At 65.8% G+C, this 57,671-nt stretch carries 44 protein-coding genes (1 of these 44 running past the window's edge); 14 read left to right on the forward strand and 30 right to left on the reverse strand.

The features are described 5' to 3' along the window. Positions 1–910, forward strand: a 910-nt coding sequence (locus D3877_RS25580; RefSeq protein ID WP_119833646.1) for a pyridoxamine 5'-phosphate oxidase family protein, incomplete at its 5' end; no start/stop codon positions are given. Positions 911–914: 4 nt separating this feature from the next. Here D3877_RS25580 and D3877_RS25585 read toward each other — a convergent pair. The 6 genes from D3877_RS25585 to urtA all read right to left on the reverse strand — a co-directional run bounded on the left by D3877_RS25585 (position 915) and on the right by urtA (position 7,623). Then, entirely contained in the window at positions 915–1,694 is a 780-nt protein-coding gene (locus D3877_RS25585; protein ID WP_119833647.1) for a transporter substrate-binding domain-containing protein, read from the reverse strand. Between the two features lie 216 nt (positions 1,695–1,910). Next, entirely contained in the window at positions 1,911–2,606 is a 696-nt protein-coding gene (urtE, locus tag D3877_RS25590) for an urea ABC transporter ATP-binding subunit UrtE (RefSeq protein ID WP_119833648.1), read from the reverse strand. Between the two features lie 14 nt (positions 2,607–2,620). After that, positions 2,621–3,367, reverse strand: a complete 747-nt coding sequence (gene urtD, locus D3877_RS25595; protein ID WP_119833649.1) for an urea ABC transporter ATP-binding protein UrtD — start codon at positions 3,365–3,367, stop codon at positions 2,621–2,623. A gap of 3 nt (positions 3,368–3,370) precedes the next feature. After that, entirely contained in the window at positions 3,371–4,534 is a 1,164-nt protein-coding gene (gene urtC, locus D3877_RS25600) for an urea ABC transporter permease subunit UrtC (RefSeq protein ID WP_238475082.1), read from the reverse strand. A gap of 3 nt (positions 4,535–4,537) precedes the next feature. Continuing rightward, entirely contained in the window at positions 4,538–6,148 is a 1,611-nt protein-coding gene (gene urtB / locus D3877_RS25605) for an urea ABC transporter permease subunit UrtB (protein WP_119833650.1), read from the reverse strand. Between the two features lie 179 nt (positions 6,149–6,327). Beyond that, a complete protein-coding gene (gene urtA / locus D3877_RS25610) occupies positions 6,328–7,623 on the reverse strand; it encodes an urea ABC transporter substrate-binding protein (RefSeq protein WP_119834026.1) in 1,296 nt (431 codons plus the stop codon). 398 nt (positions 7,624–8,021) lie between these two features. Here urtA and D3877_RS25615 point away from each other — a divergent pair, with 398 nt between their 5' ends. Both D3877_RS25615 and D3877_RS25620 read left to right on the forward strand, forming a co-directional pair. Further along, on the forward strand, positions 8,022–9,449 hold the full coding sequence (locus tag D3877_RS25615; RefSeq protein ID WP_238475084.1) for a L,D-transpeptidase family protein: 1,428 nt from the start codon (positions 8,022–8,024) through the stop codon (positions 9,447–9,449). Positions 9,450–9,480: 31 nt separating this feature from the next. After that, a complete protein-coding gene (locus D3877_RS25620) occupies positions 9,481–9,882 on the forward strand; it encodes a VOC family protein (protein ID WP_119833651.1) in 402 nt (133 codons plus the stop codon). 5 nt (positions 9,883–9,887) lie between these two features. Here the strand turns inward: D3877_RS25620 and D3877_RS25625 are convergent, their stop codons facing one another. Beyond that, complete coding sequence (locus D3877_RS25625; RefSeq protein ID WP_119833652.1) at positions 9,888–10,781, reverse strand: SMP-30/gluconolactonase/LRE family protein; 894 nt, start codon at positions 10,779–10,781, stop codon at positions 9,888–9,890. Positions 10,782–10,851: 70 nt separating this feature from the next. Next, complete coding sequence (locus D3877_RS25630; protein WP_119833653.1) at positions 10,852–13,413, reverse strand: PAS domain-containing sensor histidine kinase; 2,562 nt, start codon at positions 13,411–13,413, stop codon at positions 10,852–10,854. A 310-nt stretch (positions 13,414–13,723) separates the two neighbouring features. On the opposite strand from D3877_RS25630, the gene D3877_RS25635 reads away from it, so the two are divergent. Together D3877_RS25635 and D3877_RS25640 are read left to right on the forward strand one after the other, a co-directional pair. Then, positions 13,724–15,583 (forward strand): hybrid sensor histidine kinase/response regulator, encoded by a 1,860-nt coding sequence (locus D3877_RS25635; protein ID WP_119833654.1) that lies wholly within the window; start codon positions 13,724–13,726, stop codon positions 15,581–15,583. A gap of 169 nt (positions 15,584–15,752) precedes the next feature. After that, positions 15,753–16,211 (forward strand): glycine-rich domain-containing protein, encoded by a 459-nt coding sequence (locus D3877_RS25640; protein ID WP_119833655.1) that lies wholly within the window; start codon positions 15,753–15,755, stop codon positions 16,209–16,211. A 20-nt stretch (positions 16,212–16,231) separates the two neighbouring features. Here the strand turns inward: D3877_RS25640 and D3877_RS25645 are convergent, their stop codons facing one another. From D3877_RS25645 to D3877_RS25660, 4 genes are all read right to left on the reverse strand, one after another. Continuing rightward, positions 16,232–17,758: an ABC transporter substrate-binding protein gene (locus D3877_RS25645; RefSeq protein WP_238475085.1), complete on the reverse strand. Its 1,527-nt coding sequence runs from the start codon at positions 17,756–17,758 to the stop codon at positions 16,232–16,234. A 211-nt stretch (positions 17,759–17,969) separates the two neighbouring features. Next, positions 17,970–18,827: a ParB/RepB/Spo0J family partition protein gene (locus D3877_RS25650; protein ID WP_119833657.1), complete on the reverse strand. Its 858-nt coding sequence runs from the start codon at positions 18,825–18,827 to the stop codon at positions 17,970–17,972. After that, complete coding sequence (locus D3877_RS25655) at positions 18,817–19,839, reverse strand: AAA family ATPase (protein ID WP_119833658.1); 1,023 nt, start codon at positions 19,837–19,839, stop codon at positions 18,817–18,819. Before D3877_RS25655 ends, D3877_RS25650 begins: the two co-directional genes overlap by 11 nt. Positions 19,840–19,926: 87 nt before the next feature. Next, entirely contained in the window at positions 19,927–20,874 is a 948-nt protein-coding gene (locus tag D3877_RS25660; protein WP_119833659.1) for a replication initiator protein A, read from the reverse strand. Between the two features lie 1,728 nt (positions 20,875–22,602). Here D3877_RS25660 and D3877_RS25670 point away from each other — a divergent pair. Further along, entirely contained in the window at positions 22,603–23,553 is a 951-nt protein-coding gene (locus tag D3877_RS25670; protein WP_158600010.1) for a hypothetical protein, read from the forward strand. Positions 23,554–23,618: 65 nt separating this feature from the next. Here the strand turns inward: D3877_RS25670 and D3877_RS25675 are convergent, their stop codons facing one another. Together D3877_RS25675 and D3877_RS25680 are read right to left on the reverse strand one after the other, a co-directional pair. Further along, complete coding sequence (locus D3877_RS25675; RefSeq protein ID WP_119833662.1) at positions 23,619–28,460, reverse strand: NAD-glutamate dehydrogenase; 4,842 nt, start codon at positions 28,458–28,460, stop codon at positions 23,619–23,621. Between the two features lie 89 nt (positions 28,461–28,549). Next, complete coding sequence (locus D3877_RS25680) at positions 28,550–29,461, reverse strand: LysR family transcriptional regulator (protein ID WP_119833663.1); 912 nt, start codon at positions 29,459–29,461, stop codon at positions 28,550–28,552. Positions 29,462–29,604: 143 nt separating this feature from the next. On the opposite strand from D3877_RS25680, the gene D3877_RS25685 reads away from it, so the two are divergent. Further along, complete coding sequence (locus D3877_RS25685; protein ID WP_119833664.1) at positions 29,605–29,865, forward strand: hypothetical protein; 261 nt, start codon at positions 29,605–29,607, stop codon at positions 29,863–29,865. An 11-nt stretch (positions 29,866–29,876) separates the two neighbouring features. Here the strand turns inward: D3877_RS25685 and D3877_RS25690 are convergent, their stop codons facing one another. After that, positions 29,877–30,413 carry a GNAT family N-acetyltransferase gene (locus D3877_RS25690; RefSeq protein WP_238475086.1) on the reverse strand — a complete coding sequence of 179 codons (537 nt, stop codon included), beginning with the start codon at positions 30,411–30,413 and terminating at the stop codon, positions 29,877–29,879. 5 nt (positions 30,414–30,418) lie between these two features. Further along, on the reverse strand, positions 30,419–31,672 hold the full coding sequence (locus tag D3877_RS25695) for an MFS transporter (protein ID WP_238475087.1): 1,254 nt from the start codon (positions 31,670–31,672) through the stop codon (positions 30,419–30,421). Between the two features lie 75 nt (positions 31,673–31,747). Here D3877_RS25695 and D3877_RS25700 point away from each other — a divergent pair, with 75 nt between their 5' ends. The 6 genes from D3877_RS25700 to D3877_RS25725 all read left to right on the forward strand — a co-directional run bounded on the left by D3877_RS25700 (position 31,748) and on the right by D3877_RS25725 (position 38,385). After that, positions 31,748–32,647, forward strand: coding sequence for a LysR family transcriptional regulator (locus D3877_RS25700; protein ID WP_119833666.1), 900 nt, complete (start codon positions 31,748–31,750; stop codon positions 32,645–32,647). Between the two features lie 194 nt (positions 32,648–32,841). Then, a complete protein-coding gene (locus tag D3877_RS25705) occupies positions 32,842–33,939 on the forward strand; it encodes an extracellular solute-binding protein (protein ID WP_119833667.1) in 1,098 nt (365 codons plus the stop codon). A 96-nt stretch (positions 33,940–34,035) separates the two neighbouring features. Continuing rightward, the gene (locus D3877_RS25710; RefSeq protein WP_119833668.1) at positions 34,036–35,187 is read left to right on the forward strand and encodes an ABC transporter ATP-binding protein; all 1,152 of its coding nucleotides are present in this window, start codon (positions 34,036–34,038) and stop codon (positions 35,185–35,187) included. Continuing rightward, positions 35,184–36,113, forward strand: coding sequence for an ABC transporter permease subunit (locus tag D3877_RS25715; protein WP_119833669.1), 930 nt, complete (start codon positions 35,184–35,186; stop codon positions 36,111–36,113). The genes D3877_RS25710 and D3877_RS25715 overlap by 4 nt, the downstream gene beginning before the upstream one ends. After that, positions 36,113–36,946, forward strand: a complete 834-nt coding sequence (locus tag D3877_RS25720) for an ABC transporter permease subunit (protein WP_119833670.1) — start codon at positions 36,113–36,115, stop codon at positions 36,944–36,946. The genes D3877_RS25715 and D3877_RS25720 overlap by 1 nt, the downstream gene beginning before the upstream one ends. 416 nt (positions 36,947–37,362) lie before the next feature. Then, positions 37,363–38,385 (forward strand): agmatine deiminase family protein, encoded by a 1,023-nt coding sequence (locus D3877_RS25725; protein ID WP_119833671.1) that lies wholly within the window; start codon positions 37,363–37,365, stop codon positions 38,383–38,385. Positions 38,386–38,448: 63 nt separating this feature from the next. On the opposite strand, the gene D3877_RS25730 is transcribed toward D3877_RS25725, so the two are convergent. The 14 genes from D3877_RS25730 to D3877_RS25795 form a co-directional block, all read right to left on the reverse strand. Continuing rightward, positions 38,449–39,372: a hydroxymethylglutaryl-CoA lyase gene (locus D3877_RS25730; RefSeq protein WP_119833672.1), complete on the reverse strand. Its 924-nt coding sequence runs from the start codon at positions 39,370–39,372 to the stop codon at positions 38,449–38,451. A gap of 3 nt (positions 39,373–39,375) precedes the next feature. Beyond that, positions 39,376–41,379, reverse strand: coding sequence for an acetyl/propionyl/methylcrotonyl-CoA carboxylase subunit alpha (locus D3877_RS25735; RefSeq protein WP_119834029.1), 2,004 nt, complete (start codon positions 41,377–41,379; stop codon positions 39,376–39,378). Positions 41,380–41,401: 22 nt separating this feature from the next. Further along, the gene (locus D3877_RS25740; RefSeq protein ID WP_119834030.1) at positions 41,402–42,184 is read right to left on the reverse strand and encodes an enoyl-CoA hydratase/isomerase family protein; all 783 of its coding nucleotides are present in this window, start codon (positions 42,182–42,184) and stop codon (positions 41,402–41,404) included. Positions 42,185–42,195: 11 nt separating this feature from the next. Then, the gene (locus D3877_RS25745) at positions 42,196–43,803 is read right to left on the reverse strand and encodes a carboxyl transferase domain-containing protein (protein WP_119833673.1); all 1,608 of its coding nucleotides are present in this window, start codon (positions 43,801–43,803) and stop codon (positions 42,196–42,198) included. A 43-nt stretch (positions 43,804–43,846) separates the two neighbouring features. Further along, the gene (locus D3877_RS25750; RefSeq protein WP_119833674.1) at positions 43,847–44,980 is read right to left on the reverse strand and encodes an acyl-CoA dehydrogenase; all 1,134 of its coding nucleotides are present in this window, start codon (positions 44,978–44,980) and stop codon (positions 43,847–43,849) included. A 177-nt stretch (positions 44,981–45,157) separates the two neighbouring features. After that, the gene (locus D3877_RS25755) at positions 45,158–46,342 is read right to left on the reverse strand and encodes an acetyl-CoA C-acyltransferase (protein ID WP_119833675.1); all 1,185 of its coding nucleotides are present in this window, start codon (positions 46,340–46,342) and stop codon (positions 45,158–45,160) included. Between the two features lie 54 nt (positions 46,343–46,396). After that, entirely contained in the window at positions 46,397–47,569 is a 1,173-nt protein-coding gene (locus D3877_RS25760; RefSeq protein WP_119833676.1) for an isovaleryl-CoA dehydrogenase, read from the reverse strand. A gap of 254 nt (positions 47,570–47,823) precedes the next feature. Further along, on the reverse strand, positions 47,824–49,053 hold the full coding sequence (locus D3877_RS25765; RefSeq protein ID WP_119833677.1) for a phenylacetate--CoA ligase family protein: 1,230 nt from the start codon (positions 49,051–49,053) through the stop codon (positions 47,824–47,826). A 173-nt stretch (positions 49,054–49,226) separates the two neighbouring features. After that, a complete protein-coding gene (locus tag D3877_RS25770) occupies positions 49,227–50,009 on the reverse strand; it encodes an ABC transporter ATP-binding protein (protein WP_119834031.1) in 783 nt (260 codons plus the stop codon). A 152-nt stretch (positions 50,010–50,161) separates the two neighbouring features. Continuing rightward, a complete protein-coding gene (locus tag D3877_RS25775; RefSeq protein ID WP_119833678.1) occupies positions 50,162–51,442 on the reverse strand; it encodes an ABC transporter substrate-binding protein in 1,281 nt (426 codons plus the stop codon). Positions 51,443–51,496: 54 nt separating this feature from the next. Beyond that, positions 51,497–52,570, reverse strand: a complete 1,074-nt coding sequence (locus D3877_RS25780; protein ID WP_119833679.1) for a branched-chain amino acid ABC transporter permease — start codon at positions 52,568–52,570, stop codon at positions 51,497–51,499. Between the two features lie 7 nt (positions 52,571–52,577). Beyond that, entirely contained in the window at positions 52,578–53,465 is an 888-nt protein-coding gene (locus tag D3877_RS25785) for a branched-chain amino acid ABC transporter permease (protein WP_119833680.1), read from the reverse strand. A 13-nt stretch (positions 53,466–53,478) separates the two neighbouring features. Continuing rightward, positions 53,479–55,440 carry a long-chain fatty acid--CoA ligase gene (locus tag D3877_RS25790; RefSeq protein WP_238475088.1) on the reverse strand — a complete coding sequence of 654 codons (1,962 nt, stop codon included), beginning with the start codon at positions 55,438–55,440 and terminating at the stop codon, positions 53,479–53,481. Continuing rightward, complete coding sequence (locus tag D3877_RS25795; protein WP_199720993.1) at positions 55,440–56,336, reverse strand: ABC transporter ATP-binding protein; 897 nt, start codon at positions 56,334–56,336, stop codon at positions 55,440–55,442. Before D3877_RS25795 ends, D3877_RS25790 begins: the two co-directional genes overlap by 1 nt. A gap of 198 nt (positions 56,337–56,534) precedes the next feature. Between D3877_RS25795 and D3877_RS25800 the strand changes: the two genes are divergently transcribed. Beyond that, positions 56,535–57,671, forward strand: partial view of an AMP-binding protein gene (locus tag D3877_RS25800; RefSeq protein WP_119834034.1) — the 5' portion only. The gene runs 504 nt beyond the window's last position; only the first 1,137 of its 1,641 coding nucleotides appear in the window; it begins with the start codon at positions 56,535–56,537; the stop codon falls past the right edge of the window.

The following is a 57,671-nucleotide window of genomic DNA, read 5'->3' on the forward strand; positions in this document are numbered from 1 at the left end:
CATGGACCAGGATCCGATCATCGACCCCTTCCACGCGGGGGAACGGGAAGCCCAGGCCCGGGCCGGGTTCCGCGTCCCGTCTGCCCCGATCCGCGACGCGCTGACCGCGCAGCACCGCGATTTCTACCCCTTGCTGCCCGCCCTGCTGGTCGCCACACCCGACGCGGCGGGGGCGCCAAGCGCCGGGATGCTGACCGGGACGCCGGGCTTCGTCTCCTCCCCGGATCCGCGCCTGCTGCGGGTCCGGCCCAACCACGCGGCGTGGGACGTCGAACTCCGGCCCGGCGCGCCGATCGGAATCCTCGGCATTGATTTGACGACCCGACGGCGCAACCGGGCCAGCGGTCTGGCCGTCGCCGTCGCGGGCCACGGCTTCGACCTCGCCATCGAACAGAGCTTCGGCAATTGCCCGCAATACATCCAGGGGCGGCTGGTGGAAACGGACGACGCCACCACCGCCACCGCCCGCACCGCGTTGAGCGGACTGGACGACGACGCCCGCCGGATGATCGCCGGGGCCGACACCGTCTTCGTCGCGTCCTCCTCGGAAGCCGGGCCGGACGGCGCCCCCGACGTCTCGCACCGGGGAGGGCCGACGGGCTTTGTCCGCATTGAGAGCGACCGACTGCGGATTCCCGATTATTCCGGCAACCGCTATTTCAACACGCTGGGGAATTTCCTGCTCAACCCGCAGGCTGGGCTGCTGTTCCTCGACTTCACGACCGGCGACGCGCTGCATCTGACGGGAACGGTCAGCGTCGATTGGGAGGCGCCCGGCGATCTGCCCGGCGCGCAACGGTCCTGGACCCTGCGGGTCGAGCGGGGATGGCGGCAACCCGCCGCCATCCCCCTGCGCTGGAGCTTTCGCGACCTGTCCCCGGCGACCCAACGGATCGCCGGGATGGGCTGACCGCTCACTGCATCGCGCCGTCCAGCTTGGCCTTCCACAGGCCGTTGGCGAGCGCCCCGGTCATCCATTGATCGACCGCCTGCTTCAACGCCGGATCCTTGCGCAGCAGATAGGCGTTCTCGAAATGGGTGAAGGGAGCGGCCACCGGCACCGCGCACAGGACGCCGCCGCTCAGCTTGGCCTGCAAATCGGCCTCGATGCCGTCCGTCACCATCACGTCGGCCTTGTCGGCGGCGATCTGGCCGAAGATCGTCTTGTTGTCCGGCCACACCTCGATCGGGGCCTTGGTGAAGGCTTGCCGGGCGAATTTCTCGTTGGTGCCGCCGGGGTTGACGACGACGCGGGTGGTCGGCTGGTCGATGGCCTCCACCGTGGTGAATTTCGCCTTGTCGGTGCAGCGCGCAATGGGACGCTTGCCGTCGCTGACGTTGGGAACCGAGAAATCGCCCGCCGCCGCCCGGTCGGCGTTGACCGTGATGCCGCCCAGCGCGACGTCGAACTTCTCGGCCTTGAAATCCTCCAGCAGAGTCTTCCAGGTCGTCGGCACGAACTCGGCCTTCACGCCAAGCGCCGTCGCCAGTTCCTTGGCCATCTCAATGTCGGCGCCGACCAGCGCGCCGTCGGCCCCCTTGTAGCTGAAGGGCTTGTAATCGCCGGTGGTGCCGACCCGCAGAACGCCGGTTTGCTTGATCGTCTGCAAGGCGCCGTCGGCGGCCTGCGCGTGGAAGGGAACAGCGGCCATGGTGGCGACGCTCACCAACAGCCCGGCCAGAAACAATCTCATCGTGAAATCCCCGCATCGTTTGTGACGGGCCGGATTGCTTCCGGCCCTTGGCTGCACGCTTCGGCGTCGAGTCCGGCGTCGTTCCGCCGGAAACGCCGCCGACAGTATGCCTCAGCCAACGCGCAAGGAATCGTTCAAAACCATCCCCATGGGTGAAAAACGCGGCGGTTCGTTGCGCAAACCGCCCGTCGCGCAGAAAAATCCTGCGCCCGCCGCTCACACCGTCAGGAATTTGCGGACGTCTTCGTCGTTCAGCGCCATCCGGCTGCCCGCCAGCACCACCTCGCCCCGCTCCATCACCGTCCAATCGTCGGCCAGATCGCGGGCGAAGTCGAAATACTGCTCGACCAGCAAAATCGCCATGTCGCCCTTGTCGCGCAGGTAGGAAATCGCCCGACCGATGTCCTTGATGATGGAGGGCTGAATGCCTTCCGTCGGCTCGTCCAGCACCAGCAGGCGCGGGCGCGTCACCAGGGCGCGGCCAATCGCCAACTGCTGCTGCTGCCCGCCCGACAGATCGCCGCCGCGCCGCTCCAGCATCGAATCGAGCACCGGAAACAGCTCGAACACCTCGTCGGGGATGGAGCGTTTGCCGCGCGGCAAGGGGGCGTAGCCGGTCAGCAGATTTTCCCGCACCGTCAGCAACGGGAAAATTTCGCGCCCCTGCGGGACATAGGCGATGCCGCGCCGCGCCCGGTCGGCGGCGGCGAGCTTGGTGACGTCGGCCCCGTCCCAATGGACCGTCCCGCCGCTGATCGGCTTCAGCCCGACGATGGCGCGCAGCAGGCTGGATTTCCCCACCCCGTTGCGTCCGACCAGACAGGTGACTTTGCCGACCTCCGCCGTCATGGAGACGCCGCGCAGCGCCTGGGCCGCGCCGTAATGAAGATCGACCGAACGAACGTCCAGCATGTGCGTTTCCTTCCTCACCGGCCCAGATACACGTCGATGACCTGCTGGTTGGCGCTGACCGAATCCAACGATCCTTCGGCCAACACCGACCCTTCGGCCAGCACCGTCACCTTGACCCCCAGCGCCCGGACAAAACTCATGTCGTGCTCGACCACGATCACCGAATGCTTGCCCGCGATGTCGCAGAGCAGGCGGGCGGTCTGTTCGGTTTCCGCGTCGGTCATGCCCGCCACCGGCTCGTCCACCAGCAGCAGCTTCGGGTCCTGGGCCAGCAGCATGCCAATCTCCAGCCACTGCTTTTCCCCATGGGACAAACTGCCCGCCAAACGGTCGCGCTTGGGCGACAGGCGGGTGATGTCGAGGATGTCCTCAATCCGCGCCCGGTCCTCGCGGCTGATGGCGTAGGTCAGCGTCTTCAGCGGGCTGCGCGGGGCCTTCAGCGCCAGTTCCAGATTGTCCCACACGCTGTGCGGCTCGAACACCGTCGGGCGCTGGAACTTGCGGCCAATGCCGAGGTTGGCGATGGACGCCTCGCGCAGCTTGGTCAGGTCGGTTTCGCCTTCAAACAGAATGGTTCCGTGATCGGGCCGGGTCTTGCCGGTGATGACGTCCATCATCGTCGTCTTGCCCGCCCCGTTCGGCCCGATGATCGCCCGCATTTCGCCCGGCATCATCGTCAGCGACAGGTTGTTCAGCGCCCGAAACCCGTCGAAGCTGACCGACACGCCGTCGAGGTAGAGAAGAGTGTCTTCCGCGCTCATGGCTCACATCCCCTTCTGATCGGCGGTATTCCCGTTCGGCGCGTTTTTGCCCTTGGCGTTCGGTCCCTTGGCGTTCGGCAGACGGGCGGTCAGTTGCGCCCACAGCCCCAACAACCCCTTGGGCAGGAACAGCGTCACCAAAACGAACAGGCCGCCCAGCGCGAACAGCCAGAACTCGGGCAGCGCGCCGGTGAAATAGCTTTTGCCGAAATTGACCAGCACCGCGCCCAGGATCGCGCCCGCCAGCGTGCCGCGCCCGCCGACGGCGACCCAGATCACCGCCTCGATGGAGCTGGCCGGGGCGAATTCCGACGGGTTGATGATGCCGACCTGCGGGACGTACAAGGCCCCCGCCACGCCCGCCATGCAGGCCGACAGCGTCCAGGCGAACAGCTTGTAGGATTCGGTGTTGTAGCCCAGGAAGCGAACGCGGCTTTCGGTATCACGAACCGCCACCAGCACCTTGCCGAGCTTCGACGCGATGATGCCCGACGCGATCATGTAGGACAAGGCCAACGCCGCGATGGTCGCCAGGAACAGGCCGACGCGGGTCCCCGGCGCTTGGATGTCGTACCCCAGGATTTCCTTGAAGTCGGTCAGGCCGTTGTTGCCGCCAAAGCCCATGTCGTTGCGGAAAAAGGCCAGCAGCAGGGCGAAGGTCAAGGCCTGGGTGATGATCGACAGATAAACGCCGGTGACGCGGCTGCGGAAGGCGAACCAGCCGAAGGCGAAGGCCAGCGCGCCGGGAACCACCAAAACCATGATCGCCGCGAACCAGAAATGATCGAAGCCCAGCCAGTACCAGGGCAACTCCTTCCAGTTCAGGAAGACCATGAAGTCGGGCAGGATCGGGTTGCCATAGACGCCGCGCGGGCCGATCTGGCGCATCAGATACATGCCCATGGCGTAACCGCCCAGCGCGAAGAAGGCGGCGTGTCCCAAGGACAGGATGCCGACATAACCCCATACCAGATCCAGCGCCAGCGCCAGCAGCGCGAAGCACAGATATTTGCCGAGCAGCGAGACGGTGAAGATCGACACATGCCAGGGCGAGCCTTCCGGCACGATCAGCGTCATCACCGGGACCAGCACCGCCAGCAAGGCCAGCACGGTCAGGACGAGTCCGGCCTTGCGGTCCAGCCCCATCAGGAAAAAGCGCGTCAGCATCGATCAGGCCTCCACCGCCCGGCCCTTCAGCGCGAAGAGACCGCGCGGACGCCGCTGAATGAACAGGATGATGAAAATCAGAACCAGGATCTTGCCCAGCACCGCCCCGGCGTAAGGCTCCAGGAACTTGTTGAGCGACCCCAGCGCCAGGGCGCCGACCAGCGTGCCCCACAGATTGCCGACGCCGCCGAACACCACCACCATGAAGCTGTCGATGATGTAGCTCTGGCCCAGATTGGGGCTGACATTGTCGATCTGGCTCAGCGCCACCCCGGCCAGCCCGGCGATGCCGGAGCCAAGCCCGAAGGTCAGCGCGTCCACCCGCGCGGTGCGGATACCCATAGCGTTGGCCATCGGGCGGTTCTGCGTCACGGCGCGGATCGACAGGCCGAACCACGTCCGCTTCAGCGCGACCAGCAGGGCGGCGAAGACGGCGAAGGCGAAGACGACGATCCACAACCGGCCATAGGTGATGGTCAGGCCGCCCAGCTCGAACGCGCCGGACATCCAGCTTGGCGCGCTGACCTCGCGGTTGGTCGGCCCGAAGAGGGAGCGCACCGCCTGTTGCAGGACCAGCGACAGGCCCCAGGTGGCCAGCAGGGTTTCCAGCGGACGGCCATAGAGCCAGCGGATCACGCTGCGCTCGATGATGACGCCAACGCCGCCGGACACCAGAAAGGCGGCGGGCAGCGCCAGCAGGACCGACAGATCGGTCAGACCGGGCGCGTAGGTCCGCAAGCCTTGCTGGACCAGAAAGGTGGTGTAGGCCCCGATCATCACCATTTCGCCATGCGCCATATTGATGACGCCCATCACGCCAAAGGTGACGGCCAGCCCAATCGCCGCCAGCAGCAGCACGGAGCCGAGCGACAGCCCGTACCAGAGATTTTGCAGCGCGCCCCAGAACATCAGCTTTTGTTCAACCGTGGCCACAGCGGCGGCGGCGGCGGTCTTGGCGGTGTCGGACGCGCCCGAGGCGGCGATCATCGACAGCAGCGCCAGCGCGTCGCGGTCGCCGCGTCCGGCCAGCGTGGCGACGGCGGCCTGGGTGTCGGCGTCCGACGCCCCGGCGGTCAGGATCACGGCGGCGCGCGCCTGCTCCATCGCCCGGCGGATGCGCTCGTCCTTTTCCTTGGCCAGCGCGGTGTTGAGCGCGTCCAGCGCGTTGGCGTCGCGGCTCTTGAACACCGCGTCGGCGGCGGAGCGGCGAACGGCGGGATCGGGACTCATCAGGGTCAGCGCGCCCAGCGCGGCGCTGATGGCCCGGCGCATCGCGTTGTTGACCTTGATCCTGTCGATGGCGCCGGCGGCGGCCTCGCCCAGCGCCGCGCCGCTCAAGGGATCGGTCAGGGCGTAGCCCGCCCCGACCTTGCGGGCGATGACGACCAAGCCATCGGCCTTGCGCACATAAAGATCGCCCGCCTGAAGCGCCTCGATCACCGGGACGGCGGCAGGGTCGCCCGCGTCGGACAGTTGGTTCAACGCCTTTTCGGTGCCGGAATAACCGCCGCTGCCCATCGTTTGGACCAGCGGACGGAGATCGGCGGCCAGCGCGGCGGATGTGGTGGCGATGGCCACACAAGCGGCCATGAGCCAGCGGAGAGCGCGTCGCATCGCGGATCCTTCGTTGGGCGTGGGGAGTGTCGCAAACGGAGAAACGCTTGCCCCCTCCCCGGCCCTCCCCCGCTTGTGCGGGAGAGGGGGCCTGTTCCCCTCCACCGCGTCAGCGGGGGAGGGTTAGGGAGGGGGCAAGCGTTGGAACACCTCAGATCAAATGGTCAGAACCGAACCGCTCAGGTCCCCTTGCCGCCGCACTTGCCGGTCTTGACGTTGAAGTTGCCGCAGGACAGGGGCTTGCGCCAATCGGAGATCAGGTCCTTGCTGTCCGGCAGGAAATCCGACCACTCGTCGCCGGGGACCAGGCCCGGGGTCTTGGAGACGGTCTCAAACTGGCCGTTCTCCTGCACTTCGCCGATCAGGACCGGCTTGGTGATGTGGTGGTTCGGCAGCATCGCCGAATAGCCGCCGGTCAGGTTCGGAACCGCGACGCCGATCATGCTGTCGATCACCGCGTCCGGGGCCACCGTGCCCGCCGCCTCGACCGCCTTCACCCACATGTTGAAGCCGATGTAGTGGGCTTCCATCGGGTCGTTGGTCACGCGCTTGTCGTTCTTGGTGAAGGCCTTCCAGCTCTTGATGAACTCGGCGTTGATCGGAGTGTCCACCGACTGGAAGTAGTTCCAGGCGGCCAGATGGCCCAGCAGCGGCTTGGTGTCGATGCCCGCCAGCTCTTCTTCGCCGACCGAGAAGGCGACGACCGGGATGTCCTGCGCCTTGACGCCCTGGTTGCCGAGTTCCTTGTAGAAGGGAACGTTGGCGTCGCCGTTGATGGTCGAGACGACGGCGGTCTTCTTGCCGGCCGAACCGAATTTCTTGATGTCGGCGACGATGGACTGCCAATCGGAATGACCGAACGGCGTGTAGTTGATCTTGATGTCCTCGTCCTTGACGCCCTTGCCCTTCAGGTAGGCTTCCAGGATCTTGTTGGTCGTGCGCGGGTAGACATAGTCGGTGCCGGCCAGCACCCAACGCTGGACCTTTTCCTTCGACATCAGGTAATCGACCGCCGGGATCGCCTGCTGGTTCGGGGCGGCGCCGGTGTAGAACACGTTGCGCGAGGATTCCTCGCCCTCATACTGCACCGGGTAGAACAGCAGGCCGTTCAACTCTTCGAACACCGGCAGCACCGACTTGCGGCTGACCGAGGTCCAGCAGCCGAACACGGCGGCGACCTTGTCCTTGGTCAGCAGCTCGCGGGCCTTTTCGGCGAACAGCGGCCAGTTGGAGGCCGGATCGACCACCACGGCTTCCAGCTTCTTGCCGAGAACGCCGCCCTTCTTGTTCTGCTCGTCGATCAGCATCAGCATGACGTCTTTCAGCGTGGTCTCGCTGATCGCCATGGTGCCGGACAGGGAATGCAGAATGCCGACCTTGATGGTGTCGTCCGCCGCCTGGGCCGAACCCGCCAGCGCGCCCATCGCCAGACCGGCCAGCGTGCTGATCCCGAACGTCGCAACCCGTCCCGTCATTCCCCGCCCCATCGTCTGCTGAATCGTCCGCATGAAGTTGTCCCCTTCTTCTGCCGCCCCGTTTGGCCCGGAGCCTCACGAAATTGTCAAAACGGAGGCTATCGCGGGTGCGAAGAGACGTATCTACGTCAAATGCCCCATACGGGCGGCCCGGCGTGCCGACGGCGGGACGCGGGTTGGAAACGCGAAAGATTTTCCCGCCTCATGGAATAACAACGCGCGGCGAACGTCACCTTCTGGAAGCTGTTCTTTGATCGACCGTATGAACAGGGCGATGCTTGGCGCATCGGCTATCGACGCAGTGCAGCCGACACCAAATGTCACTTGCGCCGACGTGGGGCTTGACCGAACTATAGCCTGCTCATTGTTTCACCGTTCACGATCTGGTCTCCCGAACCATGCTGTATGATCGCCACCTGCTCATCGGACGTTACGCCGCCGCTGGAATCGCGGGCTGCCTGATCGGCGCGCTGGTCGGTGGCGCAGCGATGGCCGGAACCGCCACGACGCGCGCCACACCGGCGGCGCCCCCGGTTCCGCTGGTGCAATCCTGGGCCTTGCGGCTGGAGCAGCGGGCGAGCGACCTTCAGAACGCCCCCAAAGTGACGGCGACCCGCGTCGGCTTCGGCGCGGTGGTGAAAAAGGGCGACGGCGGATTCATTGAGACGGTGGCCCCCGCGCTGGAGGTGCCGACCGACGTCGTGGACGAGGCGTCGCCCTATCCGACGGTGGACGCCGCCCCGCCGGTGGTCTTCCGCATCCGCTCGCCGCTTGCCGACCGCGTCGGCAAGGTGGCGCGGCGGCTGATCGAGCTTGGCCATCTGCCGCCCGACCAATGGACCGACAGCTTTGAGGATCCGTTGGAGAACGCCGTGCGCGCCTTCCAGATCGTCGAGGGCTTGCAGCCCGACGGCAAGGTCGGCGAGGTGACGCGCCAGGCGCTCGACCGCACCCCGGCGCAGGCCGCCGCGATGATGCAGCGCGCCGCCACCGCCATGCGGGCGCAACAGGCGTCGATCCCCGACACCGCCGTTCTGGTCAATCTGCCCAGCCAGACCGTGACCTACATTGAGCATGGCCGCCCGGTCTTCACCATGCGCGCGGTGGTCGGTCGGCCCTCGCGCAAGACGCCCCTGCTTCAGGACAAGATCACCAGCGTCACCATCAACCCAACCTGGACGGTTCCGCCCACCGTTCTGAACGAAGACAAGCTGCCGGTCCTGCGCAAAAAGGGAACCACCGGCATCAAGAACGCCGTCGTCTATCTGGACGGAACCGAGGTCGCCACCGAAACCGTCAATTGGTGGGCGGTCGATCCGGGCCGGATCCGCATCGTCCAAAAGCCGGGCGACGACAACGCGCTGGGCCGGTTCCGCTTCAACCTGACCAACGGCGACGGCATCTTCCTGCACGGCACCAACGACCCACGCCTGTTCAGCCGTGACATGCGCGCCGCCAGTTCAGGCTGCGTCCGGCTGGAAGACGCCCGGATGATGGCCAACACGCTGTTGACCCCCGCGAAGCTGTCCCCCACCGCCGTCGCCCAACAGCTCGACACCGGCGAGACCAAGACTGTCCGCCTGCCGAACGCCATCCCCGTGCGTTTCGTCTATTGGAACGCCTCGGTCGACACCGACGGCACGGTGCGCGTGCATCCCGACATTTACGAAGACGCGCCCGGCCAGTCGCCCGCCGCCGCCCCATCCAAACCACGCCCGATGACGAAGCCGGCGGTGCTGCCGGTTCCACCGGCGCAAGTCGGCCCGGTGTCCTCGGCCACCGTCCGCAACCTCGTCGCCCCGACCGTCAACGCCACCCGGATGTGACGCTTCTCCCTCCCGGCCCCACGGAAACCGCATGACCGACCGCGCTCTGATCGCCCGGATCGACCATTTCGTTCTGACGGTCGCCTCGATTGACGCGACCTGCGCCTTCTATGGCCGCGTTCTGGGCATGGAGACCGTCACCTTCGCCGGAGGCCGCAAGGCGCTCGCCTTTGGCCATCAGAAAATCAACCTGCACGAGGTCGGACGAGAGTTTGAGCCAAAGGCCCAGCGCCCGACCAGCGGATCGGGTGATTTCTGCCTGATTTCCGACACGCCGCTCGACGCGATCATCGCGCATCTCCACGCGCAGGACGTCGCCATCGAGCTTGGCCCGGTTGACCGCACCGGGGCCATGGGGCCGCTGCGCTCCGTCTATTTCCGCGACCCCGACGGCAATCTGGTCGAAGTCTCCAACCAGACCGCCGTGCCGTAACGCTGTCAAACCGCCGGATCGAACAGCGGTTCCGGCAGGCCCGGCGTGGCGACCGACAGGGCGAACAGGCCGCCGGATTGGGGGAGGCGGTCCAACTCCGCCGCCGGGCGTCCGGCGGACGCCGTGGTCACATAAAGCGTCCGGCGATCCGCCCCGCCAAAGGCCACCATGGTTGGGCAGCGGGCGGGAACCGGATGTTCGGACAGCAGCGCGCCGGTCGGGGCGTAGCGTTGCACCCGCCCCCCTTCGTACAGCGCGGTCCAGTAACAGCCCTCAGCATCCACCGCCGCGCCGTCCGGACGGCCCCGGTCATCGTCGGTCGGCTGAAGCCGGACGAAGACCTCCCGGTCCGACAGATCCCCCGTCGCCGGGTCGTAGCGGTAGCGATAAATTGTAAAGGTCGGCGTGTCCGAATGATACAGCGTCCGCCCGTCCGGGCTGAAAGCCAGACCGTTGGAGGTGAGAAGCCCGCCCGCCAAAGCCGTCAGCCCCCGGCGGTCAAAGCGGTAGAGGTGGGCCTGGCCACCCGCCTTTGGCTCGTCCAGCGTTCCCGCCAGAAAACGCCCCGCCGGATCCGCCCGTCCATCGTTGAAGCGGCTGGTCGCCGTGTCTTCGGGGTTGACCGCCACTTGTTCAATCGGCGCGCCCGCCACGTCCAACAGCCACAGGCCCGACCGCATCCCCGCCAGAAAGCCGCCGCCCTTGCGCAAGGCGAGGCACGCGATGTCTTCGGGCATCGCCATGGCGCGGTTGGAGCCGTCCGCCGGGTCGAAGCGGTTCAACGTCCGCCCCTTGATGTCCACCCAATAGAGCGCCTGCTCCGCCGCCGACCAGAGCGGGCATTCCCCCAGCTTCGCGCGCGCGTCAAAAACGCAGGAAAAGGATTGGTCGGTGGTCATGGAACAGGCGCCTCGTCAGGAATGCTGCGGCAGTGGGACTGCGCGAGCTTGACCGGGGCACGGTCAACAATCAAGCCTGCGTCACCACATTCCCGTTGGCGTGCGGGGAGGTTCCGTCGGTCCCCGCCGCTTGCCCCGCAAGGCAGCGGCTCATTTCCCGAAACAGCACCGTCCGGTCAATGGGTTTGGCGACATAGCCATTCATGCCAACCGCCCGGCAGCGGGCGACGTCCTCGGGAAAGGTGTTGGCGGTCAAGGCGATGATCGGCGTCCGGTTGACCGGGTCCGCCATGCCACGAATCGCCCGCGTCGCGTCCAGCCCATCCATCACCGGCATGTTGACGTCCATCAGCACAAGGTCGAAGGCGTGCCGCCGCATCGCCGCGACCGCCGCCGCCCCATCCTCCACCGCGACGACGCGATGCTTGGCTTGCTTCAGCAGGGTGACGACCAACAGACGATTCATCTCGACGTCTTCCGCCACCAAGATCCGCAGCCCTTCGGGCAAGACGCCATCAACCGGCGCGGCCACAATGGGCGCCGTCGTCGGCGCGACCTGGGAGGACCGAGAATGCGGCGGCAGGCTGGCCAGAGCGGCGGTTGACGACGCCGAGGCCGCCGTCGGGCGCAGCGCGTCGAGCCGTTGTTGCAACTCCGCCGGATCATAGGGTTTGGCGATGACGTCGTACCCAGCGTGAGCCGCGTCGTCGGCGATCACGGCATGGGCGGCGAAGCCAGACGCCAACAGGACGGCCAGATCCGGGCGCAGCCGCCGCGCCTCGCGGGCCAATTCCGCCCCATTCATCCCCGGTGGCATCACAATGTCGCTGAACAACAAATCAAGCGGAGCGGACTGGCGCAAGATCGCCAAAGCCTCGTTGGCGTTGGCGGCGCCAAGCACCCGATGCCCCCAGTTCCGCAGCAGAGCGACGCCGCTGTCGCGAATCGTCGGGTCATCTTCGACCATCAAAATCGACAGGGACGCGCGCGGCGCCAGCGACGGCGCAACCGTTCGCCCAGCCTCGTCCGCGACCCGATCCGGGGCGAAGCGCGCCATGGCGACCGTCCCCTGCCCTTGCGCGCTCGACAGCGTCAGCGTCCCGCCATGAAGCTCCATCAGCCGCCGGGTCAGCGGCAAGCCCGCCGCGCGGCGCGGCCCCGCTGAATTGTCCGAGGCGTCCCCCCGCTCGAAGGCTCGCAGCACCGGCGTCGCATCCGACTCCCCCGTTCCCGTGCCGTTGTCGCGCACCAAAAGCCGCAACGCCCCATCGGCGTCCAACGAGGTTTCAACATCCACACGCCCGCCGGTCGGCGTGTGTTTCATCGCGTTGGACAGAAGATTCAGCAAGATCTGCCGGACGCGCTTCTCGTCGCCCCGCAGATAGCGCGCCGCCGGATCGACCGAGGCGACGATCTGAACGCCCACGCGCCCCGCCCGCTGCGACAGCAGACGGATGGCGAAGGTCGTGGCCTGTTCCAAATCCACGGTTTCGTCGTCGAGAACCAGTTGCCCGGCCTCAGCCCGGACATTGTCCAGGATCTCGTTGATAAGCTCCAAAAGATGCTGGCCGCTGTCACGAATGTTGAGGGCAAAATCCTTGTAGAACGGGTTGTTGATCGGCCCTTCCGATTCACGCGCGATCAAATCAGCGAAGCCAATCACCGCGTTCATCGGCGTGCGCAACTCATGGCTCAGGCTGGCGAGAAACTCGCTCTTGGACCGGCTCGCGGCGTCGGCGGCCTGCCGGGCGTCGTAAAGCTCCGCCTCCATCACCTTGCGGGCGGTGATGTCCCGTTCGACGCTGACGCACTCCAGCGGTTTGCCCCAATCATCCATCACCAAACGGATGTCCGCTTCGATCCACACCCACCGGCCATCGGCGTGGCGAAGCCGGTAGACCGCCGTCATCGTCGGCTGACCGCGCGTCAAGCCCGACACCCCATCGGCCACCGCCGCCAGATCATCCGGATGAACCCGTTCCACCAACGGGCGCCCGATCATCTCCGCCGGATCGCAGCCCAAACACGCGCGCACGCTGTCGGAACAGGAGAGGCGCCCCCCGTTCAGGTCCAGGCGCCCGACGATGTCCGACACACTGTCGGCCAACAACCGACAGCGCGCCTCACTGTCCCGAAACGCCGCCTCCGCCTCGTTGCGGCGGGTGACGTCGCGGGCGTTGACCGACAGCATGGCGATGGCGCCGTCGCCCCCCCGAATCGGCGTCTGCGCCACCTCCCAGCGGCGGGTGACGCCGTGGACGACGCACTCCTCTTCAAAGCGGGTGGCGGCCCCCGCATCGACGCAGCTTTGCAGATCACGGGTTGTCTTTTCCGCCAAGGCGGGGGGAAGGAAGGCGCTCAGTCCTTTGCCCTCCACACGCTCCGCCGTCGCATTCCAAGCCAACAGAGCCGCCGCGTTGGCCCACTGCGCGACAAAGGAGCCATCCCCGGCGACCCGAACGATGAACAGCCGGTCGCTGGAATGATCGAACACAGCGCGCAGCGCAGCCTCGCTCGCGGCCACCCGCCGGAATCGCGCGGCAAACGGGCGCCACAGCCGCCCATAAGACAGCAGCGCAAGCGCCAGAAACCCAATGCCGAACGCCAGGGTGATGATGATGCCCGTTTCCATGCCACCCCCCTACCCCAGCCCGCCGCGACGCGCCAAGGACGCCGCAACCATGATCGACCCGAAAATGTCTACACGCACTGCCGGACAAGCAAAAGACTCAAATATCTCTATTCTTCACCGGGATCGATCAGTCGGTGTTTCAAGTATCCTTTCGGTTGATGCATAATTCCCGGCGTGGTTGAAGGATGCCAAGGGAAACCCGATGACCGCTGTCTTTCGTTGGATCTGCCCCTCACCCTGCTCTTGCAAAGCATACGATAATATGTTCTTCCCTGATATTGCCCTCTGACCTATGTCCAAAGGCGTTCTCATGCCGCTGGCGGTTTTCTCGCGAAGCTTGGTCGCCCGCACAACCGCCTCGGCGGCGTTGTTGGTCTCGATTCTGATCGCGGTTCCCATGATCGTTCTGATCCAGGCCGATGTGCGCAGCACGCGGGCGGAACTGGCCATCCGGGCGGAGTTGGCGACAAAGATCGTGCTGGACGACGTCGCCAACGCGCTGTGGGACCTGGATCCGGAAGAGGCGATGACCGCGCTTGCCCCGTTGCGGTCGGTGGACGCCTTTGCCGAAGCGGTGGTCTTGGGAAGCTATGGCGAGCGCTTTGTCGCGTATCGGAAGCCCGGAACAGGTCCGCTGTCCGACGAAGCGTCCACCACCGCCGTCGCCCCTCTGGAGCATTTGGATCGGGTCGGCAACAAACGGACAATCGGCACGATGCTGCTCCGTTTGGACGCCACGCCGACCAACGCCACCATTCGCCACGACGTGGCGATGCTCAGCAGCATTGGCGTCTGCATCCTGCTGCTGCTGGTCATCGGTGTGGTCTGGGCGGCGCGCGGCGTCACCGCGCCAATCGCGGCCATGACCCGGACCATGACCGATCTGGCGGCGGGCGACGTTTCGGTCGCGGTGCCGGGGCGACACCGCGACGATGAGATTGGCCGGATGGCGACCGCCTTGCGGATCTTCCGTCAAAACGCCATTGATCTGCGCTTGGCCAAGGAGCGGGCGGAGCAGGCGGTCGCGTCCAAGGCGAAATTCATGGCGGCGGCCAGTCACGACCTGCGGCAACCCGCGCAATCGCTGCTGATGCTGACCGCTTTGCTGCGCACGACCGCAAAGACTCCCGACGTCGCCGATTCCGCTCAAAAGATCGAGCAAGTCGTGATGAACCTCAAGCAGTTGCTCGACGAACTGCTGGAAGTTTCCCGGCTCGACGCCGGAGGCGTGGCGGTGACGATGGGAACCCATGACGTCGGCGATTTGCTCCAGGCGCTCGACACCCAGTTCGGCCCGGTCGCCCGCAACAAAGGGCTGACGCTGACCGTCTCGCCGATGCGCGCCAACATCGTCACCGACCGCGTCCTGCTGCTGCGTCTGTTGGGCAATCTGATCGACAACGCCATCCGTTACACCCTGTCGGGATCCATTCAGATCGTCGGTTTGGAGGTTGGCGGCCAGATCATTCTTGAGGTTCGCGACAGCGGCATCGGCATTCCCGAAGACCGCTTGGACGCGATTTGGGAAGAGTTCCACCAGCTTGGCAACCCGGAACGCAACCGTGACAATGGAATCGGGCTGGGCTTGTCCATCGTCAAGCGGTTGGCCGCCACGCTCAATCATCCGGTGAAAGTCCGCTCCGTTCTCGGCAAGGGTTCGGTGTTTTCCATCGCCGTCCCCCTGGCCGCCAAACTGGCCCAGCCGCCGGAGCCGCCAGCGGTTCGTCTGGAACCCGCCCCCATCCTCCCGCCCCCCGCCGCCCCCCCTGCCCTCATCTCCCCCGCCCTCACGGGCAACGGCGTCGCGGTTCTGGTCATTGACGACGATCCCTTTGTGCTGAACGGGCTGTCGCTCTTTCTCGCCAACGAAGGGCATCGGGTTCACAGCGTGTCGACCACCGCGCAAGGCGTGCAGGATGTCCAGGATGGTCTGTTCAAACCGGACGTCATCGTCGCCGACTATCATCTGTCGGCGACCGACACTGGCATCGACTTCATCAACCGTCTCTGGATGTTGCTGGGAATTCGCATTCCGGCGATCCTGATTTCCGGTCGTCTCGACAGCGTCGTCACCCGTCAGGCCGCCGATCTGGGCATCACCGTCGTGGCCAAACCCATCATGCCGGATGTGTTGTCCAGGTTGGTCTCGGAGCTTCCCCGAACGCGCTGATTGAGACGATCATCCGCCACATCGACAATCTGGCATCGACCAGTTGGCCAGCTTGCGTTTGCCCCTGAACAGCCTACCCTCCATCACGCCCCATCACGCGGCGTTGCGGGTCTCGTCCGTTCCAAAGGATGCCTGCGTTCGGGCACACCTCAATCGATGGAGAACCGCTGTGCCGACCATGTCGATCACTCACAATCAACGGGCGCGCGACGTCATTGGGCAGTTCGATTTCAGCCCTGTCTTGCGGCGCGCGCTGTCCAAAGGCGTGCCTCCACACACCGCCGCCATCGCCCTGGACCAGCTCAAACTTTTCCTGATCGCCTGCGCGGAACACCCAAACACGGATCTGGCGCCGCCCTCGTCAGCCTGCGATGAGTTGTGGCACGACTTCATCGTGGCCGACACCCGCAGCTATTGCCGCTTTTGTGACGCCGTGTATGGGGAGTATCTGCATCACAACGGGGCAACCGCATCGCCAGAGCGTCTGGCCGCCGCCCGCCGGAACAGCGCCCTTCTGCTTGGCCTTCCCGCAACAACCGATTGTCTGCGCAACGCGCAAGAAGCCGATTGTCTGCGCGAGGTCATCACCCCGGATTGTCTGCGGGAGGCATCGCCCACGCATGTCTGACCGCGCGATCCGGCCTATGGTCAGGCAAAGTTCATGCCGCCAAAGGGGGTGATGAAGGTGTCGGTCAGGGCGTTGCTGCGCAGAGCCACATAGTCCGGCACAACCAGGGGGATCACCGGCAAGTCTCCCATGACGATTTGCTCAGCGTCCTTGTAGGCCGTGGCCCTTTCTTTTGGCTGGGACAGGGCCATCGCCGCTTCGATGATGGCGTCGAATTCGGCGTTGACCCAGCCAACCGGGTTGAAGCGGCTGCGGCTGGAAAACAGCTCGTCGAGAAAATTCATCGGGTCGGGGTAGGTCGCCGTCCACCCGAACAGGAAGGCGTCATAATCGCGCCGCCGTGACCGGGTGATGAACTCCTGCCGGGGGGTCGTCACCAATTTGGCCGGAATGCCCGCGTTGTTCCATTGCGACACGTAATAGACAAACTCCCGTCGATACTCCGGCACAATGTGAACGGCAAATGGCTCCAACCCCCGGCCTTCTGGATAACCAGCCTGGACCAACAGCTCCTTGGCCTTGACAGGGTCGTAGAGCAGGGGAGGGAGTCGCTCGTTCGACAACAGGGCGGGAGGCACGACGCCGTTGTGCACGCGGGCCATGCCCCGGAAGAAACGCTCCACCATGGCCTCACGGTCAATCAGCAAGGACATCGCCTGTCGCACACGAAGATCGCCAAACGCTTTGACCCGGCGTGGATCCAAAGCGACGGCGCGCATTTGCATGCGGGGGCAAAAAATCAACGACCTTTTAAAGCCTGGATCATCGGCGACCAAGCGAAGGGCGTCGGTGTCGACAAAGGAAAAATCGATCTGGCTGTCGTTGAACAACGTGATGCCATCGTTGCCAATGCCGGTCGCCAGAAAGGACACCCGGTCAAACGGCGCCGCCACGCCCCGCCAATGGGGGTTGGCCGCGACATCGACCCGAATGCCTTCCGTGCTGCCCATCAGACGATAAGGGCCGGTGCCCGCCGACATCTCGCGGTGCCAGTTGGGTCCGGCCTGCGCGATGGCCTCGACGTCAACGATGTTGAAGCGGGCGAAGGGGAAGATCGCGCAAGGCTCGTCGCACACCACCTCCAACGTGTGGTCGTCAATCACAGTGACGCCGCTCAACGTGACGCTGGTCTTGTCTCGGATGTCGCGAAAGCCACGCACCTTGGACAAGGCGAGCGCGGCGAAATGCGCGCCCTCCGCTGCAACCGCCGCCTCAAACGTCCGCTTGACGTCCAGCGCCGTAAAAGGGCGCCCGGATTGGAACACAACGTCGCGGCGCAGCGTCAGTTTCCAACGCCGCGCCCGATCGGACGCCTCCCACGCGGTGGCCAAGCCGGGCAGGATGCGGCCATCCGGGTCAACGCTGGTCAGACTTTCATACATGGCGCCAAGAATCTGACGCGCGACCAGATCATTGACTGTCAACGGATTCAGCGAGACGGGCAGGGCCTTGAGGCCCACCCGCAAGGCCCCAGCCCCCGCCGCCCAAGCCGTTGCCCCCGTCGCGACCGATCCCGCCGCAACCCCCGCCGCGCCAAGCAGACTCAAGAATTGTCGTCGCTGGACAGTCCGCATGTCGGCCCTCGTGGCGCTCAGTGTCGGAACCCCCATGCTGTAGCACAGGCGCTGTTTCCGGTCACGCAAGCCGACATGGCTCGACCGGAGGAGCGAGGGTTTCGATTTCGAAAGGTATCCTTTGGTTGTTTTATAAATAAAATTCAACCAGAAAGAGCTTTCGACATCGAAACCCCGCCATTCATCAGAGGACGAGCAGACCGTCGATCCGATCCCGCAGCCGCTTCAACCGCTCCCGATGCTCCTGTTGCAAAGCGGCCTCAACCGTGCTGATCGCGTCCAAATCCCGGTCAATGCGGTTGATCGCCTTGCCCAGAAGCTGCAACGGTTCAGCGGCGGCCTTGGCTGGGGTCGGGCGGGCCGCCCGCACCGCGCTGACCGTCAAGCCTCCGGTCCGGGCGGATTGCCAGAGTTCGCGCGCACGCTCGATGTCGTCCATAAACGCCAGCTCGACCAGCGCCGACCGCGACACCAGATCGGGGTTGGCGCGGTAATCGGCCAGAATGTCATCGGGCAAGGACAGGACCTTCAGGCGCTTGGACACCTCGGCTTCGGAGCAGCCGACGGCGGCGGCGACTTCGACCTGGGTGTAGCCGTGCGCCTCGATCAATTGCGCCAACCCGCGCGCCAGATCGATGGCGTCCAAATCGACGCGCTGAACATTCTCGATCAGGGCGATTTCTTCGGGCTTGCCCTTGGTGATGATCGCCGGAATCGTCAGTCTGTCCAGCAAGCGGAAAGCCCGCAACCGCCGCTCGCCCGCGACCAGCCGATACCGGCCCTTCTCCGCCGCCTCTTGCACCAAAACCGGCTGTTGCAGGCCATGACGGGCGATGGAGTCGGCCAGCGAGCGCAAGGCGTCTTCGTCGAACACGGTGCGCGGTTGGTCCGGGTTGGTGTCGATCGCCGACAGATCGGCCTCGATCAATCGGGGCAGAACGCCGCTCAAGCCGAACATGCGGTCGGTTTCCGTGGCGAAGCCGGACTCCTTGGCCTGGAGCACCGTGGCCGCCGTCTGTCGGGTCAGCTTCTTAGGCGGCATCGGCAACCTCCGGCAAACGGCCGCTGGCGCTCAGCAGGGCGGTGGCGATGGCGGCGTAGCTTTCGACGCCGGGCGCGCCAATGTCGGCGTCGAGCGTGATGACGTTCGCGCCCGCCGCCTGGGCGTAGATGGTGGCGCGCGGCACCGGCGGAAACACCCGGCGCTCATCGCCCCACAAGCGGCTGATGTCGTCCAGCGACGAACGGTCCTGGGTTTGGCGCGGGTTGTACATGGTGGGCAGAATGCCCAACACCGCCAAACGCGGATTCAGGCGGCGCTGGATCTTGCCGACCGTGTCGAGAAAGGCGCTGACCCCCAAAATGGCGTGCGGCTCGGCCTGGCACGGCACCAGAACAAAATCGGCGGCGGTCAGAGCGTTGATGGTGACGGCGCCGAGATTGGGAGCGCAGTCGATCACCACCACATCGTAACGCGCCTTCACCCCATCCAGAATCTCCGCCAGCGCGGTTTGGGCGTTGGTCAGATTGCCCGGCAATTCGGTGTCGGCGCTGGCCAGCGCGATGCTCGACGGCACCACGTCCAGCCCTGGCACGCTGGTCGGCAAAATGATGTCCGCAAGCCCGGTCTTGCCCATCAGGGCGTGATACAAGACCTTGCCCGCTTCGGTCAGGGCCACGACGTCGGCTTGCGGCACGCCGACATGCACGGTGGCGTTGCCCTGCGGATCGGCGTCCACCAGCAGCACTCGGTTGCCCGCCCGCGCCAGAATGAAGGCCAGATTGATCGAGGTGGCGGTCTTGGCCGTCCCCCCCTTTTGCAAGCCGATGGCGATGGTGGTGCCCCGGCGCGGCTCCGTCGTTTCCGGCTGCTCCAGCGCCAGCAACAGCAAACGGCCCAGAACGTCGCGCGGCAGGGCCTCCTTGCCGGTCTCCCATTTGCTTAAGCGTTGCTTGTCGTACTTGCGGCCGGTCATTTCGTTGACGAAGGCCGCCATTTGCGTTTGGGTCAGGCCGCGCCGTTCCCGCAACGCTTTCAATTCCTCACCCGTCACCCCGCACCCTCCTGCGCCATCGGTTGGCGCAGAGCCTAGCAAGTCGTCGCCACTCCGGCAACTGGTGTCTACTGGCGAAGGATGCGATCAGACCGTCTCGTCATACTCGACCTTGGGGACGTCGATCCAGGATGGGGCTGGGCCATTGTCCTTGCGCCAGAACAGCACCGGCAAATCGGCGTTCAGCACCCGCCCCAACACCGCGCCGCGCGCCTTCATGGTTTCCTTGTATTCGGCGGCGTCGATGATCCGCACGCCATAGCCGGGAATTCGGCCTGTCTCCAGCACCGGCCCCAACGCGTTCTTGAACTTGCGCAGGTCGTTGTCGGAGCCAACCCGTTTGCGCAGCGGCTCCAGCGCCATCCAAAAGCCGCTGCCCCGCGCCAGATGCGCGCGGGCGATCTCATAAAGCCGCTTCTCCACCGGCTTCAGGGCGAAATACTGATCGTCGTAGGTCAGCAGATTGTAGCCCAGAGCGGCGCGCGCCACCCAGCCCGACAAGGTCAGCTTCAGCCCGCGCACCGCGCGTTCGCCGTCCTTCTTGCGCTGGTACAGCAGCTTGTAATCGGAAATCCACGAGAAGGCGCCGCTTTCGCCCTCGCCGCCGGTCTCCAGATTGGTTTTGATCTGGGTGCCTTGCAACCGCTCCAGCGCGCCTTCGATCTTGTCATAAGCGCTGCCGCCCGCCGTCTTGCCGACGATGCGTTGCAGATCGCTGGTGGTGAAGTGCAACTCCCCCATCTTGGCGGTGGCCTTGCCCTGGTCCATCTTCTCGCGCAGCAGAGAGATGGCGTAGAGCAGCACCGCCTTGTCCCAAATCGTCGCGACGCCGACGTTTTTCGGCGCGCGCACTTCGATCCGCACCTTGCCGTCATCATAGGTCGCCAACGCCTCGACCTTGTCCTTCGACAAGCCGAACAGGCTGTAGACCATCATGTGGCGGTCGTTCTGAACATCGCCGGTCAGCGGGGAGTCGAGCCGCAAAGCCAGTTGAAGTGGGCGTTCAAGAAGCTCGGCGTTGATGCTGTCATCCATCTCAATCTCTCCACGACACGCGGATCGCGCGCGACGGCCCGGTGTCCCAACTCATCCTGTCTGAGTGCGTGGTTCATCATTGACCACCGCGCCGTCCGGTTCCACTGCTGCGGCTCAAACGTCGTCGTTCTGCCGAAAGATTCCCGCGATCCCCTGGCTTTCCACCAGCGCCGCCGCCGCCAATGTCGCCGTTCTGCCAGTTTTTGAGGGGAGAGCACCGCAATCCGCCTTTTCCACCTCGGTTTGCCCCTGCTTTTCCAACCCGTCCGAACGTCTCTGTTCTGCCGGAGGGGGCAGGGGAGGCCCCCTTGAGAATGACAATAACTTATTGATTTTATTGTATTTTCATTAGGATCATCACCCGGCGTAGCTCCGGAAAGGGCGGAAACGCGGCATGGCACTGGCAGAACAGCGACGTTTGCCCAACGCGGGGCGAGTCCGATTCTCGTGCGAATCCGACGGCCTCATCGGAGACGGGGGGCCGCGAATCACCAATCATTCGGCAGAACGACGACACTTCCCTCTCCCATCACCCTGAAAGCCCGTCCGCGCGACGAAGAATCTTTCGGCGGAACAGCGACGTACGGGCCTGAATCATTCGGCAGAACGACGACCTTCATCGGAAAACCAGCCAAGAAAACACCGGATAACCATCTGTTTTTTCGAGATAAAATGGAGAATCGCCCGCCACCGCGTCGGGCCGTCCCGTTTTTCACCAAGATCGTGGACAGGGCGGCAACAGCGCGTACACAGTCCAGACTTGGGGTGAAAAGCCCCGTTTGAGGATTTTTGCGCCCACAGCGACGGCTGGCATCCCGCCGCCGTCCGCCGCGCGCAACAGGAGAGAGCAATGGCGTAACGGAGACCCATCTCCGAAAACACAAAAGGCCCAGATTGCTCTGGGCCCTTCGTGTCGGACGGAGGAGACCGAGGGACACTCGATCACCCCACATCTGGCGGTTTGGCGACTCCATGATGGCAGGGCAGGCATCGAAAGCCAAGCGGATTCACCCGAGTCCGCTTCCGGGATCCTTTTGTCTCCGTCCCAAAGATTTGGAACGAGAGAGGGCTTGCCCATGAGGCCGTACACGGAGCTGTACCGGCGTTGGATCGCTGTGCCTGGCCTCCACGCCGCCGACATCGCGGTTTTGTCCGCGCTTTACGCGCACGCGGACCCAAATGGCGTCTGCGCCGCCACGCAAGGCGAACTGGCCGAAGAGCTTGGCCAGAGTCGCGCCTGGATCAACGCCGTCCTGAAATCCCTGCAAGAGCCTGAGGTGGCTCTGGTCGCCGCGCGTCCACACCGTGGCTATCGCGGTTTTCTGTACGTGTTGGCCAATATCGCCCCCGACAGCGACTGTCAGCGGGCTGACAGCGCAAGTCAGACAGCGAACATCTCCTTAGACTCAGAGAATCCTGAATCCTCCTTCTCCTCCCAGACGAGGGAGCGAGAGGCTTTGCCGTTCGATTGGACGCCGGAAGCGGTTGATCTCGATTGGGCGCGAAGCCAACGGCCTGACATTGAGCCGGACCGAGTCACACGCAAATTCGTCGCCTGGTGCCGCAAGGCGCATCAGCGCAACGGCTATCGGCCCAGCGATCCCAGCGCCGCCTGGAAACGCTGGATCCTGCGGGAACTGGTCGCTCCCAACGACCCGATTTCCAACGACCTGACCGATCCGCAACCCACTCAACCCGCCGCCAGCGTTCGCCGCCGGAGTGCCCGCCATGACCACAGTCTCCCCCGCCCGTCCCTTGTCCCTGGAAAGCCGCACACCGCTGGACAGCGGCCTTTGGAACGGGGAGGCGCCGATGTGGTTGCCCGAAACCAGGACACCCTCGCCGCCCTCCGCGCTCGTCTCGCTTGCCCGGCTTGAGGTCGTCGATCTGCGCTTTGAAACGCAGGATTTGACGCCGGATGAGTTGGGCGCTTTGGCGGATCGGGTGGATTCGGCGATTGATCGGTTGGTCCCGCCAATCGGGGCGGACAATGTGCTGATCGGCGTCGAGAAACTGGCCAGCCGCTTCCAGTTGGAATTGCCCGACGCCGCCCTTTTGGAGGCCGACATTCTGGTGATGGCCGACTGGCCGGCGGATCGCTGGATGGCCGCCTTCCGCCGGATCTGGGCGGACTTCCGCAGCGGCTGGAGCCGCTTTCCGAGCGTGGGCGATTTCCGCGCCGCGTTGGACGCCACGCCCGCCCCGGACGCCTCCCGCCAGATGGACGACTTGCGCCGCCTGTCCTCCCGGCTTCGGCAGGAGCGGAGCTTGCGGACGCGCGCCTTGGAGCAGCGGCGGCGGATCCGCGAACGGGAGGAGGTTCTTTATGGCCTTCCCACGCCCGAACGCCGGATCATGGTCGCAGAGGCCCCTTTGACAGACGCCCCGCAGGAATCGTCTGAACCCGAAACACGGATGGACCGCGCGCGTCCAACCCAGAGCGCGACGGTTTCGGCGTCCCGTTCTTCGCCCAAGACTGGGGAGAAGACGGGCGGAGCAGGGTCAGGACGAGACATTCGGTTGCCGGTGGCGCTCGAACCGCCGCCAATCCGCAACGCTGGGCGGTTCCGTGGCGTTCCCTGGGCATCCCCAGGCCGGATCCGGGGCGCGCGCCAAGAAAACGGGCGGATCCGGTTGCCCGAATCCGCCCAGGTCAAGAGAACCGCAACCGGAGTCTGAACGTGCCTGAAAGACCCCGGCGCTTCAGAGAGGCCCGAAGGCCATCCGAACGGAGAAAGTCCGTGTTAGCCGGTGGTCAGCCCCCGGAGTTGCCGGTTGGCGACCGCCAGCATCGCCAGATCGATGGCGGGTTGGCCGCGCAGCTCGGACAGCAGCAACTCGACCCGTTCGACCAGTGGGCGACGGCGGGCGATCCAGGTGTCGACCGCCGCCGAATCCTCCGCTTCGCTTTCCAGAACGCGCAGGGTCAGGGCGCTTTGGTGGGCGAACAGATCATCGACGATGGCGGCGACGGCTTGCTTTTGCCAATGATTCTCCACCTTGGCCCCCGACGCGCGGTCACGCAGCCATTCCAGACCAAACCGGCGGCCCAGGCCGAAATAGACCGAGGCCACACCGGCGACGTCGCGCCCGCTTTTGGCGGCGATCCGCACCAGATCTGGGGCGGCGGCGAGGATTGGCAGGGCGGCCAAACGGCGGGCCACGGCGTCCGGGACGCCTTGCGCCACGCTGTCGGCCACCCGCGCGTCCAGCCTTGCGGCCTCTTCGTTGTCAAGGAAGCGGTCGAGGCCAGTCGCCAAAGCGACCAGGCCCGGTTGATAGGCGGCGACCTCGGCGGCCATGTCGAGCGGATGGGCGGCGTTCACCAAGAACCACGCCACCGCGCGGTCCATCAACTGGACGGTTTCCAGGAACAGCGCCGTTTGCGCCGCCGCCGGGACGCGGTTGTCCAGCGCGTCGATGGCGGTCCACAGGTCGCGCAGGCCGAAGACCTCGCGGGTGATGGCGTAGGCGCGGGCGACGTCCGCCGGACCCAGGCCGGTCTTCTCCATCATCTCGCGGACGAAGGTCGGGCCGACGCGGTTGACCAGGCTGTTGGTCACTTGCGTGGCGACGATCTCGCGCTTCAGACGGTGGCGGGCGATGGCCTCGCCCTGGCTGTCCTGCAAGGGCTTGGGGAAATAGGCCAGCAAATCGCCCGCCATCGCCGGATCGTCGGGCAGGTCCGAGGCCAGCAGATCGTCGTACAGCGTGATCTTGGCGTAGGCCAGCAGCACCGCCAGCTCCGGCCGGGTCAGGCCGCGCCGTTCGGCCATCCGTTCGGCGAGATCCTCGTCGCTCGGCAGATACTCGATGGCGCGGTTCAGGCGACCGGCCTTTTCCAGCGTGCGGATGAAGCGGGCCTGCGCCTCCAGCAGCGCCGGGCCTTGCGCTTGCGCGATGGTCAGGGCTTGGGATTGCCGGTAATTGTCGGCCAGAACCAGCCCCGCCACCTCGTCGGTCATCGCCGCCATCAGCACGTCGCGCTGTTTGGTCGTCATGTCGCCGCGCGCCACCACGTCGCCCAGCAGCACCTTGATGTTCACCTCATGGTCCGACGTGTCGACGCCCGCCGAATTGTCGATGGCGTCGGTGTTCAGCCGCACGCCCTGCCCATTGGCGCCAAAGCGGGCGGCCTCGATGCGGCCCCGCTGGGTCGCGCCCAGATTGGCCCCTTCGCCGATCACCGTGGCGCGGATGTCGCGGCCATCGACGCGCAGGGCGTCGGTCGCCTTGTCGCCCGCTTCGGCGTTGGTTTCGCCCGATTCCTTGATGTAGGTGCCGATGCCGCCGAACCACAGCAGATCGACCTTGGCCGTCAGCAGGCGGCGCATCAACTCGGCGGGGGCGATGTGCGTCGCCTCAATGCCAAAACAGGCGCGGACCTCCGGCGTCAACTCGACGCTTTTCAGCGAACGCTCGACGATCATGCCGCCCTTGGACAGCAGCGCCCGATCATACTCGGCCCAAGAGGAGCGGGGCAGGGCGAACAGCCGCGCGCGCTCCGCCCAGCTCGCCGCCGGGTTGGGATCGGGGTCGAGGAAAATATGGCGGTGGTCGAAGGCGGCCAGCAGGCGGATGTGTTTGGACAGCAGCATGCCGTTGCCAAACACGTCGCCCGACATGTCGCCGACGCCGACCACGGTGAAGTCGGTGGTTTGGATGTCCAGCCCGGTTTCGCGGAAATGCCGCTTGACCGATTCCCACGCGCCGCGCGCGGTGATGCCCATCACCTTGTGGTCGTAGCCGACCGACCCGCCCGAGGCGAAGGCGTCGCCCAGCCAAAAGCCATGGTCGATGGACACGCCGTTGGCGATGTCGGAGAAGGTCGCCGTGCCCTTGTCGGCGGCGACCACCAGATAGGGATCGTCGCCGTCATGGCGCACCACGTCGGCGGGCGGCATCACCGAGCCGTCGGCGGTCAGATTGTCGGTCAGATCAAGCAGACCGCGCATCAGCAGCTTGTAGCATTCGACGCCTTCGGCCTGGAACGCCTCGCGCCCAGCAGAGGCGGGCGGCGGGCGTTTGAGGACGAAGCCGCCCTTCGAGCCGACCGGGACGATCACCGTGTTCTTGACCATCTGGGCCTTCATCAGCCCCAGAATCTCGGTGCGGAAATCCTCGCGCCGGTCGGACCAGCGGATGCCGCCGCGCGCCACCTTGCCGCCGCGCAGATGGACGCCCTCCATGCGCGGGGAATAGACGAAGACCTCGACCCAGGGGCGGGGCAGGGGCAGCTCGTCAATCTGGCCGCTGTTGAACTTCAGCGACAGATAGGGCTTGGGCTGGCCATTCGGCAGGGTTTGGTAGGCGTTGGTGCGCAGCGTGGCGCGGACCAGCGTGACGAAGCGGCGCAGAATGCGGTCGTCGTCCAGATTGGTCACGGCGTCGAGCGCCGCGTCGATGGCCTCAAGGATCGGGGTCTCGTCGGCCCGGTTTTTCGGGTCGAAACGGGCGGCGAAGAGCTGGGCGATCAGGCGCGCGGTGTCGGGATGGGCGGCGAGCGTCGCCTCCACCGTGTCTTGCGCGTAGGCGAAGCGGGCTTGCTTGAGGAACTTGGCGTAGGCGCGCAGCACCACCACCTCCCGCGCCGTCAGTCCGGCCCGCAGGATCAGGCGGTTGAAACCGTCATCCTCCATCCGGCCATCCCACACGGCGGCGAAGGCCTCTTGGAAGATCTCCTTCACTTGCGCGCAATCGACGGCGGCGCCGGTCTGGCTGCGGGCGGCGAAATCGTGGATCCACACCGGCGCCTCGGCCCCGGCGGCGGCGACCTCGTAAGGCTGCTCGGTGATGACCTTCAGGTCCATGTGCTCCAGCATTGGCAGCACGTCGGACAGCGGGACCGGGCGCCCCTGGTGGTAGATCTTGACGTGGAGTTCGTCCTCTTCCGCTTCCAGCGGGTGGAAGAGGGTGATGCCAAGCCGCTGTTGCGCGGTCGCCTGCTCAATGCGTTCGATGTCGTGGACCGCCGCCTCGGCGGTGAAATCCTCGCGGTAGCCCGCCGGGAAGGCGTCGGCGTAGCGGCGCAGCCGAGCGTTGCCGACCTCCTCGCCATGGGCGTCGATCAAGGCGTCGCGCAGATGGTCGCTCCAACCGCGCGCGGCCTGGACCAGCCGGGCTTCCAACTCGCCGACGTCGGCGGCGGGCGCCCGTCCCGGCTCAGTGCGGATGATGAGGTGCAGCCGCGCCAGGGCGCTTTCGGACAATTGGGTGTGGTAGGAGGCGCAGGTTCCGTTGAAGCTCGCCTCCAGGATGCGTTGGATTTTCCGGCGCAGATTGGTGTCGTAGCGGTCGCGCGGCACGAAGACCAGGCAGGAGGCGAAACGCTGGAACGGATCGACGCGGACGAACAAGGCCAGCCGCTGCCGCTCTTGCAAATGCAGGATACCGAGCGTCGTGTCGTAGAGTTCCGAAACCTGGATTTGGAACAGCTCGTCGCGCGGGTAGGTTTCCAGGATGTTCAGCAGCGCCTTGCCGTCATGGCCCTGCGGGTCGAACCCGGCGCGGGTCATCACGTCGGCGACCTTGCGGCGCAGGAACGGAATCTCGCGCGGGCTGCGGTTGTAGGCGACGGAGGTGAACAGCCCGACGGTCAGCAGGGCGCCAACCACGCGACCATCCTCGTCAAAGCGCTTGATGAGCAGCGTGTCGAGCGGCACCGCGCGGTGGACGGTGGCCAGCCGGGTTCCCTTCGTCACCAGAAGCGGGCGCGGTTGGTGCAGGAAGGCGCGGATTTCGGCGGGCAGGGTGGCGGCGTGGCCCTGTTCGTCGAACACGGTGGTTTCCGGGTCGCGCAGCATGCCCAGCCCGCTGCCCTCGACCAAATCCAGCGAGGGTTCATCCAACGCGCCGTCGCCCGGCGTCACCACATAATAGCGGCTGCCCAGCAGCGTCACGTTGCCCGCGTCAACCCAGGCCATGAAGTCGGCGGCTTCGGCGGCCTCGACCGGATCCGGGGCCTTGGCCAGATCATGTTGCGACGCGGCGACGCGGGCGCGCATCGGCTCCCAATCCTGAACGGCGGCGCGGACGTCGGTCAGCACCCGTTCCAAGCCCTCGCGCAGGCGCGCCAGAACCGCCGGATCCGATTGCGGATCAATCGAGCAATGCATGAAGGATTCGTCGCGCGCGCCGTCTTTCAGATCCGGGGCCTCGCCCGGTTCGACCAAGCGCTCCAGCTTGCCGTCGGCGTCGCGGACCACGCGCACCACCGGATGGATCACCAGATGGACGGTGACGCCCTGGCGGTTCAGCTCCGCCGTCACCGAATCGACCAGGAACGGCATGTCGTCGTTGACGATTTCGACCACGGCGCGGTCGGATTGCCAGCCATGCTCATCGAGTCGGGGCGAATAGACGCGCACGCGGGCGGCGCCGGTGCGCCGGTGCTGGCCCCATTGCCACATGGCCAGCGCCGCCCCATAGAGCTGCTCGGACGTCGCCCGCAGCAAATCGTCGGGGGGAACGTTGGCGTAGAAGCGCTGGACGAATTCTTCCGCCCGTGCGTTCGGAACCCGGCTGCGCACAAGCTCAGCCAGTTGCTTGCGCATGTCGCCCGCCAGATCCTTGGTCGCCGTCCGCATGATGGTGGTGCTCTCCTGTTGTAGAGTTTTGCTGGTAGTACCACCGTAACGCTGACAATTCGACGACAAATTAACGACAGTATGTCTGACTAATCGGGCGAAACCGGGTTTGACGGGGCGGGCGCGGTCAGCTCGTCGACCAACCGCCGGGCATGCGCCGACAGGTCGTCGAAGCGTCGGGCGCACAGGACCAGCAGGCGCGGCGCCCAGGAATCGGACAAGGAGACGACTTGAATCGCCGAGGATTCGGCGGCGCGCAGGGCCGCCGTTTCCGGGACGATTCCGATGCCGACGCCGCGTTCCACCACCCGGCACAGCGCGATGGGGCCGCGCACGCGCACCCGGAAAGACAGGCTGCGCCCGGCCCGCGCCGCGTGCGCGTTCAAATATTCCTGCAACGCGCTGCCGCTGCTCAAGCCTACAAACGGTTCGTCCAGAATGTCGGCGAAGGCCACGCTGGATTGGGCGGCCAGCGGGTGATCCTTCGCCACCACCAGAACCAGCCGGTCGGAACGGAAGGGTCGGATTTCCAACCCGCCGAGATCGACCATGTCGGCGACGACGCCCAGGTCCGCCAAGCCGGCGGCCACCGCCTCGACAATCGCGTGGCTGGCGCGCTCCTCCAGATCAATGTCGATGTTGGGGTTGGCGGCGAGGAAGACGGCGAGCGCGTCGGGCAGGAACTCGTTGATCGCGGCGGTGTTGGACAAGAGCCGGACATGGCCCTTCAGCCCCCGGGCGTACTCGTTCAACTCGCCGCGCATCCGTTCAAGCTGGTGGAGCACCAGCCGGGCGTGATGAACCACGGCGCGCCCCGCCGGGGTCGGTCGCGCGCCGCGCCGCCCACGCTCCAACAGGGGAATGCCCAGCGCGTCCTCCATTCCCCGGATGCGCGCGCTGGCCGAGGCGAGCGCCATGGCGCTGCGCTCCGCCCCCGCCGTGATGCTGCCGGTTTCGGCGACGTGCAGGAACAGCCGCAGGTCGGTCAGATCGAAGCGCAAGGGCCGCCCCCTCCGATGGACAAGGCAGCCAGCCTTCGGTTGATCCGAAGGCTGGCTGCGTCAAAGCCACATTGTGACCTTTTGCCTCATCGATCAAGCTTCCCACCAACACCCACCAACGATTGCAGGATGGAGATCAGGCCATGGCTTTGCTGGACAGGGACCACCGGGACGCCGCGAAGGACGCGGACGGGGTTGACCGCCGCTTGCTGGTCGTCGCGGTGGCGCTTGCCGTTCTGACCCTGCTGGCGGTTTTGGATCTGGGCCGTCCGGTTCCGGGATCGCTGCCGCCGGTCGAGGTCCGCATCCCGCCGCTGGAGCTGCTGCGGGATCTGCCGCTGGCGGCCCAGCCGGTCGCGCCGCGCCGTCCATTGGTTGAGGACGACTTGCTGGTCCATGACTGACGCGGGCAGCCTCACCGCTCGACGGGCAAACTCTCGCCGCCGTCGCCCAGCGGGCGTTCCATCAGGACGCCGTCGAGCCAGCGGCCAAACTTGAAGCCCACCGCTGGCAGCACGCCGACATGGCGGAAGCCGCAGGCGTTGTGCAGGCCGATGGAGCCGTGGTTGGCGCTGTCGCCGATCACGGCGATCATGCGGCGGTATCCGGCGGCCTCGCAGATCTCGATCAGCGGATCCATCAACGCCCGACCGACGCCCCGCCGGGCCATTCCGGCATCGACATAGACCGAATTTTCCAGCGTGAAGCGGTATGCGCTGCGCGTCCGATACAGCCCGGCATAGGCGTAACCAGCCAATTGACCCTGGCATTCCGCCACCAGATAGGGCAGGCCGCGCGCCAAAATCTCGGCTCGGCGGCGAGCCATCTCGGCCTCGTCGGGGGCGATTTCCTCAAACGACGCGGTGCCGGTGAGGACATGGTGGCTGTACAGCGCGGTGATCGCCGGAATGTCCTCGTCGCGCGAGGGGCGGATGGTCAGGGCGAACGTCACGTCGATCAACTCCGAAGATGAGAGAGGGAAGGGGAGGCGGGGCGGTCGGGGGCGAGCAGGGCGGCGCACAAGGTCGCCGCCACGCCGCCGATTCCCAGCAGGGCGAAACCCCAACCCCAACCGGATCCGGCAACGAGACTGCCCCCGGATCCGGCGCCGTCCAGCGCCAAACCGACGGCCAGCGGCGCGACGCCGCCCGCCCCGAAACCAAGGATGGAGCGCACGGCCAGCGCCGCCCCCAGGCTGCCCGGCGGCGTCGCCTCGGTCATCGCGGTGGACAGAACCGGGGAATCGCCCAGCGCCGAGAAACCATAAAGCGCCGCCATCGGCAGGATCAACCACACCGGCAGAGTCTCCATCCAGCCGATGCTCAGCGAACAGACGGCCCCCATGGCCGCCATCGCCACCAGCACGGCCCGCCGCCCCAACCGATCAGACGCCCGCCCCATGGTCAGAGACGACAGGCACCCCGACAGATGAATGGCCCCGGCGATCCACAGGCCCGAGCCAGCCGCGCCGCCCGGCACGGCGAGGACCGCCGTCAGGAAGGCGGGCAACCACGCCCACATGCCCAGCAACTCCCAAGCGTGGGCGGTGTAGCCAGCGGTCAGCAGGAGGGAGCGGCGATCCGCCAGAAAGCGAAAGGCGTCGCGCAATCCCCCCTGGCGCGCGCCAACGACGCGGTTGGGCCGTCGGCGCAGTCCCGGCGCGACGATCAGGGCCGCCAGCAGCGGGCCGACGCCGCAGACCAAAAACGCGGCCTCGTAGCCGATCCGCTCGCTGAGATCGGCGGCGAGCGCGATGGAGGCGAAATAACCAAGCGACCCGGCCCCCAGCAGCCAGCCGACCGCCGCGCCGCGCCGGTCGGCGGCGACGCCCTGCGCCACCAGCATGATCGACGGGGCGTAGGTCCCGCCCTGCGTCAACCCCAGAAGCGCGAACAGCCAAAAGGCGCTGTCGGGCGAGCGGGCGAACAGGGCGAAGGCCAACCCGGCGGCGGCGGACGCCCAACTCGACCACAAGAACACCCGCTTGGCCCCCAAACTGTCGGCGAACCACGAGGACAGCACCAGGGACAGGGCGTAACCGATGTTGAAGCCGGTCTGGATGCCCCCGGCCTCGCCCCCGCTCATGCCCCAGGCGCGCAGCGTCGCGGGCAAGGCCCCGGCGTGGACCATGAAGGCCAGCGACGCGCCAAAGCGGCTGACGCACAGCGCCATCAGCCAGAGAGGTGCGGAGGAATGGGGGGCGTTCGTCATGGCCCCAGAGTCGGCGGGGCGGCTGGAAAAGGCAAATTTATTGATTTGATCGGAATCATAAGGAAAACTAGCGGCATGCGCGGCGTCAACCTCGATCAGCTTCTGACCTTCGCGATGGTGGTGGAGCATAGCGGCTTCACGGAGGCCGCCGCCCGGCTTGGCCTGACCCAACCGGCGGTCAGCATGCAGATCCGCAATCTGGAGGACCGCTTCGGCGTCCGCCTGATTGAGCGGGTGGGCAAGCGCGCCCTGCCGACCGCCGCCGGTCGCGATCTTCTGCCCTTCGTCCATCGTCTGCGCGACGAGGCGGACGCGGCGGTGGCCCATATGATGCGCCACCGCGCCGGGGATTTTGGCCGGGTGCGCATCGGCACCGGGGCAACCGCCTGCATTTATCGCTTGCCGTCGGTTCTGACCGCGCTGCGCGCCGATCACCCTGGTTTGGAGATCATCGTCGTCACCGGCGACACCCCGGAGATTTTGGACGCGGTGGAGGCTGGAACCCTGGATCTGGCGCTGGTCACGCTGCCCGCCGCAAGACCCAGCCTGTTCATTGAGCCGGTGTGCGTCGAGACGTTGGTGGCGGTCGACCCCCGGCGAATGGAGCCGGAAGAGGCCAACGACGCCGTCGATCCGGCGGAGGCCGCCGCCACGCCGCTCATTCTGTATGAGCGGGGCGGCACGATGCGGGCGGTGATCGACGCTTGGTTCGTCGCGGGCGGTTGCCAACCGCGCCCGGCGATGGAGCTTGGCAATGTGGAGGCCATCAAGAATCTGGTCGCCGCCGGGCTGGGGCGGTCGATTCTGCCCTCGGTCACGGTGGCGGGCGATCTGGACCGGGATCGCTTCCGCGCCCGCCCCCTGGTTCCACCCTTGACGCGGAGTCTGGGGTTGGCCCTGCGCCGGGACAAGATGCTGGACGCCGGGGTTCGGGCGATGGCGGCGGCGATCCGGTCGTTGGAGCCGTCGAGTTGAGGCGATTTTGAGCAGAAAGCCGCCGTGGCGGAGAACAGGACCGGATCAGCGCGAACATTGTGGGGATTGTGGCCGTTCGGGCGCTCAAACCGTTGACAACGCATCCATGCGTGGGTGCAATAGCCCCCGCGTTGGGTACGCCGTGGGGAACGCGACGCCACCCTGAAAGACAACGAACAGGTCGGGGCATCCTAATGAAAAAATTCGCTCTTAGCCTCCTTGGCGCGGTCGCTGCGGTCGCCATCGCCGGTCCGGCCATGGCCCAGGCCAAAAAGCCGGTCAACATCTACATCTGGAACGATTATCTGGGTGAAACGACCCTGGCCGACTTCACCAAGGCGTCCGGGGCTGAGGCGAAGGTCGATCTGTACGACAGCCTGGAGCTGTTGGAGCAGAAGGTGCTGGTCGGCAAGTCCGGCTACGACGTGATCGTCCCGACCGCTGAGCCGACCCTGTCGCGCCTGATCCAGGCCAAGGTCGTCGGTCCGCTCGACAAGGCCAAGATCCCGAACTTCAAGAATCTCGATCCGAAGGTTCTGAAGCTGCTGGAAAACTCCGATCCCGGCAACAAGTTCGCCGTTCCCTATCTGGGCGGCACCGTCGGCATCGCCATCATCCCGGAAAAAATCAAGGCCGTCGCCCCCGACGTGGCCTTGGATTCCTGGGATCTGATCTTCAAGCCCGACGTGGCCAAGAAGGTCGCGGCCTGCGGCATCACCATCATGGATTCGGCCATCGACGTCATCCCGTCGGTGCTGAACTATCTCGGCCTCGATCCGAACTCTGAAAAGAAGGAGGATTTGGAGAAGGTCGAAAAGACGCTGATGGCGGTTCGCCCCTACATCAAGCAGTTCGTCACCGGCCAGAACATCAACATCCTGGCGGGCGGCGACGCCTGCGTCGTCATGGCCTACAACGGCGACGCCATCCAGGGCGCCGCCCGCGCCGCCGAGGCCAAGAGCGCCAAGGTGGAGTATGTGACGCCGAAGGAAGGCGTTCAGGTCTGGTGGGACACGCTGGCGGTTCCCGCCGACGCCCCCAACAAAGAGGGCGCTTACCAGTACATCAACTTCATCCTGGATCCGGTGAACACCGCCAAGATCTCCAACACGGTGCGCTACGCCAACGCCGTTCCGGCCTCGTTGGCGGCGGTTGACGGCGACATCAAGGGCAACCCCGGCATCTTCCTGCCCGACGACAGCAAGGTGAAGCTGTTCTCGCTGAGGCCGGTCAAGCAGGCCACCGACCGCGCCCGCACCCGCGTGTGGACCAAGGTCAAGACCGGCAAGTAAGCCGCCGCCCCGCCCCTTGTAACGCGCCTTTGCGCCCCAGTCGGCCTCCAACGCCGGGGACTGGCTGGGGCGCGTCGCATTGATTGAGGACTCTGGATGGCCGGTCAGCCGCTTCGCAAACCCACCCGTCTGGAACCCTGGCAGGATGCCGGGCAGGCGCCCTATGTCCGTATCGAGAAGGTGACGAAGACCTTTGGCGATTTCGTCGCCGTCGATGAGGTCAGCCTGTCGATCTACCGGAACGAGTTCTTTGCGCTTCTCGGCGGATCGGGATCCGGCAAGACGACGCTGTTGCGCATGCTGGCGGGGTTCGAGCAGCCGACCGAGGGCAAGATTTTCATCGACGGCGTCGACATGTCGGGCATTCCGCCCTATGAGCGGCCCGTCAACATGATGTTCCAGTCCTACGCCCTGTTCCCGCACATGACGGTCGAACAGAACGTCGCCTTCGGGCTGAAACAGGACAATGTGCCGAGGGCCGAGATCCGCGACCGGGTGGCCGAGATGCTGGAGATGGTCCAACTCGGCGCCTTTGGCAAACGGCAGCCTCATCAATTGTCCGGCGGCCAGCGGCAGCGCGTGGCGCTGGCCCGCTCGCTGGTCAAGCGCCCGAAGCTGCTGCTGCTCGACGAGCCGCTGGGCGCGCTCGACAAGAAATTGCGCGAAAAGACCCAGTTCGAGCTGGTGAACATTCAAGAAAAACTCGGCGTCACCTTCATTGTCGTCACCCACGACCAGGAAGAGGCGATGACCATGTCGTCGCGCATCGCCGTGATGAACCATGGCGTCATCGCCCAGGTGGGAACGCCGACCGAGATTTACGAATACCCCCATTCGCGCTTCGTCGCCGAGTTCATCGGCTCGATCAACATGTTCGAGGGCCGCGTGGTGGAATCCGCCGCCGATCACGCGTTGATCGCGTCGGAGGAGGCCGGGTGCGAGCTGTACATCAGCCACGCGACCCCGGCCCCAACCGGGACGCCGGTCGTCGTCGCCATCCGTCCGGAAAAAATCGCCCTGTCCAAGGAGGAATCGCCGGACGCCGCCGGGCGCAACAGCGCCAAGGGCGTGGTTCGCGAAATCGCCTATCTGGGCGACGTGTCGATCTATCTGGTTGAGCTGCCGACCGGCAAGACGGTGCGCGTCACCGCCCCCAACGTCACCCGTCGCACGGAAATGCCGATCACCTGGGGGGACGAGGTTTATTTGAGCTGGCGGCCCTTCGCCGGCGTGGTGCTGGCGCAATGAGCGGCGTCGTCTCGGCCCTCAGCCGGTTGGGCCTGTGGGGGCGTGGCGCGGTGATCGCCATGCCCTTTCTGTGGCTGCTGCTGTTCTTTCTGGTGCCCTTCCTGATCGTCTTCGGCATCAGCTTTTCCGAATCCATCGTCGCCCAACCGCCCTACGCGCCGTTGGTCGGTTGGTTGACTGACGAGGAATCCGGGACGACGAAGCTCCAGATCCTGCTGAATCTGACCAATTACCTGCGGCTGACCGGCGACGATCTTTACATTCTGGCCTATCTGAACTCGGTCAAGATCGCGCTGGTGACGACGCTGCTCTGTCTGGCCATCGGCTATCCCATGGCCTACGCCATCGCCAAAGCCGACCCGGCGCGGCGTGGGCCGTTGATGATGCTGGTCATTCTGCCCTTCTGGACGTCCTTCCTGATCCGCATCTACGCCTGGATCGGCATCCTCAAGAGCAACGGCGTCATCAGCAATCTGCTGGAATGGACCGGGATCACCAGCGGGCCGGTGGAGATCCTCTATTCCGATTGGGCGGTCTACATCGGCATGACCTATTGCTATCTGCCCTTCATGGTGCTGCCGCTCTATTCGACCCTGGAAAAGATGGACCCGACCCTGCTGGAAGCGGCGGCGGATCTGGGCTGCCGTCCGTTGAAGGCGTTCCTGACCGTCACGCTGCCGCTGTCGTTGCCCGGCATCATCGCCGGGTCCTTGCTGGTCTTCATCCCGGCGGTGGGCGAGTTCGTGACGCCCGAACTGTTGGGCGGCCCCGACACGCTGATGATTGGGCGGGTGTTGTGGAACGAGTTCTTCGCCAACCGTGATTGGCCGGTGGCCTCGGGCGTGGCCATCGCCCTGCTGCTGGTGCTGGTCGTGCCGATCATGATCTTCCAATATGTCCAGGGTCGCGAGGCGGAGGAGCGGTGATGAAGCGCATCGGTTTCCTGTCTTGGGCGCTGTGGTTCGGCTACGCCTTCCTCTATGTGCCCATCGTCTTGCTCATCACCTACTCGTTCAACGAGTCGCGGCTGGTCACGGTGTGGGGCGGCTTTTCCACCAAATGGTATGGGGAGCTGTTGAACAACGAGGCGCTGCTGGCCGCCACCGCGCTGTCCTTGCGGGTGGCGGCGGTGTCGGCCACCCTGTCGGTGATTTTGGGCACCTGCGCGGGCATGGCGATGTCGCGCTTTGGCCGGTTCCGTGGCCGAACCCTGTTTGGCGGCATGATAACCGCGCCGCTGGTCATGCCGGAGGTCATCACCGGCCTGTCGCTTCTGCTGCTGTTCGTGGCGATGGAGCAACTCATCGGCTGGCCGGATGGCCGGGGCGTCACCACCATCACCATCGCTCACACCACCTTCACCCTGTCCTATGTCGCGGTGGTCATCCAATCGCGTCTGGCCGGGATGGACGGCAGCCTGGAAGAGGCGGCGATGGATCTGGGCGCGCGTCCAGCCAAGGTGTTTTTCGTCATCACTCTGCCGATCATCGCCCCGGCCCTGGTGGCGGGTTGGCTGCTGGCCTTCACCTTGTCGCTCGACGATGTGGTGGTGGCGAGTTTCGTGTCGGGACCGGGATCCACCACCTTGCCGATGGTGATCTTTTCCAGCGTCAAATTTGGCATCAGTCCGCAGATCAACGCGCTGGCGACTCTGATGGTTCTGGTCGTCGCGACGGGCATTTTCGTGGCGAGCGTCGTCATGGCCCGGCAGGACCGCCAGCGGAAACGGGACGAACAGATGGCGATCCAGGGCGGCTAAGCCCTTGGCGGGCCATGTTTCTGCTTTTGACCGTCCGCCGCGTTGCAGACCTGCGACGCGGCGGGTGGCTTTTTTGCGCCACTTTTGTTAGGATGACCTCATCGTAAACAGCAAATGAGGTCGTGCCATGCGCGCGCTCCTGTGGTTCCCAATGCTCAGGCTTGGTTTTTTCAGCAATCCGTCGGTTGGCTATTCGTCGTCCCGTTCTGTCACGGCCCGCCGCGCTCTGCGCCCGCCGTCCGGTCGTTAAGACCGCCCGCGTCCCTGTCTGACGCGCATTTTTGATCCACTCCCCCCGTTTGCGCAGTGTGTGTGTCTGATTGGCGACGTTGCCAAAACCCATCGCCCGTGTTTAGGGTGAGGGGATTGATTTCACGTCGCCATTATGGGTTTCACCGGGGTAGAGGGATCGACGCATGACGACGCCAACCGCCCAAGGCTTTTGGATGCCGGGAGAATGGGAACGCCACAGCGGGTGCTGGATGGCGTGGCCCTGCCGCCCGGAAACATGGCCCGAAGGAAGCTTTGACGCCGCGTGCGAGGCGTATGCCGAGGTGGCGCAGGCCATTTCCCGGTTTGAGCCGGTGACGATGGTCTGCGACCCGGCGGACGTGGCCGAAGCCTCGCTGGCCTGCGGGTCGGGCGTGCCGATTCTGCCGCTGCCGATCAACGATTCCTGGGTGCGCGACACCGGCCCCAGCTTTGTCATCGACGGCAAGGGCGGCTTGGCGGGCGTCCATTGGGGGTTCAACGCCTGGGGCGGCAATTACCTCGATTGCGCCAAAGACCGCGACGTCGGTCGTTTGATTCTCGATCACAAACAAATTCCGCGCTTTGCCGCGCCGCTGGTGATGGAAGGCGGGTCCTTCCACGTCGATGGCGAAGGCACGCTGCTGACCACCGAACAATGCCTGCTGAATCCCAACCGCAATCCCGGTCTGAGCAAGGCCGAGATCGAGCGGCATCTGATGGATCATTTGGGCGTGTCGTCGATCATCTGGCTGGGCGAAGGCTACCAGGATGACGAGACGGACGGCCACATCGACGAAATCGCCCTGTTCGTGCGCCCCGGCGTGGTGATGGCGATCACCACCGACGATCCCGGCGACGCTAATTTCAAAGCCTTCCAAGACAATCTGGACCGGCTGAAACGCGCCCGCGACGCCAAGGGGCGGGCGTTGGAGGTCATCCCCGTCCAGCAACCGACCCGCCGCGACGAAAACGGCGCCCGCCTGACCCTGTCTTACACCAACCTCTACATCGCCAACGGTGGCGTCGTGATGCCCGCCTTCGAGGATCCGGCGGACGATGACGCCTTTCGCGCGGTGCGCAAGGCGTTCCCCGACCGCGAGGTCGTGCAGATCAACGCGCTCGACATCGTGCGCGGCGGCGGCGGCATCCACTGCATCACGCAGCAGCAGCCCGCTATCGGCGCATAAGCGCAAAACAAAAGGGCCGCGCCCCGGTCAGGACGCGGCCCTTCGGCGTCGAGGGCGGACCTCTCACGCACAACCACGAGCGCGGGCCACCTTTGACGCCGTTGGCCGACCGAGGGCGTCGCTGATGAACGCCCCCGCTGCGATCAGCCGATCCAGATCCACCCCGGTCTCGATCCCCAGACCGTTCAGCATGTACAGCACATCCTCGCTCGCCACATTGCCCGACGCCCCCTTGGCGTAGGGGCAGCCGCCCAGACCGGCGACGGAGCTGTCCACCACCGCCACGCCCATCGTCAAGGCGGCGTAGAGGTTGGCCAGCGCCTGCCCGTAGGTGTCGTGGAAATGGACGGCGATCTTGTCCATCGGCACGCGCGCGGCCACTGCCGCGATCATCGCCTGCGCCTTGGCCGGGGTGCCGGTTCCGATGGTGTCGCCCAGCGAGATTTCGTAACAGCCCATGGCGTACAGCCGGGCGGCGACCTCGGCGACCGCCGACGGCGCGATCTCTCCCTCATAGGGGCAGCCCAGCACGCAACTGACATAGCCGCGCACCGGAACGCCCGCCGCCTTGGCCTGCTCCATCACCGGGGCGAAACGGTCGAGGCTTTCGGCGATGGAGCAGTTGATGTTCTTTTGGCTGAAGCTTTCCGACGCCGCGCCGAACACAGCCACCTCGTCGGCCTTGGCGGCGAGCGCGCCCTCCAACCCCTTCAGGTTGGGGGTGAGGGCGGCGTAGCGGACGCCGGGCTTGCGGGCGAGACCCGCGAAGACCTCGGCGCTGTCGCCCATCTGGGGAACCCATTTGGGCGACACGAAGCTGCCCGCCTCGATCACGCTCAGACCGGCGTCGGCCAGTTTTTCGACCAGCGCGATCTTGACGGTGGTGGGAACGATGGTCTTTTCGTTTTGCAGGCCGTCGCGCGGGCCAACCTCGACCATGCGGACAAAAGCGGGCAGGGCGGGGCGGGGCAGGGCGGGCAACGTCATGGCTCAGGCCTCCGGGATGTCGAGAACCAGCAGATCGACGCCTTCGGAGACTTGATCGCCCGCCGCGAAATTGACGGCGGAAATCACCCCGGCGGCGGGGGCCTTGATGGTGTGCTCCATCTTCATCGCTTCCAGCAGCATCAGCGGCGTTCCGGCCTCCACGCTCTGGCCGACCTCGACCAGCACGCGCACCACGGTGCCGGGCATCGGCGCGGTCAGACGGCCCGAGCCGCCCTCCTGCTCCGCCGCCCGCGCGCTGGGGTCGTCCAGCTTCAGGCGGGACACGGCGCCGTCGATCAGCACGGTCAGGTCCAAGCCCTGCTGCACCACGGTCGCCCGCACCCGCCGTCCGCCCAGGCTGACGGTCAGCGCGCCATCCTCGTAAGTGACGCCGACCGCCGACAAGGCCGCGCCGCCATCGACGACGACGTCGTAGCCGTCGGTGCGGAAATGCAGCGTCACCGCCCGCGCCGTCTCGCCGTCGATCAGGCTGAGGTCATAGTGGTTTTCCTCGTTCAACCGCCAGCCGTTGGCGAGCAGCCAGGGCGAATGACGGTCGGAGCGGGCGCGCAGGGCGGCTTGCGCCTCGGCCCGGCGGCGCAGCAGCACCGACAGGGCGGCGACCGCCAGAGCCGCGTCGCCCACCGGGGCGGGCGGCGGCAGCAGATCGGCGCGGTGCCGTTCGATGAATCCGGTGTCGATCTCCACCGCCCGGAAGGCCGGATGGGCGGCGATGGCGCCAAGGAAGCTGATGTTGGTGGTGACGCCGACCACCTCATAGGCCGCCAATGCCACGCGCAGGCGGCGCAGGGCGGCGTCGCGGTCCTCGTCCCAGACGATCAGCTTGGCAATCATCGGGTCGTAGAACATCGTCACCGCGTCGCCTTCGCGCACGCCGGTGTCCACCCGGACATGATCGTTTTCGGCGGGCGGGCGCAGGCGGACCAGCGTGCCGATGGCGGGCAGGAACTCGCGCTGCGGATCCTCGGCGTAGAGGCGGGCTTCAAAGGCGTGGCCCTTGCGGGTCAATTGCTCCTGACGCAGCGGCAGTTCCGCCCCGGCGGCGACGCGCAATTGCCATTCGACCAGATCCAGGCCGGTGATCTTCTCCGTCACCGGATGTTCCACCTGAAGGCGGGTGTTCATCTCGATGAAGTAGAAGCCGCCATCCTCATAGAGAAACTCGACGGTGCCGGCGCCGACGTACTTCACCGCCTTGGCGGCGGCGACGGCGGCCTCGCCCATACGGCGGCGCAGATCGTCGGGCAGGTTGGGGGCCGGGGCCTCCTCGATCACCTTCTGGTGGCGGCGCTGGACCGAGCAATCGCGCTCGAACAGATAGACGCCGTTGCCGTGGGTGTCGCAGAAGACCTGAATTTCCACATGGCGCGGGCGGGCGAGGTATTTTTCCAACAGCAAGCTGTCGTCGCCAAAGGCCGCCTTGGCCTCGCGCTGGGCGCCCGCCACCGCGTCGGCCAGCTCCTCGGCGGCGCGAACGACGCGCATGCCCTTGCCGCCGCCGCCCGCCGACGCCTTGACCAGAACCGGGAAGCCGATGCGCGCCGCTTCCGCCGACAGGGTGGCGAAATCCTGCGCCTGCCCGTGATAGCCCGGCACCAGCGGCACGTCGGCGTTGGCCATCAAGCGCTTGGATTCGGCCTTCGACCCCATGACGCGGATGGCGTCGATGGGCGGGCCGATGAAGACGATTCCCGCCGCCGCGCAAGCCGCCGCGAAACCGGCGTTTTCCGACAGGAAGCCGTAGCCGGGATGGATCGCCTGCGCGCCGGTGCGTTTGGCGACCTCCAGGATCACGTCGCCGCGCAGATAGCTTTCGCCGACCGGGGCCGGGCCGATGCACACAGCCTCGTCGGCCATCTGGACATGCATCGCCTTGGCGTCGGCGTCGGAATGGACGGCGACGGTGCGGATGCCCATGCGGCGCGCGGTGCGGATGACCCGGCAGGCGATCTCGCCACGGTTGGCGATGAGGATCGTGTCGAACATGGCGATTTGGGACATGGGATTCTCAGCTCCGCCAGGACGGGTTGCGTTTGTCGAGGAAGGCGCCGACGCCCTCCTTGCCTTCGGCGCTGGCGCGCTGGCGGGCGATGCGTTCGGCGGTGTCGCGGACCACGGCGTCGGTCAGCGGGCGGCGGGCCACCGCGCGGATCAACTCCTTGGCGGCGCTCTGCGCGGTCGGGCCGCAGTCGAGCAGATTCTTGACGGTCTTCTCAACCGCCGCCTCCAGCCCGTCGGCGCTGGTCAACTCGTGCAGCAGGCCCAGCCGGTGGGCCTCAGCCGCCGAAAACCGCTCCCCGGTCAGGAAGAAGCGGCGGCAGGCGCGTTCGCCCATCGCGCCGATGACGTAGGGGCTGATGGCCGCCGGGATGATGCCCAGCTTCACTTCGGTCAGGGCGAAGCTGGCCGTGTCCACACCGATGGCGATGTCGCAGGCCGACACCAGCCCGACGCCGCCGCCAAAGGCCGGACCCTGCACCACCGCCACGGTGGGCTTGGGGCATTCGTCCAGCGTGCGCAGCATGGTCGCCAGCCCCAGCGCGTCGGTCAGGTTTTCCTCGTAGGAATAGCCCGACATCCGCTTCATCCAGGACAGATCGGCCCCGGCGGAAAAGCTTTTGCCGACGCCGCGCAGCAGGACCGCGCGGACCTCCGGGTTTTCGCCGACCTGCCGGAAGGCGTCGGTCAGCCCGGCGATGACGTTCTCGTTGAAGGCGTTGTGAACCTCGCCCCGGTTCATGGTGACGGTGGCGACGCCGTTGGCGGCGATGTCGATAAGGATGTCGGTCATGTCGGCCCCCATCACATGCGGAACACGCCGAAGGGCGTCTTCGGCACCGGCGCGTTGAGGGAAGCCGACAGGCCAAGGCCCAGCACCATGCGCGTGTCCGCCGGGTCGATGATGCCGTCGTCCCACAGCCGGGCGCTGGCGTAATAGGGGTGGCTTTCGCGCTCGAACTTCTGGCGGATCGGGGCCTTCAGCGCCTCCTCATCCTCCGCCGACCAGGGCTTGCCCTGGGCCTCCATCGCGTCGCGCTTGACCTGGGCCAGCACGCCCGCCGCCTGTTCGCCGCCCATCACCGAGATGCGGGCGTTCGGCCACATCCACAGGAAACGCGGGGAATAGGCGCGGCCGCACATGCCGTAATTGCCGGCGCCATAGCTGCCGCCGATGACCACGGTGAATTTCGGCACCTTGGCGCAGGCGACCGCCGTCACCAGCTTCGCGCCGTCCTTGGCGATGCCGCCCGCCTCGTATTTGCGCCCGACCATGAAGCCGGTGATGTTTTGCAGGAACACCAGCGGGATGCGGCGCTGGCAGCACAATTCAATGAAATGCGCGCCCTTCAGCGCGGATTCGCTGAACAGAATGCCGTTGTTGGCGATGATGCCGACCGGATAGCCGTGGATGTGGGCGAAGCCCGTCACCAACGTGGTTCCATAGAGCGGCTTGAACTCGTCAAAGCGCGAGCCGTCGACGACGCGGGCGATCACCTCGCGCACGTCGAACGGCTTGCGGGCGTCGCTGGGGATGACGCCGTAGAGTTCGCTGGGGGTGAACAGCGGCTCTTCCGGTTCGCGCAGATCCAGGTCGATGCGCTTGGAGCGGTTGAGATTCGTCACCACCCGCCGGGCCATCGCCAGGGCGTGCGGGTCGTTCATCGCGTAATGGTCGGTGACGCCCGACGTGCGGGAATGGACGTCGGCGCCGCCCAGATCCTCGGCGCTCACCACCTCGCCGGTCGCGGCCTTGACCAGCGGCGGGCCGCCCAAAAAGATGGTGCCCTGGTTGCGGACGATGATCGCCTCGTCCGACATCGCCGGAACATAGGCGCCGCCCGCCGTGCAGCTTCCCATCACCACGGCGATCTGGGGAATTCCCTCCGCCGACATGGTGGCCTGATTGAAGAAGATGCGGCCGAAATGGTCGCGGTCGGGGAACACCTCGTCCTGGTTGGGCAGATTGGCCCCGCCGCTGTCCACCAGATAGATGCAGGGCAGATTGTTTTGTTGAGCGATTTCCTGGGCGCGCAGGTGCTTTTTGACCGTCAGCGGGTAATAGGTCCCGCCCTTCACCGTCGCGTCGTTGACGACGATCATGCATTCCTGACCGGCGACGCTGCCGATGCCGGTGATGATGCCCGCCGACGGGATGGTCTCGTCATAGACCTCGTGCGCGGCCATCTGCGACAGCTCCAGAAACGGCGACCCGGCGTCGAGCAATTGCCGGATGCGTTCGCGCGGCAGCAGCTTGCCGCGCGCCAGATGCTTGTCGCGGGCCTTGGCGCCGCCGCCCTGCTGGATGGCGGCGACCTTCTGGCGCAGATCGGCGACCAGCGCCGCCATGGCGTCGGCGTTGGTCTGGAATTCGGCGGAGCGCGGGTTGATGGCGCTCTTCAGGACGGTCATGCCGTCGCCCTCCCGTGTGAGAAATGACGGTTTGAGAAATGGCTTATTGGACAAGAGCGCGGCTGATGACCAGCCGTTGGATGTCGCTGGTGCCTTCGTAAATCTGGCAGACGCGCACGTCGCGGTAGATGCGCTCCACCGGGAAATCGTTCAGATAGCCGTAGCCGCCATGCACCTGGATGGCGTCGGAGCAAACCTTTTCCGCCATTTCCGAGGCGAACAGCTTCGCCATCGCCGCTTCCTTCATGCAGGGAACGCCCGCGTCGCGCAAGGACGCGGCGTGCAGCACCAACTGACGCGCCGCCTCGACGCGGGTCGCCATGTCGGCGAGGCGAAAGGCCACCGCCTGATGCTGAATGATCGGCACGCCCATGCTCTGGCGTTCCTGGGCGTAGCGCACCGCGTGGTCCAGCGCCGCCCGCGCCATGCCGACCGATTGGGAGGCGATGCCGATCCGCCCGCCTTCCAGATTGGCCAAGGCGACCTTGTAGCCCGCGCCCTCCGCCCCCAACATCAGGTCCGCCGGAATCCGGCAATCCTCGAACAGGATCTGGCAGGTGTCGGAACAATGCTGACCCAGCTTGTCCTCGGTGCGCGCCACCGTGTAGCCGGGGGTGTCGGTCGGCACGATGAAGGCGGTCAGGCCCTTTTTCCCGGCGTCGGGATCGCTGACGGCGAAGACGATGGCGACGTCGGCGTTGGCGCCCGAGGTGATGAACTGCTTGGTTCCGTTGAGAACCCAATGATCGCCGTCGCGCCGGGCGCGGGTCTTGATCGCCGAGGCGTCGGATCCGGCCTGCGGTTCGGTCAGGCAGAAGGCGCCAAGCTGTTCGCCGCGCGCCATCGGCTTGAGGAAACGCTCCTTCTGCTCCGCCGTGCCGAATTTCAGGATCGGCATGCAGCCGACCGAATTGTGGACGCTCATGATCGTGGAGACCGCGCCGTCCCCGGCGGCGATTTCCTCAATGGCGAGCGCGTAGGCGACATGGTCGGTCGCCGCGCCGTCGAACTCCTCCGGCACCAGCATGCCCAGCAGGCCAAGCGCCCCCATCTCGGCCAATTCGGCCTTGGGAAACGCGCCGCTGCGGTCACGCTCGGCGGCGGTCGGGGCGAGCCGATCCTGCGCAAAGGCGCGGGCCATGTCGCGGACCATGGTCTGTTCTTCGGTCAGGCGCATCGGGTTCCTCCCAGTGTTTTTTTGATCCCTCTCCCGTTCCGGGAGAGGGAGGGGACCCGCGAAGCGGGGAGGGTGAGGGGTGGCCCGAGAGTCCAGAAACCGGATTCCGCCGAACCCCTCACCCTTCCCATGCGGCGCATGGGTCCCTTCCCTCTCCCAAAGGGAGAGGGCGAGATCTCAAACCCGTTCGACGGCGATCGCGGTGGCTTCGCCGCCGCCGATGCACAAGGAAGCCACGCCGCGCTTGAGGTCGTATTTCTCCAGCGCCGCCAGCAGCGTCACGATGATCCGCGCGCCCGACGCGCCGATGGGGTGGCCCAGCGCGCAGGCGCCGCCATGGACGTTCACCTTGTCGTGCGGCAGATCCAGATCGCGCATCGCCGCCATGGTGACGACGGCGAAGGCCTCGTTGATCTCGAACAGATCGACCGACCCGGCGGACCAGCCAACCTTGTCGAACAGCGTCTTCATCGCGCCGACCGGGGCGGTGGTGAACAGGGCCGGGGCCTGGGCGTGGTTGGCGTGGCCCTTGATCTCGGCCAGCACGCGCAGGCCGCGCTTGTCGGCCTCGCTGCGGGTGGTGACGATCAGCGCCGCGCCGCCGTCGGAGATGGAGGAGGCGTTGGCCGCCGTCACCGTGCCGTCCTTGGCGAAGGCGGGCTTCAGAGTCGGGATCTTGGCCGGATCGGCCTTCAGCGGCTGCTCGTCCTGGCTGACGATCACATCCCCCTTGCGGCCCTTGACCGTCACCGGGGTGATTTCACCGGCGAAGAAGCCGCCCTCCACCGCCTTGCGGGCGCGGTTCAGGCTTTCAATCGCGAAGGCGTCCTGCGCCTCGCGGGTGAAATTGTAGCTGCCCGCGCATTCCTCGGCGAAGGTTCCCATCAGACGGCCCTTGTCATAGGCGTCCTCCAGACCGTCGAGGAACATGTGGTCCAACACCTTGCCATGGCCCATGCGGTAGCCGCCGCGCGCCCGGTCCAGCAGATAGGGGGCGTTGGTCATGCTCTCCATGCCGCCCGCGACCACCACCTTGGCCGACCCGGCCTTGATGACGTCATGGGCGAACATCACCGCCCGCATCCCCGACCCGCAGACCTTGGAAATGGTGGTGCAGCCCGCCGCCTTGGGGATGCCCGCCCCCAGCGACGCCTGACGCGCCGGGGCCTGGCCGACGCCCGCCGACAGCACGCAGCCCATGAACACCTCGTCCACCGCCTCAGGAGGCAGGCCGGAGCGTTCCAGCGCCGCCTTGATGGCGGCGGCGCCCAATTGCGGGCCGGTCAGCCCTTGCAAATCACCCTGAAACCCGCCCAGCGGCGTGCGGGCGGCGGCGGCGATGACGATGCTGTCGGTGGTCATGCTGGTGGTCCCTTTTCCCTCGATGCTTCGCTTTGGCTTCGTGGTTGAACGCGCTTACGCGGTTTCCTTGAACAGCTCGCGCCCGATCAGCATACGGCGGATTTCGCTGGTGCCCGCGCCGATTTCATAGAGCTTGGCGTCGCGCAGCAGGCGGCCCGTCGGGTATTCGTTGATGTAGCCGTTGCCGCCCAGCGTTTGGATCGCTTCCAGCGCCATCCAGGTGGCCTTTTCCGCCGAGAAGAGGATGGCGGCGGCGGCGTCCTTGCGGGTGGTCTCGCCCCGGTCGCAGGCCTTGGCCACGGTGTAGACGTAGGATTTGGCGGCGTTCATGATCGTGTACATGTCGGCCAGCTTGCCTTGCATCAACTGGAACTCGCCGATGGCTTGGCCGAACTGCTTGCGGTCATGCAGATACGGAATGACGATGTCCATGCAGGCTTGCATGATGCCCAGCGGCCCGCCCGACAGAACCGCGCGTTCGTAATCCAGGCCCGACATCAGCACATTCACGCCGCGCCCGACGCCGCCCAGGATGTTCTCCTCCGGCACTTCGCAATCCTCGAACACCAATTCGCCGGTGTTGGAGCCGCGCATGCCCAGCTTGTCGAGCTTCTGCGCCACCGAAAAGCCCTTGAAGGTCTTTTCCACCAGGAAGGCGGTGATGCCGCGCGGCCCGGCGGCGATGTCGGTCTTGGCGTAGATCACCAGCGTGTCGGCGTCCGGGCCGTTGGTGATCCACATCTTGGTGCCGTTCAGGACGTAGCGGTCGCCCTTTTTCTCGGCGCGCAGCTTCATCGACACCACGTCCGACCCGGCGTTCGGCTCCGACATCGCCAGGGCGCCGATGTGTTCGCCGGAAATCAGCTTGGGCAGATAGCGGCGCTTCTGCTCTTCGGTGCCGTTCTTGCGGATCTGGTTGACGCAGAGGTTGGAGTGCGCGCCGTAGCTGAGGCCCACCGACGCCGACGCGCGGGAGACCTCCTCCATCGCGACGACATGCTCCAGATAACCCATGGCGGCGCCGCCATACTCCTCGTCCACGGTCACGCCGAGGATGCCGAGGTCGCCCATCTTGCGCCACAGATGGTTGGGGAATTCGTTGGAGCGGTCGATCTCGGCGGCCAGCGGAGCGATTTCGGCGGCGGCGAAGTTCCGCACCGATTCACGCAGCATGTCGGCGGTTTCGCCAAGGTCGAAATTCAGGCTGGGGTACTGGTTGGACAGCATGGGCGTATCGCTCCCCTCAACAATCATCCGTTCGTTGACCATACGTTACCGTATGGCGATGCGTGTGGCAAGAGGCGACGGATTGCAGCCGCCGCAAATCTGCTGGTCGTATGGGGGAGTTGTTGCGGATTGCCCCCTCCCTAGCCCTCCCCCGCTGTTAAGCGGGAGAGGGGACTGCCGCCGCCCTTCCTCAAGGCCCCCTCTCCCGCGTGAGCGGGGGAGGGGCGGGGAGGGGGCGAGACTGAAGCGTTCGATCACCCCCGCGCGTCGTCGATCACCTTGCCGTCGTTCGGCAACCCGCCCGGCGCGACGAACTCGACGACGCCCTTCAGTTTGGTGATGGCGGTCAGGCTGTCGCGGATCGCGGCGGCCAGCGCCTCGCCGGACTCCGCCGCTTCGCAGCGCAGGGTCATGGTGTCGCTGGCGTCCTGCCGCCCGACGACCAGCCGAGCCTTGCCCACTTGCGGATGGCGGCGCAGCACGTCGGCGATCTGGGACGGGTGGACGAACATGCCCTTGATCTTGGTGGTCTGGTCGGCGCGGCCCATCCAGCCCTTCAGCCGCATGTTGGTGCGACCGCAGGGGCTGGTTCCGGGCAGAACCGCCGACAGATCGCCGGTGGCGAAGCGGATCAGCGGATAGGCCGGGTTGAAGATGGTGACGACCACCTCGCCGACCTCGCCCTCGGCCACCGGATCGCCGGTGCCGGGGCGGACGATTTCAATGATGGCGCCCTCATCCACCACCAGACCGGCGCGGGCCGGGGTCTCATAGGCGACGATGCCGAGATCGGCGGTGCCATAGCTCTGATAGACGTCCACCCCGCGCGCCTCGTAGAAGGCCCGCGCGTCGGGCAGATAGGGGCCGCCCGACACGTTGCCGATGCGGATCGAGGAGCCATCCAGCCCCAGCGCGTCGGCCTTTTCCAGAATGATCTTCAGGAAATCCGGCGTGCCGATGTAGCCCCTGGGCTTGAGATGGGCGATCACCTGGGCTTGGGTTTCGGTGTTGCCGGTGCCCGCTGGGATGACGGCGCAGCCGATGGCGTGGGCGCCCGTCTCGAACATCGACCCGGCGGGGGTCAGGTGATAGGCGAAGCAATTGTGCGCCAAATCGCCCGCCCGGAAGCCCGAGGCGAATAGCGCCCGCGCGCTGCGCCAGGGATCCTTGCCATGCGGTTCCGGGTCGTGGATCGGGCCGGGGGAGGCGAAGACGCGGGCCAGCCGCCCAATCTCCACCGCCGCCAGACCGCCAAAGGGCGGGGCCGCCTGTTGCAGGGCGATCAGGTCCGATTTGCGCGTGACCGGCAGGGACGCCAGCGCGGCGCGGTCGCGGATCGCGGCGGGATCGACCTCGGCCAGAATCCGGGTGAAGTGCGGCGCGGCGGCCTTGGCGTGGGCGAGATGGGCGGGCAGGGCCGCGAACAGCGCGGCCTCGCGCTGGTCGGAGGAACGCGTTTCGAGGTCGTCGTAGAAATCGGTCATGGTCGTTCGTCCGTTCAGGGGTCGCCCGCGTTGCCCCCTCCCCGGCCCTCCCCCGCCGAATGGCGGGAGAGGGGGATCGGAGTCGTGTCAGAAGAATGCGGCGTCGATTCCCTCTCCCGCGTCAGCAGGGGAGGGTTAGGGAGGGGGCAGGCGCAAGAACGCCCCCGCCCCGTTCAAATCCAGCGCTTGCGCCGCTTGAAGCTCTTGAGATTCTTGAAGCTCTTGCGCTCTTCGTTGCCGCCGCCGAGGTAGAATTCCTTCACATCCTCGTTGTTGCGCAGCTCTTCGGCGGTGCCGTCCAGCACAACCTTGCCGTTTTCCATGATGTAGCCGCGCGTCGCCGCTTGCAGCGCCATGCGGGCGTTCTGCTCCACCAGCAGGATGGTGACGCCCAGATCCTTGTTGATCTGCTGGATGATGCTGAACACCTCCTTCACCATCAGCGGCGACAGGCCCATGCTCGGCTCGTCCATCAAAATCAGCTTGGGGCGGGCCATCATGGCGCGGCCAATCGCCAGCATCTGTTGCTCGCCGCCCGACAGATAACCGGCAAGTCCGGTGCGTTCCTTCAGGCGGGGGAAATACTGATAGACCATCTCCAGATCATCCTTCACGCCGTTGTCGCGGCGGGTGAAGGCGCCCAGGCGCAAATTTTCCTGACAGGTCATGTCGGAAATGATGCGGCGGCCCTCCATCACCTGGAAGATGCCCTTGCGGACGATCTTGTCCGGGTCGATGCCGTTGATGCGTTCCCCGGCGAAGGTGATGTCGCCGCGCGTGACCTCGCCGTCTTCCGTCTTCAGCAGGCCGGAAATCGCCTTCAGCGTCGTCGATTTCCCGGCCCCGTTGGCGCCCAGCAGGGCGACGATTTCCCCCTCCGGCACCTCAAGGCTCAGCCCGCGCAGGACGAGGATGACGTCGTTGTAGACGACTTCGATGTTGTTGACGGACAGCATCAGCCGCTTGGGGGCGACGATAGGGGCGCCCGCGACGGGCGGCACGGTGGAATCGGCCGTGGCGGTGTTCAGCATGCGGCACCTGACGAGGGGAAATAGGCGGGAACCCCCCTTCCGCCATCGCGGACGGAAGGGGGATGGTCAGAGCGGGCTTACCAGCCGAGCCATTCCGGCTTGCGCGGCACGTCCACGGTGGAGATCTTCTCCAGCTTGATCGCGCCGGACTTGACCAGATCGGCGACGCTGGCCCCGGTGTCCGCCGCGACCGAGGCGCGGTAGATGTTGACCGCCGTCATGCCGCGATGATCGGTGTCCGTCCAGGTCGAGGGGATGCAAACGCCCTCAAGCCCGGCGGGAACCCAATCCTTCTTCTGGTACATCGCCTTGCGGATGTTCGGGCCGGTGACGCCGCCGTTCTTGGCGGCCCAGTCCATCGCTTCCTTCATGTAAAAGGCGGTGCAGACGCCCGCCATGTAATGCACCGGGCGGTAGGCGGTTCCGGCGGCGTCGGAGATCTTGGAGATCTCCTTCATCATCGCCATGCCGGGCGCGCTGCCCGCCCAGGTGACGGCGGTGCGCAGCGGGAACACCACGCCGTCGGCGGCGGCGCCGGCGGCCTTGGCGGCGTTTTCGTCCATGCCCCAGACGTTGCCCATGAACTGAACCTTGGCGCCGACCGTCTGGCAGGCCTTCAGCACCGAGATGTTCGACCCGGCGGTGTTGCCGAGATAGGCGTAATTGACGCCGGATTCCTTCAGCGTCAGACATTGGGCGGTGTAGTCGCCCGGCGTCAGCGCGAACTGGACCGCCGGAAGCACGTCAAAGCCAAGCTCCTTGGCGAGCTGCTCGCCCGCGTCCTTCGGCGCGTTGGGGTAGGGGTGGTTGGCCCCCATATGGACGTATTTCGGTTTGCCCGAACCGCCCTTCTTCTTCCAATCCTCCGCCGCCCAGGTCAGCATGCCGCGCAGGCTGTCGGAGTAGGACGGGCCGTAGAAGAAATTGTAGGGGGCGGGCTTCGAGCCGTGCGTGCCCTTGCCCGTCGGGTCGGTCAGATGGCCGGAGTAGGAGCCGGAATAGGCCGGGATCTCATCCTTGCCGACGAAGGCGGTGAGCGCCTCGGTGTCCGCCGTGCCCCAGCCCTGGAGCGCGGCGATCTTGTCGCTGCCCGACGACCATTTCTTGTACTGGCTGATGGCGCGCGGGGCCTGATAGCCGTAATCGACCGAATCCACAGCCAGCTTGACGCCGTTCACGCCGCCCTTGCTGTTGATGTAGGCCAGCGCGTCGGACACGCCCTGCGCGTAGGGAACGCCCACGTCCGACGTGCCGCCGGACTGGTCGGCGAGATGGCCGACCGGAATGTCGGCGCTGGCCGTGACGGTGGTCGCCAGCAGCATGGCGGCGGAGGCGAACAGCGCGGTTTTGATGCTCATCCTGCGTTACTCCCTAGATGGTTTTGTTCGTTGCAAGCGCTGGATCGGAACCGATCAGTGCGAGAAGGGGTAGAGCTTCCAGTAGGCTTTGATTTGCTTCCAACGGTGGGCCAGCCCGTCCGGCTCGAACACCAGGAACAGAATGATGACGAGACCGACCGACATTTCGCGCAGGAAGGCGATGTTGTCCTTCAGGTTCAGCGCGGTGTCGATGGCGGTGCCGCTGACCAGCTTGCTGGCCGCCTGCATCAGTTCGGGCAGCAGGACCATGAAGGCGGTGCCCATCAGCGTCCCCATGATCGACCCCAGACCGCCGATGATGATCATGCCCAGGAATTGGATCGAAAAGACGATGGTGAAGCCCTCGACCGACACGAATTGCAGGTAGTGGGCGTAGAGCGCGCCGCCGATCCCGGCGTAGAAGGCGGAGATGCCGAAGGACATCGTCCGGTATTTGGTCAAATTGATGCCCATGATCTCGGCGGAGAGATAATGGTCGCGCACCGCCACCAGGGCGCGCCCGTCGCGCGTCCGCATCAGGTTGGTGCCGAGAATATACATCACCACCATGGCGACCAGCACGACGTAGAAGTAACGCTCGTCGGTGTCGAAAGCGAAGCCGAAGATGGTCAACGGCTCGGCGATGGTGCCGTTGGTGCCGCCGGTGAACCAGTCGGCGCGGGCAAAGAAGTCTTGCAGGATGTATTGGGCCGCCAAGGTGGCGATGGCCAGATACAGCCCCTTCAACCGCGCGGCGGGCATGCCGAAGATCAGCCCGACGCCGGTCGTCAACACGCCCGCCAGCGGGATGGCGAGGAAGACCGGAACGCCCCAGCGGTTGTTCAGCCAGGCCGAGGCGAAGGCGCCGAAGCCGAAGAAGGCGGAATGGCCGATGGAGATCTGGCCGGTGAAGCCGACCAGGATGTTCAGGCCAAGCGCGGCGATGCCGAGATAACCAATCTGGATCAGCAGGCTGAGCCAATAGCGGTCCATGAAGGCCGGGCAGGCCAGCAGAAGAACCACGCCAAGGATTGCGAAGTTGCGGCTGGTGACGGTCGGGAAAATCGTGGTGTCGGTCCCGTAGGACGTCTTGAAATCACCACTGGGAATGATGCTGACGTTCGCCATTTTGGCCTCACACGCGCTCGATGTCTTTGGTGCCGAACAGGCCGTACGGCTTCACCATCAGGATGGCGATCAGGACGTAGAAGGGGGCGATTTCATACATGTTCCCCCAGTTCAGCCATTGGCTGTCCACATAGTGCGCCATGTTCTCCAGCACGCCGACGATCAGGCCGCCGATGACCGCGCCGATGATGCTGTCCAGCCCGCCCAGAATGACCGCCGGAAACACCTTGATGCCGAAGAAGGAGAGGGCCGACGACACGCCGTTGACCACACCGACGGTCACGCCCGCCACTGCCGACACCATGGCGGAGATCGCCCAGCTCATCGCGAACATCTGGCGCACCGAAATGCCGAGCGATTGGGCCACCTGCTGGTCGAAGGCGGTCGCCCGCATCGCCAGACCCAGGCGCGAGTATTTGAAGAACCAGCCGAAGCCCGCCATGATGAGGATCGATATGCCCAGCGAGACGACGTAGACCGTCTGCACCTGCAAGCCGAAAACGTCGAGCGTCGGGCTGGCGAAGATTTGCGGGAAGGGCTTGGCGAAGACGCCGAACATCCATTTCATCGCCGCCTGGAAGACGATGGACAGGCCAATCGTCACCATGATGACGGAGATGATCGGCTCGCCAATCATCGGGCGCAGCACGACGACCTGAAGCACGACGCCGAAGATCAGCATGAAGACCAGCGTGATCGGAAAACCGATCCAGAAGGGCAACTGCCAGGAGGTCAGCAGCCACCAGCAGGTCCATGCCCCGATCAGCAAAAATTCGCCCTGGGCGAAGTTGACGATGCGGCTGGCCTTGTAGATCAGCACGAACGACATGGCGACCACGCCGTACAGCGCGCCGACGATCAGGCCGTTGACGAGAAGTTGGAAGAGAAGGGTCATGGCTGGCGTCCCCTTAAGCCGCGACCGGCTGGCGCTTGGCCGCCGTCGGCGCGAGGTCGATGACGGTCAAGGTGGTGCGGATGCGTTGCTTGGTGCCGTCCTGGAAGGAAATCATCGTGTCGACGTCGATTGTCGGCTGGCCGGCGTAGATCGATTCGATGATCGTGCCGTATTTGTCGGCGATGACGCTGCGGCGCACCTTGCGGGTGCGGGTCAACTCGCCGTCGTCGGCGTCCAGCTCCTTGTAGAGCAACAGGAACTTGGCGATGCGCTGGGCTTCGGGCAGGGTTTGGTTGACCCGCTCCACCTCCGTGCGCAACAGCTCGTAGACTTCGGGGCGCGAGGACAGATCGGCGTAGGTGGTGAAGGCGATCCGGTTCTTTTCCGCCCATTTCGACAGGATCGACAGCCGAATGCAGATCATCGCCGACAAATAATCGCGCTTGTCGCCCAAAATCACCGCTTCGGCGACATAGGGGCTGAATTTCAGCTTGTTTTCGATGTATTGCGGGCTGAAACGGTCGCCATGCGCCGTGGTGGCGATGTCCTTGATGCGGTCGATGATGACCAGATGGCCGTTCCTGTTGAAGAACCCGGCGTCGCCCGTGTGCATCCAACCGTCCCGCACGTCGCCCATCGTGGCTTTTTCGTTGCGGTAGTAACCGGCGAACATGTTCGGGTGGGTGGTGACGATCTCGCCGACGCCGTTGTGGTCGGGGTCGATCACCTTGACCTGGATGCCGTCGTCGAACGGCAGGCCGACGGTGTCGAAATCCACGTCGTCGCCGCGATGAACGGTGTAGGCCCCCATCGTTTCGGTCTGGCCGTAGATCTGACGCAGCGGCACGCCCAACGCCTGGAAGAATTTGAAGGTGTCCGGCCCCAGGGCGGCGCCGCCGGTGGCCGCCGATTTCAGATTGGTGAAGCCCAGCCGGTCGCGCAGCGCGCGGAACAGGATCCAGTCGGCCACGGCGGACCGCTTGCCCTGCGCCAGCGCCTCCAGCCCCAGCTTCATGCCCAACTCGAACATCTTTTGCTTGAAGGGGGAGCTGTCCATCATGCGGGCGCGGACGTCGGCGGCGATGGCCTCCCACAGGCGCGGGGCGAACAGCACGAAGCTCGGCCCGATCTCGCGGAAGTCGTGCATCATCGTCTCGGCTTCCTCGACGAAGTTCACGCGCATCCGCGACACGATGCCCATGCCGACGGCGTAGACCTGTTCCATGATCCAGGACATCGGCAGGACCGAGACGTATTCGTCCTCCGGCCCCTTGGGATCGACCGACAGATAGCTGGCGACGTGGCGGATCAGGCTGCCCGCCTGCAACATCGCCATCTTCGGATTCGACGTGGTGCCCGACGTGGTGCAGAGGATGGCGACGTCGTCGCCCTTGGTCGCCGCGACCATCGCGTCGTACAGCGCGGGCTGTTGGCGGTGCAGCTCCTCGCCCATCGCCACCAGATCGGCGGCGGGCAGCAGGCGCGGGTCGGTGTATTTGCGCATGCCGCGCGGGTCGGAATAGATGATGTGCTGCAAGGTCGGCAGGCGGTCGGCCAGAGTCAGCAGCTTGTCGACCTGCTCCTCATCCTCGGCGATCACCACCTTCACGTCGGCGTAGGTGATGAGGTAGGCGATTTCCTCGTCCAGCGCGTCGCGGTAGATGCCCAGGCTCAGGCCGCGCAGCGCGTGGGTGGCCACCTCGCCCATCAGCCAATCCGGGCGGTTGTCGCCCAGCAGGCCGACGACCTCGCCGGGAACCACGCCCAGCTTGGTCATCCCCAGCGCGAAGGCGCGGACGCGGGCGTTCACCTGCTCCCAGGTGAAGGTGCGCCAGATGCCGAAATCCTTTTCGCGCAGGGCGATTTCGCCGCCATGCTCGCGGGCGTGCAGGGCCACCAGCTTGACCAGCGTGTCGTTCACGCGCAGATCGGGCAGGTTCATGCTGGAACCGACGGCGGATGTGTGCCCGGCCATCACGCGACCTCCTTCTGCTGGGCGGTGTGGGCGCTGGGGGCCTCGCCATCCTCGTCGTCCTCGCCCAGATAGGCGCGGCGGACGCGGGGGTTGGCCAACACCTCTTCGGGCATGCCCTCGGCGATCTTCTTCCCGAATTCCAGCACCATGACCCGGTGCGAGATGTCCATCACGACGCCCATGTCGTGTTCGATCATCACCACCGTCATGCCGAACTCTTCGTTCAGATCGACGATGTAGCGGGCCATGTCCTCCTTCTCTTCCAGATTCATGCCGGCCATCGGCTCGTCCAGAAGGATCAGGTCGGGTTTCAGCGCGATGGCGCGGGCCAGCTCCACCCGCTTGCGCAGGCCGTAGGACAGGGTTCCGGCGGTGGCCTTGCGGACATGCTGGATTTCCAGGAAATCAATGATTTCCTCCACCTCGCGGCGGTGCGCCAGCTCTTCCTTGCGCGCGCCGGTCAGCCAATAGAGCGAGCCGGTGAGGAAGTTGTTTTTGAGCAGATGGTGGCGGCCGACCATGATGTTGTCGAGCACGGTCATGTGCCCGAACAGCGCCAGATTTTGAAAGGTCCGGCCAATGCCCAGCGCCGCGCGGTGATTCGGCGTCATCGCCGTCACGTCCGCGCCCTTGAAGAAAACCTTGCCGTCGGTCGGCTTGTAACGGCCCGAGATGCAATTGACCATGGAGGTCTTGCCGGCGCCGTTCGGGCCGATGATGGAAAACAATTCACCCTTGCGGATGCCGAAGCTGACGTCGGTCAGTGCCTGCACGCCGCCAAAGCGCAGATTGACGCCGCGCGCCTCAAAGATGGTCTCCGCCTGGGAGGACTCAGACCTTTGGGCGGGGGCCGACTGGGCATGGCCACGGTGCGATGCGACGGGCGCGCCGGACATTTCCTCCTCCGTTGCTGTTGGTTCGGCTTTTCGATGGTGCGTCGGCTCTTGCCGGCCGGTTGGTCCATATTGTGGACCTCATTTGCGGCAACACAGGCACTCTACACGAGGTTTGGTTCTGTTATCAACACTGACATTCCGCCTGCTCGCGTTTTTTGGTCGCGACAGGACGTCACATAGTCCATAATGTGGACCATCATGACGACCAAGACCCAACCCCCTCCCTCCGCCCTGTCCGGCGGCACGCAAAGCCTCGAACGCGCCATCGCCCTGCTGCGCGCGGTGGCGGCCTCGGGCGCGGACGGCGCGCGGCTGGCCGATCTGATGACCGGCGTCGGGCTGTCCAAGGCCACCGCGCACCGCCTGCTGATGGCGTTGAGCCGCGAGGGGTTGATCGAGCAGGACAGCCGCAGCCGTCGCTATCACCTCGGCCCCGATCTGGACGCGCTGGGCCAGTTGGCCGCCGCCCGCCACCGTCCGCCCGCGCCGCCTGAATCCGTCCTTTCAGAAGCCCCCGTGCGCCCGTCGGCCTTTCTGCGGCCCGAATACCGGGGGGATTCGATCCCGCTGGCGACCCTGCTGTGCGACCGCCACGTTCACACCGCCGACGGGGCGCGGGCGGCGCTGCTGCACGAAAGCGTGGCCGGGCAAACCACCGAACTCAGCTTCGCCCGGTTGGCCAGCGATTCGGCGCGCTTCGCCAGCGTGCTCGCCGGGTTGGGCGTGGTGAAGGGCGACCGGGTGGCGGTGCTGCTGCCCAAGGGGCCGGAGCTGCTGATCGCGGCGCTGGCGATCTGGCGTCTGGGCGGCGTCTACATGCCGCTGTTCGCCACCTACACCGCCTCGGCGGTCGCCTACCGTCTGGCGGAAAGCGAGGCGCGGGCCATCGTCACCAACGGCTTTCTGCGCCGCAAGCTGCCGCGCGACAACGCCCGCCCGGTGGTGATGGTGGAGGGGGACGAGGCCATCGGCCCCGACACCACCCTGTTCTGGTCGGCCCTGCACGAGGCCGCGCCGCTGGCCGACGTCGCCCGTTATCGGGAAAGCGACGCGCTGGCCCTGATCTACACCTCGGAATCCGAGCCGACGCCGCTGGGCGTGTCGCTGCCGGTCAAGGCGCTGTCGGGGATTGAGCAATACATGCGCATCGGCCTGGATCTGCGCGACGACGACATCTATTGGAACATGGCCGATCCCGGTTGGGCCTATGGCGCTTATTACGGGCTGGTCGGGCCGCTGCTGCTGGGGCGGACGACGATCTTCTGCGACGGCCCTTACGACGTGCGGCAGGGTTATCGCATGTTGACCAAATTCGGCGTCACCAATTTGACCGCC

The sequence above is a fragment of the Azospirillum cavernae genome (genome assembly GCF_003590795.1).
Lineage (GTDB): Bacteria > Pseudomonadota > Alphaproteobacteria > Azospirillales > Azospirillaceae > Azospirillum > Azospirillum cavernae.

What these genes read in the sequence shown, in the direction of transcription:
- D3877_RS25585 (WP_119833647.1), bottom strand. Translation starts at nt 1,694, where the DNA reads ATGAGATTGTTTCTGGCCGGGCTGTTGGTGAGCGTCGCCACCATGGCC.
- urtE (WP_119833648.1), bottom strand. Translation starts at nt 2,606, where the DNA reads ATGCTGGACGTTCGTTCGGTCGATCTTCATTACGGCGCGGCCCAGGCG.
- urtD (WP_119833649.1), bottom strand. Translation starts at nt 3,367, where the DNA reads ATGAGCGCGGAAGACACTCTTCTCTACCTCGACGGCGTGTCGGTCAGC.
- urtC (WP_238475082.1), bottom strand. Translation starts at nt 4,534, where the DNA reads ATGCTGACGCGCTTTTTCCTGATGGGGCTGGACCGCAAGGCCGGACTC.
- urtB (WP_119833650.1), bottom strand. Translation starts at nt 6,148, where the DNA reads ATGCGACGCGCTCTCCGCTGGCTCATGGCCGCTTGTGTGGCCATCGCC.
- urtA (WP_119834026.1), bottom strand. Translation starts at nt 7,623, where the DNA reads ATGACGGGACGGGTTGCGACGTTCGGGATCAGCACGCTGGCCGGTCTG.
- D3877_RS25615 (WP_238475084.1), top strand. Translation starts at nt 8,022, where the DNA reads ATGCTGTATGATCGCCACCTGCTCATCGGACGTTACGCCGCCGCTGGA.
- D3877_RS25620 (WP_119833651.1), top strand. Translation starts at nt 9,481, where the DNA reads ATGACCGACCGCGCTCTGATCGCCCGGATCGACCATTTCGTTCTGACG.
- D3877_RS25625 (WP_119833652.1), bottom strand. Translation starts at nt 10,781, where the DNA reads ATGACCACCGACCAATCCTTTTCCTGCGTTTTTGACGCGCGCGCGAAG.
- D3877_RS25630 (WP_119833653.1), bottom strand. Translation starts at nt 13,413, where the DNA reads ATGGAAACGGGCATCATCATCACCCTGGCGTTCGGCATTGGGTTTCTG.
- D3877_RS25635 (WP_119833654.1), top strand. Translation starts at nt 13,724, where the DNA reads ATGCCGCTGGCGGTTTTCTCGCGAAGCTTGGTCGCCCGCACAACCGCC.
- D3877_RS25650 (WP_119833657.1), bottom strand. Translation starts at nt 18,827, where the DNA reads ATGCCGCCTAAGAAGCTGACCCGACAGACGGCGGCCACGGTGCTCCAG.
- D3877_RS25660 (WP_119833659.1), bottom strand. Translation starts at nt 20,874, where the DNA reads ATGGATGACAGCATCAACGCCGAGCTTCTTGAACGCCCACTTCAACTG.
- D3877_RS25670 (WP_158600010.1), top strand. Translation starts at nt 22,603, where the DNA reads ATGACCACAGTCTCCCCCGCCCGTCCCTTGTCCCTGGAAAGCCGCACA.
- D3877_RS25675 (WP_119833662.1), bottom strand. Translation starts at nt 28,460, where the DNA reads ATGCGGACGGCGACCAAGGATCTGGCGGGCGACATGCGCAAGCAACTG.
- D3877_RS25685 (WP_119833664.1), top strand. Translation starts at nt 29,605, where the DNA reads ATGGCTTTGCTGGACAGGGACCACCGGGACGCCGCGAAGGACGCGGAC.
- D3877_RS25695 (WP_238475087.1), bottom strand. Translation starts at nt 31,672, where the DNA reads ATGACGAACGCCCCCCATTCCTCCGCACCTCTCTGGCTGATGGCGCTG.
- D3877_RS25700 (WP_119833666.1), top strand. Translation starts at nt 31,748, where the DNA reads ATGCGCGGCGTCAACCTCGATCAGCTTCTGACCTTCGCGATGGTGGTG.
- D3877_RS25705 (WP_119833667.1), top strand. Translation starts at nt 32,842, where the DNA reads ATGAAAAAATTCGCTCTTAGCCTCCTTGGCGCGGTCGCTGCGGTCGCC.
- D3877_RS25710 (WP_119833668.1), top strand. Translation starts at nt 34,036, where the DNA reads ATGGCCGGTCAGCCGCTTCGCAAACCCACCCGTCTGGAACCCTGGCAG.
- D3877_RS25715 (WP_119833669.1), top strand. Translation starts at nt 35,184, where the DNA reads ATGAGCGGCGTCGTCTCGGCCCTCAGCCGGTTGGGCCTGTGGGGGCGT.
- D3877_RS25720 (WP_119833670.1), top strand. Translation starts at nt 36,113, where the DNA reads ATGAAGCGCATCGGTTTCCTGTCTTGGGCGCTGTGGTTCGGCTACGCC.
- D3877_RS25725 (WP_119833671.1), top strand. Translation starts at nt 37,363, where the DNA reads ATGACGACGCCAACCGCCCAAGGCTTTTGGATGCCGGGAGAATGGGAA.
- D3877_RS25730 (WP_119833672.1), bottom strand. Translation starts at nt 39,372, where the DNA reads ATGACGTTGCCCGCCCTGCCCCGCCCCGCCCTGCCCGCTTTTGTCCGC.
- D3877_RS25735 (WP_119834029.1), bottom strand. Translation starts at nt 41,379, where the DNA reads ATGTTCGACACGATCCTCATCGCCAACCGTGGCGAGATCGCCTGCCGG.
- D3877_RS25740 (WP_119834030.1), bottom strand. Translation starts at nt 42,184, where the DNA reads ATGACCGACATCCTTATCGACATCGCCGCCAACGGCGTCGCCACCGTC.
- D3877_RS25745 (WP_119833673.1), bottom strand. Translation starts at nt 43,803, where the DNA reads ATGACCGTCCTGAAGAGCGCCATCAACCCGCGCTCCGCCGAATTCCAG.
- D3877_RS25750 (WP_119833674.1), bottom strand. Translation starts at nt 44,980, where the DNA reads ATGCGCCTGACCGAAGAACAGACCATGGTCCGCGACATGGCCCGCGCC.
- D3877_RS25755 (WP_119833675.1), bottom strand. Translation starts at nt 46,342, where the DNA reads ATGACCACCGACAGCATCGTCATCGCCGCCGCCGCCCGCACGCCGCTG.
- D3877_RS25760 (WP_119833676.1), bottom strand. Translation starts at nt 47,569, where the DNA reads ATGCTGTCCAACCAGTACCCCAGCCTGAATTTCGACCTTGGCGAAACC.
- D3877_RS25765 (WP_119833677.1), bottom strand. Translation starts at nt 49,053, where the DNA reads ATGACCGATTTCTACGACGACCTCGAAACGCGTTCCTCCGACCAGCGC.
- D3877_RS25770 (WP_119834031.1), bottom strand. Translation starts at nt 50,009, where the DNA reads ATGCTGTCCGTCAACAACATCGAAGTCGTCTACAACGACGTCATCCTC.
- D3877_RS25775 (WP_119833678.1), bottom strand. Translation starts at nt 51,442, where the DNA reads ATGAGCATCAAAACCGCGCTGTTCGCCTCCGCCGCCATGCTGCTGGCG.
- D3877_RS25780 (WP_119833679.1), bottom strand. Translation starts at nt 52,570, where the DNA reads ATGGCGAACGTCAGCATCATTCCCAGTGGTGATTTCAAGACGTCCTAC.
- D3877_RS25785 (WP_119833680.1), bottom strand. Translation starts at nt 53,465, where the DNA reads ATGACCCTTCTCTTCCAACTTCTCGTCAACGGCCTGATCGTCGGCGCG.
- D3877_RS25790 (WP_238475088.1), bottom strand. Translation starts at nt 55,440, where the DNA reads ATGGCCGGGCACACATCCGCCGTCGGTTCCAGCATGAACCTGCCCGAT.
- D3877_RS25795 (WP_199720993.1), bottom strand. Translation starts at nt 56,336, where the DNA reads ATGTCCGGCGCGCCCGTCGCATCGCACCGTGGCCATGCCCAGTCGGCC.